The sequence below is a fragment of the Mesorhizobium japonicum MAFF 303099 genome (genome assembly GCF_000009625.1).
GTDB lineage: Bacteria > Pseudomonadota > Alphaproteobacteria > Rhizobiales > Rhizobiaceae > Mesorhizobium > Mesorhizobium japonicum.
Map to the genome: position 1 here is coordinate 958,761 of NC_002678.2, position 56,917 is coordinate 1,015,677.

54 protein-coding genes and 2 tRNA genes (2 of these 56 only partly in view) are annotated in these 56,917 nt (G+C 63.8%); 30 read left to right on the forward strand and 26 right to left on the reverse strand.

Features of this window, described 5'->3' with window-relative positions; all coding sequences use genetic code 11:
• The 3 genes from MAFF_RS05755 to MAFF_RS05765 form a co-directional block, all read right to left on the reverse strand.
• On the reverse strand, positions 1-341 hold the 5' portion of the coding sequence (locus MAFF_RS05755; RefSeq protein ID WP_010909938.1) for a MaoC family dehydratase. 157 nt of this gene lie to the left of the window's left edge; the window shows 341 of its 498 coding nt (coding positions 1-341); it begins with the start codon at positions 339-341; its stop codon lies off the left edge, out of view.
• A gap of 259 nt (positions 342-600) precedes the next feature.
• Positions 601-1,029 carry a phasin family protein gene (locus tag MAFF_RS05760; protein WP_044547850.1) on the reverse strand — a complete coding sequence of 143 codons (429 nt, stop codon included), beginning with the start codon at positions 1,027-1,029 and terminating at the stop codon, positions 601-603.
• 103 nt (positions 1,030-1,132) lie between these two features.
• On the reverse strand, positions 1,133-2,428 hold the full coding sequence (locus MAFF_RS05765; protein WP_010909940.1) for a DUF445 domain-containing protein: 1,296 nt from the start codon (positions 2,426-2,428) through the stop codon (positions 1,133-1,135).
• A gap of 299 nt (positions 2,429-2,727) precedes the next feature.
• Between MAFF_RS05765 and rirA the strand changes: the two genes are divergently transcribed.
• Complete coding sequence (gene rirA / locus MAFF_RS05770; protein WP_010909941.1) at positions 2,728-3,189, forward strand: iron-responsive transcriptional regulator RirA; 462 nt, start codon at positions 2,728-2,730, stop codon at positions 3,187-3,189.
• A 144-nt stretch (positions 3,190-3,333) separates the two neighbouring features.
• On the opposite strand, the gene MAFF_RS05775 is transcribed toward rirA, so the two are convergent.
• The 5 genes from MAFF_RS05775 to hemP are packed head-to-tail and all read right to left on the reverse strand — an operon-like array spanning position 3,334 to position 7,461.
• Positions 3,334-4,125 carry a heme ABC transporter ATP-binding protein gene (locus MAFF_RS05775; RefSeq protein ID WP_010909942.1) on the reverse strand — a complete coding sequence of 264 codons (792 nt, stop codon included), beginning with the start codon at positions 4,123-4,125 and terminating at the stop codon, positions 3,334-3,336.
• Between the two features lie 16 nt (positions 4,126-4,141).
• The gene (locus MAFF_RS05780) at positions 4,142-5,245 is read right to left on the reverse strand and encodes a FecCD family ABC transporter permease (RefSeq protein WP_010909943.1); all 1,104 of its coding nucleotides are present in this window, start codon (positions 5,243-5,245) and stop codon (positions 4,142-4,144) included.
• An 11-nt stretch (positions 5,246-5,256) separates the two neighbouring features.
• Entirely contained in the window at positions 5,257-6,159 is a 903-nt protein-coding gene (locus MAFF_RS05785) for a heme/hemin ABC transporter substrate-binding protein (RefSeq protein WP_044547855.1), read from the reverse strand.
• A gap of 11 nt (positions 6,160-6,170) precedes the next feature.
• Positions 6,171-7,232, reverse strand: a complete 1,062-nt coding sequence (locus tag MAFF_RS05790) for a hemin-degrading factor (RefSeq protein ID WP_010909945.1) — start codon at positions 7,230-7,232, stop codon at positions 6,171-6,173.
• Positions 7,233-7,254: 22 nt separating this feature from the next.
• Positions 7,255-7,461: a hemin uptake protein HemP gene (gene hemP / locus MAFF_RS05795; RefSeq protein WP_010909946.1), complete on the reverse strand. Its 207-nt coding sequence runs from the start codon at positions 7,459-7,461 to the stop codon at positions 7,255-7,257.
• A 201-nt stretch (positions 7,462-7,662) separates the two neighbouring features.
• Between hemP and MAFF_RS05800 the strand changes: the two genes are divergently transcribed.
• From MAFF_RS05800 to MAFF_RS05815, 5 genes are all read left to right on the forward strand, one after another.
• The gene (locus MAFF_RS05800) at positions 7,663-9,852 is read left to right on the forward strand and encodes a TonB-dependent hemoglobin/transferrin/lactoferrin family receptor (RefSeq protein WP_080511795.1); all 2,190 of its coding nucleotides are present in this window, start codon (positions 7,663-7,665) and stop codon (positions 9,850-9,852) included.
• Between the two features lie 4 nt (positions 9,853-9,856).
• The gene (locus MAFF_RS05805; RefSeq protein WP_010909948.1) at positions 9,857-10,300 is read left to right on the forward strand and encodes a hypothetical protein; all 444 of its coding nucleotides are present in this window, start codon (positions 9,857-9,859) and stop codon (positions 10,298-10,300) included.
• Between the two features lie 98 nt (positions 10,301-10,398).
• On the forward strand, positions 10,399-11,157 hold the full coding sequence (locus MAFF_RS05810) for an energy transducer TonB (RefSeq protein WP_244420727.1): 759 nt from the start codon (positions 10,399-10,401) through the stop codon (positions 11,155-11,157).
• A 39-nt stretch (positions 11,158-11,196) separates the two neighbouring features.
• Positions 11,197-11,430 carry an energy transducer TonB family protein gene (locus tag MAFF_RS40570; protein ID WP_010909950.1) on the forward strand — a complete coding sequence of 78 codons (234 nt, stop codon included), beginning with the start codon at positions 11,197-11,199 and terminating at the stop codon, positions 11,428-11,430.
• Positions 11,431-11,490: 60 nt separating this feature from the next.
• Positions 11,491-11,805, forward strand: a complete 315-nt coding sequence (locus MAFF_RS05815) for an antibiotic biosynthesis monooxygenase family protein (RefSeq protein ID WP_010909951.1) — start codon at positions 11,491-11,493, stop codon at positions 11,803-11,805.
• 12 nt (positions 11,806-11,817) lie between these two features.
• Here MAFF_RS05815 and putA read toward each other — a convergent pair whose 3' ends face one another.
• On the reverse strand, positions 11,818-15,426 hold the full coding sequence (gene putA, locus MAFF_RS05820) for a bifunctional proline dehydrogenase/L-glutamate gamma-semialdehyde dehydrogenase PutA (protein WP_044550560.1): 3,609 nt from the start codon (positions 15,424-15,426) through the stop codon (positions 11,818-11,820).
• 154 nt (positions 15,427-15,580) lie between these two features.
• Between putA and MAFF_RS05825 the strand changes: the two genes are divergently transcribed.
• Positions 15,581-16,042: an Lrp/AsnC family transcriptional regulator gene (locus MAFF_RS05825; protein ID WP_010909953.1), complete on the forward strand. Its 462-nt coding sequence runs from the start codon at positions 15,581-15,583 to the stop codon at positions 16,040-16,042.
• A gap of 57 nt (positions 16,043-16,099) precedes the next feature.
• On the opposite strand, the gene MAFF_RS05830 is transcribed toward MAFF_RS05825, so the two are convergent.
• On the reverse strand, positions 16,100-17,299 hold the full coding sequence (locus MAFF_RS05830) for a cytochrome-c peroxidase (protein ID WP_010909954.1): 1,200 nt from the start codon (positions 17,297-17,299) through the stop codon (positions 16,100-16,102).
• A gap of 7 nt (positions 17,300-17,306) precedes the next feature.
• The gene (locus tag MAFF_RS05835) at positions 17,307-17,756 is read right to left on the reverse strand and encodes a FixH family protein (protein WP_044547860.1); all 450 of its coding nucleotides are present in this window, start codon (positions 17,754-17,756) and stop codon (positions 17,307-17,309) included.
• A 151-nt stretch (positions 17,757-17,907) separates the two neighbouring features.
• Between MAFF_RS05835 and MAFF_RS05840 the strand changes: the two genes are divergently transcribed.
• A complete protein-coding gene (locus MAFF_RS05840; RefSeq protein ID WP_010909956.1) occupies positions 17,908-18,828 on the forward strand; it encodes a sugar kinase in 921 nt (306 codons plus the stop codon).
• A gap of 165 nt (positions 18,829-18,993) precedes the next feature.
• Here the strand turns inward: MAFF_RS05840 and MAFF_RS05845 are convergent, their stop codons facing one another.
• From MAFF_RS05845 to MAFF_RS05855, 3 genes are all read right to left on the reverse strand, one after another.
• Entirely contained in the window at positions 18,994-20,016 is a 1,023-nt protein-coding gene (locus MAFF_RS05845) for an aldose epimerase family protein (RefSeq protein ID WP_010909957.1), read from the reverse strand.
• Between the two features lie 91 nt (positions 20,017-20,107).
• Positions 20,108-21,565, reverse strand: a complete 1,458-nt coding sequence (locus MAFF_RS05850; RefSeq protein ID WP_010909958.1) for an NAD-dependent succinate-semialdehyde dehydrogenase — start codon at positions 21,563-21,565, stop codon at positions 20,108-20,110.
• 201 nt (positions 21,566-21,766) lie between these two features.
• Positions 21,767-22,717, reverse strand: coding sequence for an AEC family transporter (locus tag MAFF_RS05855; protein ID WP_010909959.1), 951 nt, complete (start codon positions 22,715-22,717; stop codon positions 21,767-21,769).
• A gap of 112 nt (positions 22,718-22,829) precedes the next feature.
• Here MAFF_RS05855 and MAFF_RS05860 point away from each other — a divergent pair, with 112 nt between their 5' ends.
• The 11 genes from MAFF_RS05860 (at position 22,830) to MAFF_RS05910 (ending at position 34,505) form a co-directional block, all read left to right on the forward strand.
• On the forward strand, positions 22,830-25,850 hold the full coding sequence (locus tag MAFF_RS05860) for a caspase family protein (protein ID WP_044550564.1): 3,021 nt from the start codon (positions 22,830-22,832) through the stop codon (positions 25,848-25,850).
• A 99-nt stretch (positions 25,851-25,949) separates the two neighbouring features.
• Positions 25,950-26,498, forward strand: a complete 549-nt coding sequence (locus MAFF_RS05865; RefSeq protein WP_032930617.1) for a histidine phosphatase family protein — start codon at positions 25,950-25,952, stop codon at positions 26,496-26,498.
• Between the two features lie 229 nt (positions 26,499-26,727).
• Positions 26,728-26,803 (forward strand) — tRNA-OTHER (locus MAFF_RS05870).
• Position 26,804: 1 nt separating this feature from the next.
• A tRNA-Ile gene (locus MAFF_RS05875) sits at positions 26,805-26,872 on the forward strand.
• Positions 26,873-27,232: 360 nt separating this feature from the next.
• Positions 27,233-28,375: a slipin family protein gene (locus MAFF_RS05880; protein WP_010909963.1), complete on the forward strand. Its 1,143-nt coding sequence runs from the start codon at positions 27,233-27,235 to the stop codon at positions 28,373-28,375.
• A gap of 233 nt (positions 28,376-28,608) precedes the next feature.
• A complete protein-coding gene (locus tag MAFF_RS05885; RefSeq protein WP_010909964.1) occupies positions 28,609-28,890 on the forward strand; it encodes an acyl carrier protein in 282 nt (93 codons plus the stop codon).
• A 55-nt stretch (positions 28,891-28,945) separates the two neighbouring features.
• On the forward strand, positions 28,946-30,136 hold the full coding sequence (locus MAFF_RS05890) for a beta-ketoacyl-ACP synthase (protein ID WP_010909965.1): 1,191 nt from the start codon (positions 28,946-28,948) through the stop codon (positions 30,134-30,136).
• Between the two features lie 48 nt (positions 30,137-30,184).
• Positions 30,185-31,456, forward strand: a complete 1,272-nt coding sequence (locus tag MAFF_RS05895; protein ID WP_044547873.1) for a beta-ketoacyl-ACP synthase — start codon at positions 30,185-30,187, stop codon at positions 31,454-31,456.
• A gap of 37 nt (positions 31,457-31,493) precedes the next feature.
• Complete coding sequence (locus MAFF_RS05900; RefSeq protein WP_010909967.1) at positions 31,494-32,522, forward strand: zinc-binding dehydrogenase; 1,029 nt, start codon at positions 31,494-31,496, stop codon at positions 32,520-32,522.
• A gap of 13 nt (positions 32,523-32,535) precedes the next feature.
• Complete coding sequence (locus MAFF_RS05905; protein ID WP_010909968.1) at positions 32,536-33,522, forward strand: lipid A biosynthesis lauroyl acyltransferase; 987 nt, start codon at positions 32,536-32,538, stop codon at positions 33,520-33,522.
• Positions 33,523-33,671: 149 nt separating this feature from the next.
• Positions 33,672-34,505 (forward strand): class I SAM-dependent methyltransferase, encoded by an 834-nt coding sequence (locus MAFF_RS05910; protein ID WP_044550566.1) that lies wholly within the window; start codon positions 33,672-33,674, stop codon positions 34,503-34,505.
• Here the strand turns inward: MAFF_RS05910 and MAFF_RS05915 are convergent.
• The 3 genes from MAFF_RS05915 to MAFF_RS05925 form a co-directional block, all read right to left on the reverse strand.
• Positions 34,490-35,707: an NAD(P)-binding domain-containing protein gene (locus MAFF_RS05915; RefSeq protein WP_010909971.1), complete on the reverse strand. Its 1,218-nt coding sequence runs from the start codon at positions 35,705-35,707 to the stop codon at positions 34,490-34,492. The genes MAFF_RS05910 and MAFF_RS05915 overlap by 16 nt on opposite strands.
• 1 nt (position 35,708) lies before the next feature.
• Positions 35,709-36,992 carry a hypothetical protein gene (locus MAFF_RS05920; RefSeq protein WP_010909972.1) on the reverse strand — a complete coding sequence of 428 codons (1,284 nt, stop codon included), beginning with the start codon at positions 36,990-36,992 and terminating at the stop codon, positions 35,709-35,711.
• Between the two features lie 264 nt (positions 36,993-37,256).
• Positions 37,257-37,688, reverse strand: a complete 432-nt coding sequence (locus MAFF_RS05925) for a L,D-transpeptidase (RefSeq protein ID WP_010909973.1) — start codon at positions 37,686-37,688, stop codon at positions 37,257-37,259.
• A 220-nt stretch (positions 37,689-37,908) separates the two neighbouring features.
• On the opposite strand from MAFF_RS05925, the gene MAFF_RS05930 reads away from it, so the two are divergent.
• From MAFF_RS05930 to MAFF_RS05950, 5 genes are all read left to right on the forward strand, one after another.
• On the forward strand, positions 37,909-39,186 hold the full coding sequence (locus MAFF_RS05930) for an acetylornithine deacetylase/succinyl-diaminopimelate desuccinylase family protein (RefSeq protein ID WP_010909974.1): 1,278 nt from the start codon (positions 37,909-37,911) through the stop codon (positions 39,184-39,186).
• Positions 39,187-39,310: 124 nt separating this feature from the next.
• Positions 39,311-40,789: an ABC transporter substrate-binding protein gene (locus tag MAFF_RS05935; protein WP_044547875.1), complete on the forward strand. Its 1,479-nt coding sequence runs from the start codon at positions 39,311-39,313 to the stop codon at positions 40,787-40,789.
• A gap of 253 nt (positions 40,790-41,042) precedes the next feature.
• Positions 41,043-41,990 carry an ABC transporter permease gene (locus MAFF_RS05940; RefSeq protein WP_010909976.1) on the forward strand — a complete coding sequence of 316 codons (948 nt, stop codon included), beginning with the start codon at positions 41,043-41,045 and terminating at the stop codon, positions 41,988-41,990.
• Positions 41,987-42,856 (forward strand): ABC transporter permease, encoded by an 870-nt coding sequence (locus MAFF_RS05945; protein ID WP_010909977.1) that lies wholly within the window; start codon positions 41,987-41,989, stop codon positions 42,854-42,856. Before MAFF_RS05940 ends, MAFF_RS05945 begins: the two co-directional genes overlap by 4 nt.
• Complete coding sequence (locus MAFF_RS05950) at positions 42,853-44,475, forward strand: ABC transporter ATP-binding protein (RefSeq protein ID WP_010909978.1); 1,623 nt, start codon at positions 42,853-42,855, stop codon at positions 44,473-44,475. The genes MAFF_RS05945 and MAFF_RS05950 overlap by 4 nt, the downstream gene beginning before the upstream one ends.
• A gap of 13 nt (positions 44,476-44,488) precedes the next feature.
• Here the strand turns inward: MAFF_RS05950 and MAFF_RS05955 are convergent, their stop codons facing one another.
• Positions 44,489-44,920, reverse strand: coding sequence for a TerB family tellurite resistance protein (locus tag MAFF_RS05955; protein ID WP_027046940.1), 432 nt, complete (start codon positions 44,918-44,920; stop codon positions 44,489-44,491).
• 159 nt (positions 44,921-45,079) lie between these two features.
• Between MAFF_RS05955 and MAFF_RS05960 the strand changes: the two genes are divergently transcribed.
• The 4 genes from MAFF_RS05960 to MAFF_RS05970 all read left to right on the forward strand — a co-directional run bounded on the left by MAFF_RS05960 (position 45,080) and on the right by MAFF_RS05970 (position 47,506).
• On the forward strand, positions 45,080-45,865 hold the full coding sequence (locus MAFF_RS05960) for a TSUP family transporter (RefSeq protein ID WP_010909980.1): 786 nt from the start codon (positions 45,080-45,082) through the stop codon (positions 45,863-45,865).
• Positions 45,866-45,916: 51 nt separating this feature from the next.
• A complete protein-coding gene (locus MAFF_RS39940) occupies positions 45,917-46,087 on the forward strand; it encodes a hypothetical protein (protein WP_080511798.1) in 171 nt (56 codons plus the stop codon).
• Positions 46,088-46,189: 102 nt separating this feature from the next.
• Positions 46,190-47,020 (forward strand): helix-turn-helix domain-containing protein, encoded by an 831-nt coding sequence (locus MAFF_RS05965; protein ID WP_010909982.1) that lies wholly within the window; start codon positions 46,190-46,192, stop codon positions 47,018-47,020.
• 72 nt (positions 47,021-47,092) lie between these two features.
• Positions 47,093-47,506: a VOC family protein gene (locus MAFF_RS05970; protein ID WP_010909983.1), complete on the forward strand. Its 414-nt coding sequence runs from the start codon at positions 47,093-47,095 to the stop codon at positions 47,504-47,506.
• 68 nt (positions 47,507-47,574) lie between these two features.
• On the opposite strand, the gene MAFF_RS05975 is transcribed toward MAFF_RS05970, so the two are convergent.
• From MAFF_RS05975 to MAFF_RS05985, 3 genes are all read right to left on the reverse strand, one after another.
• A complete protein-coding gene (locus MAFF_RS05975; protein ID WP_044547878.1) occupies positions 47,575-48,039 on the reverse strand; it encodes a lipocalin-like domain-containing protein in 465 nt (154 codons plus the stop codon).
• A 126-nt stretch (positions 48,040-48,165) separates the two neighbouring features.
• A complete protein-coding gene (locus tag MAFF_RS05980) occupies positions 48,166-49,641 on the reverse strand; it encodes a cobyric acid synthase (RefSeq protein ID WP_010909984.1) in 1,476 nt (491 codons plus the stop codon).
• Entirely contained in the window at positions 49,641-50,255 is a 615-nt protein-coding gene (locus tag MAFF_RS05985; RefSeq protein WP_010909985.1) for a dimethylsulfonioproprionate lyase family protein, read from the reverse strand. Before MAFF_RS05985 ends, MAFF_RS05980 begins: the two co-directional genes overlap by 1 nt.
• Before the next feature lie 142 nt (positions 50,256-50,397).
• Between MAFF_RS05985 and MAFF_RS05990 the strand changes: the two genes are divergently transcribed.
• Together MAFF_RS05990 and mmsB are read left to right on the forward strand one after the other, a co-directional pair.
• On the forward strand, positions 50,398-51,564 hold the full coding sequence (locus tag MAFF_RS05990) for an isobutyryl-CoA dehydrogenase (protein ID WP_010909986.1): 1,167 nt from the start codon (positions 50,398-50,400) through the stop codon (positions 51,562-51,564).
• Between the two features lie 26 nt (positions 51,565-51,590).
• Entirely contained in the window at positions 51,591-52,475 is an 885-nt protein-coding gene (gene mmsB, locus MAFF_RS05995) for a 3-hydroxyisobutyrate dehydrogenase (RefSeq protein ID WP_010909987.1), read from the forward strand.
• A 277-nt stretch (positions 52,476-52,752) separates the two neighbouring features.
• Here mmsB and MAFF_RS06000 read toward each other — a convergent pair whose 3' ends face one another.
• From MAFF_RS06000 to MAFF_RS06020, 5 genes are all read right to left on the reverse strand, one after another.
• On the reverse strand, positions 52,753-53,397 hold the full coding sequence (locus MAFF_RS06000; protein ID WP_044550569.1) for a cytochrome c oxidase assembly factor Coa1 family protein: 645 nt from the start codon (positions 53,395-53,397) through the stop codon (positions 52,753-52,755).
• Positions 53,398-53,481: 84 nt separating this feature from the next.
• Complete coding sequence (locus MAFF_RS06005) at positions 53,482-53,787, reverse strand: hypothetical protein (protein ID WP_244420729.1); 306 nt, start codon at positions 53,785-53,787, stop codon at positions 53,482-53,484.
• 197 nt (positions 53,788-53,984) lie between these two features.
• Positions 53,985-55,364 (reverse strand): aspartate aminotransferase family protein, encoded by a 1,380-nt coding sequence (locus MAFF_RS06010; RefSeq protein WP_010909990.1) that lies wholly within the window; start codon positions 55,362-55,364, stop codon positions 53,985-53,987.
• 50 nt (positions 55,365-55,414) lie between these two features.
• Positions 55,415-55,540: a capsid protein gene (locus MAFF_RS06015; protein WP_080511799.1), complete on the reverse strand. Its 126-nt coding sequence runs from the start codon at positions 55,538-55,540 to the stop codon at positions 55,415-55,417.
• Positions 55,541-55,691: 151 nt separating this feature from the next.
• Positions 55,692-56,917 carry the 3' portion of a prolyl oligopeptidase family serine peptidase gene (locus MAFF_RS06020; protein WP_010909991.1) on the reverse strand. 838 nt of this gene lie beyond the right edge of the window, so 1,226 of the gene's 2,064 nt are visible here — the last part of the coding sequence; its start codon lies beyond the right edge, outside the window; it ends in the stop codon at positions 55,692-55,694.

Sequence of the window (56,917 nt, forward strand, 5' to 3'; positions counted from 1 at the left end):
CTGATGCGCGCGCCGGCCTTGACCGGCGCCAGGAAACGCACCTTGTCGAAGCCATAGTTGAAGGCGGCCTGGGTGTTTTCCGGCACGATGCCCATGCCGAGCGCCAACGCGCCGATGATCGACAATGTCAGATAGCCATGCGCGATCGTGGTGCGGAACGGACTTTGCCGCCGCGCGCGCTCAGGGTCGACATGGATCCATTGATGATCGCCGGTGCACTCGGCGAATTGGTTGATACGGTCCTGATCGACCGTGGTCCATTCCGAGACGCCGAGCTCCTGCCCGGACATCGTTCTCAACTGCTCGTAGGTCGGCGGCGTTTTAGGCCGTACTTCGTTCATTCCTGCTTTCCCGATCGCTTGCCGTGCCTCCGGACCACGAACGGATGGCCCCTGTCAATTCACCCCTTGCGAATCCGTTCCGCCGAATTCCGGCTGAATCGCGCTACGCCTTGCCATGCAACGGCAGGCCGAATTCGGATTTTCGCACCTTCCAGAGGCGCCGGGCTACTGCGGCGTGGCGGGGATGCAACTATGCGCAAGGTTGCCAAATTGCAAACCGGCATGTCCCGCCGAAGACGAAACGACGAGCCGCGGAAGCCTATTTCTGCCCGTAGCCGGCGCGGATTTCCTCCATCGCCTCCTTGATGCGCGCGCGCAGGATTTCGATCGATTCGGTTCCGGATTTGCGAGCCAGTTCAGCCACTTCACCGGTATTCTTAAGCGCGGCCTCGAACGATTTCCTGGCGAATTCGGTCTGCTTGGCCATCAGTTCCTGAGGGTTGCCCGGCGCCCGGTAGCTCTGCGCCATGTCGGCAATTTCACGCAGCGTGTCCTGCAGCATTTCGCGCTGCCTCGACAACAGCGAGGTCGCGCCGGCGGCGCCGGCTCGCGCCGATTTCTCCAAGGCTTCGAGGTTCTTGCGGTGATGGGCAAGGATCGCCTCGACATCGACATTTGGCACCTTCAGGTCGCGGCCGAACCTGCCGAACATGTCCATGAAGGAATCGGATTCCGGTTGCCTGGCCATGCTGTCTTCTCCCCTTTGCCGCAAATGCGGATGCCCTCGCCTGGAGCATAGCACTCGGCTGCCGCCTGTCCATTTCGAACACAGGCCTGACGATCGATGCGCATCAATTGACCGGGAGCAGCAGCTCGATCGTATAGAGCACGATACCCGCCAGCCCGCCGATGATCATGCCGTTGAAGCGGATATATTGCAGGTCCCGACCGATGTTCATCTCGATCAGCCGCGTCAGTTGCGCCAGGTCCCAGCGCTTGACCTGGTCGGCGATGAATTTCGACACGCCGCTCTTCTGGCTTTCGACGAAGGCGGCCAGCGCCACGACGAACCCCTGGTTCATGTCGGCCCGGATCTGCGCATCGCCGGCGAGATGGCGGCCGACCTCGACGAACATGTTGGCGAGATGCGCCCGGATCACCGAATTCGGCGCCTTGGCGTCCTGCTCGATGAACAGGCTGAGGCTCTCCCACATGTCGCCAGCCAGCGCCCTGACTTCGGGTCGGGCGAGGAAATCATGCTTCATCTTCTCGGCGCGCTTTGCGTATTGCTTGGACGTCCGCAGCCGCTCGACGAAGCCTTGCGCGAAACGGTCGAACTCGGCGCGCATCGGGTGGTCGGGATCGGCGCGCACCTCGTCAAGCAAGGAGCCTGCCGAGGCGACGATCTTCTTCAGGAGATAGGCGTCGGCGCGGAACAGATTGAACAGCGACGGCAGCTCCTCGCGGATTTTTTCTCGCATCGTCGCCAGCGCCTGTTCGTCGTTGAGGAAGCGGCCGACCACCTTGATGAATTCGTCGAACAGCTTCTGGTGGCGGCGGTCGTCGGTAAGTGCTGACAACAGCTCGGCGGCCAGCGGCGCCAGCGGCACCTTTTCGATCTGCTCGAGCATGCGGCTGGTGACGAAGCCGCGCAGGCCGGACTGCTCGACCGCGGCAAGTGTCTGCGGCACCAGCCGCACGACGAAGCGCGACAGGCCGGCGGCGCGTTCGGCATCGGTCAGCCAATCGGCGACGAGCACCGCAAAATCGACCTCGGCGAGTTTTTCCCGCACCGGCTCCGGCGCCAGGAAATTGGCCTCGATGAAGCGGCCGAGATTGTCGGCGATGCGGTTCTGGTTTTCCGGGATGATGGCGGTGTGCGGGATTGGCAGCCCGAGCGGCCGCCTGAACAGCGCCACCACCGCGTACCAGTCGGCAAGGCCGCCAATGGTCGCCGCCTCGGCGAAAGCGGAGACGAACCCCAGCCATGGATGGGAGTTCTCGAACGACTTGGCCAAGGCGAACACCAGCACGCAAAGCCCCAGCGCCGCCGTGGCGATGAATTTGGTGCGTCGCAACGCCGAGAGCTTGACGGCCGCGTCGGCATCGAAACGGACAGGCGCCAGGGACGGAGCCGATTGTGACATGGATGAACTTGCTCCTCGTCGATCTCAGGTCGACCTCTGGTTGATCTCGGGCCTATCTAAGGTTTCGTCAGCCGGAATGCCCGTAGTGGCCGGTTTTCCCCGTGTTTTGCCGGGCCGCGCACATAAAGTTGACGAGAATATTCATCTATGATGCCCGGCTAGTCTGGAATTGTTCCAAGGTATAGGCCATATTCGGGTCAAGGCCAGCGCGGCGAACCCGAAACTCCGGGATCAGAGCCGCGAGGCAAAGTTCGGGAATCCAGCGTGGTTGGACCGCGCCGGCGCCTAGTGAGGATAAAATGCGGCTTACACGCCAGACCAATTATGCCATGCGCATCCTGATGTACTGTGCCGCCAACAATGACCGGTTGAGCCGTATTCCCGAAATCGCGACCGCCTATTCGGTGTCGGAACTGTTCCTGTTCAAGATCCTGCAGCCGCTGGTCGAGAACGGACTGGTCGAGACGGTGCGCGGCAGGAATGGCGGCGTCCGGCTTGGCCGCGCCGCCGAGGCGATCAGTCTCTTCGACGTCGTGCGCGTGACGGAGGAAAGCTTCGCCATGGCCGAATGCTTCGAAAACGATGCCGCCGAATGCCCGCTGGTCGACAGCTGCGCGCTGAATTCGGCGCTGCGCGAGGCCCTCAACGCCTTCTTCGCCGTGCTCGCCCGCTACACGATCGCCGATATGGTGGCGGCAAGGCCGAATGTGCGCAACCTGCTCGGCATCGACATGCTGGAGCGCCGCGCCCCGGCCGCGTGAGCAAGTCTCCTCGCGTCTGGGTAGGTCTGTTGAGATTCAGGTCAGGCCGAGTCGAGAATGGCGGGTTCCGAGAACCGGAACGGAGCGTACTTTCGGGTACGTGAGTACCGGAAGCGCAGGAAACCTGCCATTCGCAGGCCGGCCTCAATAGACCGACGATTGCGGCAACACGAACGGCATGTTGCCGGCCGGCAGCACGCCGACCCTGAGCCGGCAATCAAACACTTTTTCGATCAGATCATCGCTCAGCACGTCCTGTGGCGAACCGGTGGCCGCGAGCCGGCCGCGATGCATGACGAAAATCCGGTCGGCATACATGGAAGTCAGATTGAGGTCGTGCAGGATGGCGACCACACCCCCGCCCCTTTTGGCGAAATCCCGGGCGATATTCATGATGATCAGCTGGTGCTTGATGTCGAGGCTGGAAACCGGCTCGTCGAGGAACAGGTAGCGCGGCTTGCCGTCGAGCACCGGCGCCCAGACCTGGCACAGCACGCGCGCAAGCTGGACGCGCTGCTGCTCGCCGCCCGAAAGCTCCTGATAGAAACGTCCTGCAAAACCGTCGAGGTCGACACGCGCCAGCGCCCGCTCCGGCAGCCGCGCATCCTCGCCCGGCAAGGCGCCCGAGCGCCCGCCGACAAGGCCGAGCTTGACCACCTCGCGCACTGTGAACGGGAAGGACAGCGTCGTCGCCTGCGGCAGCACCGCGCGATGCACCGCCATCTCGGCCGGCCTCATCGACGAAAGGTTATGGCCGTTGAGCGCGATGCGCCCGGTGTAGGCGAACTCGCCCGACAAAGCCTTCAGGAAGGTCGTCTTGCCCGAACCGTTAGGACCGACGATGGCCGCGACTTCGCCGGGCCGGGCGTCGAAATCGACACCGCCGACGATGCGCTTGCCGGCGATATCGACGGAAACATCCCTTGCCTCGATCATCAACGCCTCATAGGTCTCAGAGATCGACCACGCCGCGCTTGCGCAGCAGGATCCACAGGAAGAACGGCGCGCCCGCGATCGCGGTGACGATGCCGATCGGCAATTCGGCCGGCGACACGACGGTGCGCGCGACGGCATCGGCCAACAGCAGCAGCGAGGCGCCAAGCAGCGCCGAAGCCGGCAAGAGATAGCGATTGTCCGGACCGATCAGCAGGCGCAGCAGATGCGGCACGACGATGCCGACGAAGCCGATGCCGCCGCTGACGGCGACGGAGGCGCCGATCGCCGCCGAGACACCGATGATCGCCGTGTATTTCAGCCGCTGTACCGGAATGCCGAGATGGCCGGCGGTCGCCTCGCCCAGCGCCAGCGCGTTGAGGCCGCGCGCCAGGAAAGGCATCGCCGCCAGCGCCAGTATGATGATCGGTCCGACGGAACCGATCTTCGCCCATGTCGCGCCGCCAAGCGATCCGAGTGACCAGAACGTCAGGTCGCGCAGCTGGCGATCGTCCGCCATGAAGATGAGGATGCCGGTCAACGCCATGGCAAAGGCTGCCAGGGCGATGCCGGCAAGCAGCATGGTGGCGACCGAGGTTTGGCCACGTCGCGTCGCGACCTGATAAAGCACCAGTGTCGAGGCAAGGCCCCCGAAGAAGGCCGCCAACGGCAGCGCAGGCGTGCCGAGCAAGGCCATCACGGGCGCCAGCACCGTGGTGCCGAGCACGATGATGGCCACCGCGCCGAGGCTGGAGCCGGCAGAAACGCCGATCAGGCCGGGATCGGCCAGCGGATTGCGGAACAGCCCCTGCATGACGGCGCCCGAGACCGCGAGCGCCGCGCCGACCAGCATGCCGAGAACGATGCGCGGCAAACGGATGTCGTAAATGATCAGACTGTCGCGCGCACTCAGCGCCGCATCGCTCGGGATGCCCCCAAGAAGCGAGCCCTTGAGGACGCTGACGGCCGAAGCATCCGATGCCCCTGACGTGAGCGACAAAAGCATGGCGGCCGCGAGCCCGAGGCACAGCAACAGGATGACGATGCGGGCGCGGCCGGAGCGGTCACCTTCGGATGCATTCGCCATGACCTTCACCGGGCCGGCGATCGATTGATCGACCATGATCTGCCCGCTCAGTCCGTGACTTCAGCGCCATAGAGCGAGACGGCGAGGTCGTGAATGGCGTCGGCCGTGCGTGGCCCGAAGCCGAGCAGATAGCCGCCATCGATGCGGATCAGCTTGCGCGCGGTTCCGGCCGGCGTCGAGGCGATCGACGGGGTGCCGAACAATTCGTCGTCCGACACCGGCGGCCCGGCATTGCTCATCATCAGGATCACGTCAGGCCTGGCGGTAATGATTGCCTCGTCGGACATCTGCTTGTAGCCGGAGAAGCCATCGACGGCGTTGACCCCGCCTGCCAGCTTGACCATGCCGTCGGCCGCGGTTTCGCTGCCGGCCGCCAGGATCTTGCCGCCCTGCAGCGACAGCACGAACAGGATGCGCTTGCGCTCCTTGATCGAGGCTGTCTGCTTTTCGGCTGATGTCAGCTTGGCATCGAGCTCCTTGGCCAGCACCTCGGCCTTGGCATCGACGCCAAGCGCCTTACCGACGATGCGGACCTTCTCGAGGATGCCGTCGTGGCTATAATGCTCGGGCACTTCGATGAAGGGGATGCTGGTTTTCTTCAGCACATCGACGGCTTCCTTGGGGCCGCTTCCGTGCAGCGTCAGGATGCCGGTCGGATTGACCGACAGCACGCCTTCCGGCGACAGCGCGCGCATATAACCGACATCGGGCAAGGCAAGCGCCGCTTTCGGATAATTGCTGGTGGAATCGCGCGCCACCAGGCGCTTCTCCTCGCCAAGCGCGTAGACGATTTCCGTGATCGAACCGCCTATGGCGGCGATCTTCGACGGATCCGAGAAGACCGAGACGCCCTCGGCGGCGCCGGCCGGCTGCAGCGCGGCAAGGGAAAGGCCGACGATCGGGGCAAACATCGATCGGCGCATGGCCGGCAGGGTCGGGAAAAACCGCATCACACTGTTCCTCACGCTGCCGTCGGGCTTGGAATACGCGGCAGGTTCTCGGCCAGGAACCGCCAATCGTCGCGCTCGCTCTCGCCTTCATGGCGCTTGCCGAAGAACTGGATGATCATCTCGCCGTCGGCGGCATAGACCTCGAGCGAGGTGACATGACCATCCTTGGTCGGCTTGCGCACCGCCCAGACTTCTTGGATGTGGTCGGTGCGTAGATGCAGGTGGAAGGTCTCGTCCAGAACGTTGATCCACGGTCCCATCGGCTTGATCGACCTGACCGGTCCGGAATGGATCTGGATGCAGCCGCGGTTGCCGACGAAGCACATGATCGGCATCTCGCCTTCGGCGGCATGGTGGAACATGGCGCCGACCGCATCATTGTCGAGCAGCCAGGCATAGTCCGTTCCGACCATGCGCACAGCCTGACGGCGGCTGAGCTTCAGCGTCTTCAGCATACCGAAGAACTGGTGCACGTCGGTCAGCCGGCTCCAGCGGTCGCGCAGATCGTCAGGGCTGACGGCGGTTGCCCCGGCCTCGCTCCGATCGTCGGAGATCGACCCTGAAATATCGACCGTCGGTTCCTGGTTGGACGATTCCAGCGAAGCGACCAGCTTCTGGTAGGCATAGAGACTGGAGGCCGGACGCAGATGCACCTTGTGCACCGCCTTGCCCGTCGCGTCGAAGAACTGCAGGCTACGGCGGATCTCGTCGCCGTCGCGCTTCTCCACGGCAAAGCCATGCGCCCAGACCTTTGGGAAGATGCGCAGGTCGATATTCTCGCCAAGCACCATGGCATTGTGGTTGCCCGTGACGACCTTGTCATAGACGCCGATCTTTTCGTGCACGGCGCTTTCGTTGCGGGTCAGCGCCATCACCTCGCCGACCGCCTCGAGACCGGTCAAGAGATCGTTGACGCGCGGTTCGATCCGAACGACGCCGTCGCCGCAATGCGCGGCGACCAACTCGGCTTCCGAAATGCCGAGCTGGGCGGCCAGGTCACGCTCGCGCGTCTTCGGATTTTCTGTCCGTGCCCGCCGGATTTCATGCGGGGCGGGTTTTACGCGCTGGTCCATGTCTCGTCCCTACTGCCTTGCCTTACTTGTTGAGAATGAGCTTGCCCTGCCGGGTGATCTTCAGCCGGTAGAGCGCGCCATGATGCTCGATGCCGATCTCGTGCTCGCCCTGGAACAGCGTGTTGCTGGAGAGCGTTCGCACCGCCAGCGGGATCCGATCGAAGCGGGTGGAGGCATCGTCGGAACGGCGGACGCGATAACGAAAATCGTTGGGATTGTGCGTGTTCATCTGGGTCGATCCCTTTCCTGTGCCGGGGCATCTGGCTAGGCGTTGCGAAATTGCCGATTCATTTCTTGACTTGAATAATCATGTTTACTAGTCAGTGCAATACCGGAGTAAACGAGTCAACATTTAAGACACCGGACACGATGAAAAATGCCAGCGAGCCCGAGGCCAGCCAGCAAGAAACCTGGAATCTGGAGTTGGGGCATGGGGTTTTTGAACTGGGAATTGCGCGGCCGGTCGGCGGCGAACGGTGTGGCGGCTTTGTTGGCGAGCGTGGCGGCGATCGCCCTGTCCGCGCCATCGGCGCATGCCCAACAGGCAACGCAGCCGGCGGGCGAGCAGACAGATCAATCGAAGAAGGCTGACCAGGAAAAAGCCGCCACCGCGGGCGCGACGCTGCTCGACAAGATTCTGGTCATCAGCCGCACCGGCGAAACGGCGATCGAATCACTGGCCTCGGCCAGCCATGTCGACCAAGAGCAACTCGCCCACCGCATGGCGACGACGCCGAACGAGATGCTGCTGGGTGTGCCCGGTGTCGCGACACAGGCTGACGCCAGGCGCGTCAGCACCAGCATCAACATACGCGGCCTGCAGGATTTCGGCCGCGTCGCGGTTATCGTCGATGGCGCACGCCAGGATTTCCAGCGTTCAGACCATGGCACCCAGTCGACCTTCTATATCGACCCCGAGCTCGTCAAATCCGTCGATGTGATCCGCGGTCCGGTCGCCAACACCTATGGTTCGGGCGCCATCGGCGGCGTCGTCTTCTTCGACACCAAGGACGCCGCCGACTTCCTCAAGCCGGAGGAAACATGGGGCGCTTCGGTGACCGGACGCTATGAGAGCAACGGCAAGGGCTGGACCACCAGCGCCACCGGCGCCTACCGTTTCAACGAGAACTGGGACGCGCTCGGCAACATCGTCTACCGCAACTACGACAACTACAAGGATGGCGGCGGCGACACCGTCAACGGCACCGGCTTCGACGTGCTGAGCGGTCTGCTCAAGACCAGCATACGGCCGACCGAGAACAGCGAGTTGAAGCTGGGCTGGGTCGGCTCAAGCGACGGCTGGGACGAAACCAGCGGCGGCATGCCGGTCAACGACGTCGACCTGAAGTCGAACACCTTCACCGCCCGTTACAACATCACGGATGAGGACAAGAGCTGGCTCGATCTCCACATCAACACCTCGTACAACAAGACCAATCTCGACCTGACCAGCCTTGTCCCGCAAAAGCGGTTTGATCCCATAACGGGTCTTCCCACTGTCCTGCCGGCGGGGTCGCAATCGACTTTCGACGTCGGCACCACGGGTATCGACATCTGGAACACGTCGCGCTTCGAAACAGGCGGGATCGCCCACGAATTGACCTATGGCGGCGACTGGGTCGGCGACGATGTGAAGACGGGCGGCACGGCCGGCGGCGACAGTTTTTACACGCCTTCGGGCAAGCGCAACGTCTCCGGCGCCTATGTCCAGGACAAGCTCACCTGGGACTGGCTCGAGGTCATCGCTGGGCTGCGCTACGACAATTACAGCCTGAAGGACAGCACCCGCGAGACCTCGGGCGACCGGCTGTCGCCGCGCATCACCGTCGGCGTCTCGCCGTTCGAGAGCGCCGGCCTTGCGGGTCTGCAATTCTACGGCACCTACGCCGAAGGCTATCGGTCGCCGTCGCTGACGGAAACGCTGATCAGCGGCAACCACCCGGCGGGCGTCACCTTCCCGTTCCTGCCCAATCCCAATCTGCGGCCCGAGACCGGCAAGACGACGGAATTCGGCATCAACTACAGGCAGAACGACATCTTCGAACCCGGCGACGCGCTTCGCGTCAAGGCGGCCTACTTCCACAACAATGTCGACGATTATATCGATGGTGTGACCCTGTCGCCGTTCGCTCCGGGCAGCGGCTGCCCGTTCGGACCCGGCATTCCGATCTGCTTCCAGTATCAGAATTTCGCCCAGGCCAAGATCGACGGCTTTGAGCTGGAAGGCGTCTACGACGCCGGATGGGGCTATGCCGGGCTTTCGGCTTCGATCACCAATGGCCACACCATTTCCTACAAGGGTGTGGAAGCCGATCTCGCCACCATCCCCTCTTCGCAAGTCACCGCCCAGCTCGGGCTGCGCTTCCTCGAGGACAAGCTGACCGTCGGTGGCGAGGTTCAGTACAATGGCAAACCAAAGGGCAATGCTGTGGCCGAGGACTATACGTTGGTCAATGCCTTCGCCAGCTATCAGGCGACCGACAATCTGAAGGTCGATTTCCGCGCCGACAATCTGTTCGACGTCAAATACGCCAACCCGCTGAACGGCAGCACGACAGTCGCGGTCTATGAGCCGGGCATAACGCTGAAACTGGCGGCAACCATGCGGTTTGGAGGTTGATGGCATGACGAGCTCGACGACATCCCTTCGTCTGCTGACCTCGACGCTGGCGATGTCGCTTGCGATGGTTCCGGCGCGGGGTGAAGGATCCGCGCCGGCCCCCGCGCTGACCCTGGAGCTCAATGCCGCGCAGCCTTCCGACAAGGGCTGCCGGCTGACCTTCCTGATCAACAACAATCTCGGCGCCGACCTCTCCAAGGCGGCGTTCGAGATCGCCCTGTTCAACGAGGCCGGCATCGTCGACCGGCTGACCGTGCTCGATTTCAAGGACCTGCCGGCAGGCAAGACCAAGGTCACGCGCTTTGATCTCGCCGGCACCGACTGCACCAAGGTCAGCCGCGTGCTGATCAACAGCGCGACCGAGTGTGCCGGCAGCGGCGTCGAACCGGCCGCCTGCATGCGCAAGCTGAAGACTGACACCAAGACCGGCATCGTTTTCGGCGTCTGAGACCAGCTTTGGGACTGCACCCTGCATTCACAGCAAATACCGTAGCCTGGCCGCTGGCCAGCCACGGATCGCTGACGCCAGGGCCAAACGATCTTGATTTGACTTTTGCCTGCCGGCCGCTGCAATTTCCGGCCCGCGAGATGCAGGAAATCAGTCCCCTCCCCAACGCCGGCAGCGAGCTGGCAATAGCGCCGGCCGAGCCGCTTGCAGTCGCGCGGCCAGCGGCCCGATGGCCCATTGCCATTGTCGTCTCCGGCCTGCTTCACGCCGCTGTGGCGGCATTCTTTCTGATCTCGCCCGCCGGCACATTCGATTTCCGGAATGCGGAGCAACCGGAAGGCAGCGATCGCGCAGGCGACAAGGTGGCCGGCAGCGCTCTGGACAAGGACCCGGCGGCGATCAATGTCACGCTGGAGTCGAAACCGCAGCCGACCAAACCGGAGCCGGCGGTCAGACCGGTGCCACCGGCAAAGCCCTCGCAGCCTGAGCGGGAAGCCGTGAAGCAAACTCGAGACCCCATCCAGGAAGCAGCCAAGCCGCTGCCCAAGCCTTTACCGGAAGCTGTCAAACAGCCACCGGTCACACCGGACATACTGGTGGCGGCGACCCCTCGCCCTGATGACCGGAGTTTGGCCGCCAGGACCGAAACACCGGCACAGTCGAGCGTCCAGGCCGAGAGCGCTGAGATACCTGTCGCCGTTCCGGACCAACCGCCGATCCCCAGCGCCAGGCCAACTCCGGCCGCCGCCCCTGCAAAAGCAGCGGACGAGAAGCGCGGCACGGCAGACGGCCAGGATCGGCTGGCGCAGGCAGCCAGCAAAGGCAAAAGGCAGAACGAGGCGGGCTCCGCCGCTTAACCCAGCTACCGAAGCGACGTCATCAGCAAACTTGGCCGCGTGTATCGAGCAGTACCGCCTTCGTTGCAAGCGACCGCGCGCAGCAACACCGTTGTCACCTTCGTCATCGGCAGGCAGGGCAACATCGATGAGCTGCGTGTCGTCGAAAGCTCGGGCTCGGCAACTTTCGACCAGATCGTGCTTGGTTTCGTTCGCAAGGCGGCCCCTTTCCCTCCGATCCCGCCAAAGGTTGGCAACAGTCTGGAATTCACCGGCGCGATCGGTCCGTTCTGAGAGCCGACGCTTCGCCGCATCCTTCAATCGCAGCAGTCCACCAATTCAGAAAGGAACCCCATGTGCATCGCCATGAACCGCTTCAAGGTGCAGAACGGCTCGGAAGCCGATTTCGAGGCCGTGTGGAAGAACCGCGATTCCAGCCTTGCCGAGATGAAGGGTTTTCGGGAATTCCATCTGCTGCGTGGCCCGGTCAATGAGACCGAGGGCTGCACACTGTTTGCCTCGCACACGGTGTGGGCGAGCCAGGACGATTTCGTCGCCTGGACCAAGTCGGAGAATTTCCGCGCCGCGCACAGGAATGTCGGCACGACGAAGGTCCACTATCTCGGCCACCCACAATTCGAGGGCTTTTCGGTCGTCGAGGGCGCCTGAGAATAGGCTGAACTAGGCCGCGGCAAGCAGGCTGGCATTGCCGCCCGCGGCCGTGGTGTCGACACAGACCGCGCGCTCATGCGCATAGGCGGCCGGATTGAGCACCTCGCTGACCAGCGGCACGATCGGGCCGGTCCTGTCGGCGATCACCTGGCGCACGATGCGCGCGGCCTCCGGCGTACCCGAGAAAGCGACGACATCGACGCGCAGCGCGCGCGCCTCGACCGGATCGGGGCGGCCATCTATCGCCGCGAGCGGCAAGCCCTTGCCGGTCAGCGCCGACAAGGCGGCCGGCGCCCCAGGGGCCACGGCCAGCACTGCATTGCCGGCGGCGAGCGCCTGGATGGTCTGGGCGAGCAGCGTCTCGGCATCCGGCCCCAGGCACAACACCCGCCCGCGCGGCGACAGCGACAGCGTATTGGCCTCGCCGGTCGGGCCGGGCAGGTCGACCTGGCCGAAATCGATTGCAGCGGCAGCGCCGATGGCGGCAGCGCCCTTGCCGCGCAGATGCTTCCTCAGGATGGCGATCCGGTCCGGGCGCGTCGACCAGCCGCCGAGGGCCGGATCGGGCAGATTGTCGGCCAGTTCGGTCGCCGTCACCTTGTGGCCCTCGCCAACCTCTGTGCCGGCTTCCGGCCCCTTGCGGAAGCGGCGCAGATAATGCGGGCCGCCAGCCTTCGGCCCGGTGCCGGAAAGCCCCTCGCCGCCAAAGGGCTGGGAACCGACCACGGCGCCGATCTGGTTGCGGTTGACGTAGATGTTGCCAGCATGGATGCCGTCGACGAAATGCTGGACGCGACCTTCGATGCGGGTGTGCAGGCCGAAGGTCAGGCCATAGCCCTTGCGGTTGATGGCAGCGATGACAGCATCGATCTCATCGGCGTCGAAGCTGGCGACGTGCAGCACCGGCCCGAACACTTCGCGCTCCATCTCCTCGATGCCCTTGACCCGGAAGACATGCGGCGCGACGAAGCGCCCGTCCTTCGGCGCCTCGAGCTTGGCGATCAGCCGCCCCTCGAGACCTTTCCTGGTGCAATAGTCACGGATAGAGGCCTGCGCCTCATCATCGATGACCGGACCGACATCAGTCGAAATCCGCCAGGGATCCCCGATGTTGAGCGCCTCCATGGCGCCCTTCAGCATGTCCAGCATCTTCTTCTCGACGTCCTTCTGCACGTAGAGCACGCGCAGCGCCGAGCAGCGCTGGCCGGCACTCTGGAAGGCAGAGGCCAGTATATCGCGCACCGCCTGCTCGGGCAGCGCGGTGGAATCGACGATCATGGCGTTCAAACCACCGGTCTCGGCGATCAGCATGGCGTCGGGTGCCGCGGTCTCGGCCAGCTGTTTCTCGATCAGCTTGGCGACTTCGGTCGAGCCGGTGAAGCAGACGCCGGCAATGCGTGGGTCGGCGGTCAGCGGTCCGCCGACCGATGGGCCGTCGCCGGGCAGCAGTTGGATGATGTCTTCCGGCACGCCGGCCTCGCGCAGCAACTCGACGGCGCGGAAGGCAATCAGCGGTGTCTGTTCGGCCGGCTTGGCGATGACCGAATTGCCGGTAACGAGTGCTGCCGCGATCTGGCCGGTGAAGATCGCCAACGGGAAATTCCACGGCGAAATACAGACGATCGCGCCGCGCGCCTGCGTGCCCGTCTCGGCGTTTGCCGCCTCGGCGGCGTAGTAGCGCAGGAAGTCGACGGCCTCGCGCACTTCCGCCACACCATCGGCCAGCGATTTGCCGGCCTCGCGGGTGGCGAGCGCGAAGAACTCGACCGCATTGGCTTCATAGAGATCGGCGGCGCGGTTGAGGATGGCGGCGCGTTCGCCAACGGGACGCTTCGCCCAGGCCGGCTGCGCCTCCACCGCGATGCGCACGGCGATCGCGACCTGCTTGGCGGCGGCCTCGTGAACCGTCCCGACCACTTCATCGGGCTTGGCCGGATTGACGACCGGGTGCGGCTTGCCATAGCCGGCGGCCCGCGTGATCGGCTTGGCATGCCAGCGGTCCGGCCCGGCGAACGCCGCCCTGGCCTTGTCGATGGCCGCCAGCGTCACCGTGTCGGTGATGTCGAAACCTCTGGAATTGCGGCGGCCTGCGCCAAAAATCTGCGACGGCCTGGCAATCGCCGGATTGGCGGCAGGGCCTTGGCTTTCGACCGTTTCGAGCGGATCGCGCGCGATGTCTTCCGGCTCGACATCCTCGTCGGTCAGTTGGTGCACGAAGGAGGAGTTGGCGCCGTTCTCGAGCAGCCGGCGGACCAGATAGGCCAGCAGGTCCGAATGCGCGCCGACTGGCGCATAGATGCGGCAGCGCGTGCCTTCGGCCTGGCGCACCGTCTCGTGCAACGCCTCGCCCATGCCATGCAGGCGCTGGAATTCGAAGGAATCGCGGTTCGTGGCCATCGACAGGATGGCCGCGACGGTGTGGGCGTTGTGGGTGGCGAATTGCGGATAGATGCGGTCGGTCATGCCAAGCAGTTTCTTCGCGCAAGCCATGTAGGAAACGTCGGTGTTGGCCTTGCGGGTGAAGACGGGATAGCCGGCAAGTCCGAGCGTCTGCGCCCGCTTGATCTCGGTGTCCCAATAGGCGCCCTTGACCAGCCGCACCATGATGGTGCGGTCGTATTTCCTGGCCAGAGCATAGAGCCAGTCGATGACGAAGGCCGCGCGCGGCCCATACGCTTGCACGACCACGCCAAAGCCGTTCCAGCCGGCGAGTTCCGGCTCGGCCAGCACGCGCTCGATGACGTCGAGCGACAGATCCAAGCGATCGGCCTCCTCGGCGTCGATGTTGAGACCCATGCGCGAATGTCTGGCCGCAAGCGCCAGCGACAGCAGCCGCTCGGCCATGACAGGCAGCATCTCTTCCTTCTGCGCCACTTCGTAGCGCGGATGCAGCGCCGAAAGCTTGACCGAGATGCCGTGGTTTTGCCTGATGTCGGGACCATTGGAGCCGGCATCGAGCGACGAAATCGCGTCGGCATAGGCCTTGTGGTAGCGCAGTGCATCGGCCTCGGTGCGGGCCGCCTCGCCCAGCATGTCGAAGGAATAGAGGTAGCCCTTCTGTGTCATCGGCCGGCCGCGCTTGACGGCTTCTGCAATGGTGCGGCCGAGCACGAACTGTTCGCCCATCTCGCGCATGGCGGCGGCCACCGCCTTGCGGATGACCGGCTCGCCCAGCCTGCGCACCATGGAGCGCAACGTGCCTTCGATACCGCCCTCGCCCTCGTCCAGCACGCGGCCGGTCAGCATCAGCGCCCAGGTCGAGGCGTTGACGAAGATCGAGCTCGAACCACCCGAATGCGCCGACCAGTCATGCGGCGCGATCTTGTCGGCGATGAGATCGTCCATCGTCTCGGTGTCGGGCACGCGCAGCAGCGCCTCGGCCAGGCACATCAGCGCCACGCCCTCCTTGGTGGAAAGGCCGTAGGCCGAGAGGAAAACCTCCATCAGCCGGGGATCGGACGAGCCGCGCACCGCCCGCACCAGATCGGCGGCTCGCGCCGAGATCGCGTCGCGATCCGCAGCCGAAAGCCCTGTCGCCTCGGCCAATCGTTTCACGGCCTCATCTTCGTCGGGCAGATAGTTGGCGCGGATCTGCTGGCGGATGGTGTCGAGCGGCATGGCGGGTCCCGTGGAGCGAGCGTCAGGGAGCGGGCCGGCGGTCACCGGACCGAATGGCGCAAGCTAGCACAGGCGCGGATTTCAGTCGGTCCAAAGAAATCGACAAGACAGATCGATCGATCTATCGTTATGTCAACCCCTCTGAGTTTGGACTGTGATTTTGACAACAGAAGACCAATTGGACCGCATCGACCGCAACATCCTGTCGGCGCTGGCCAGCAATGGCCGGCTTTCCATGTCGGAACTCGCGGCCAGGGTCGGCCTCTCCAAGACGCCGGTGCAGGCGCGCGTCAAGCGGCTGGAAAAGGACGGCTATATCAGGGGCTACCAGGCGATCATCGACCGCGAGCGCATGGGCGAAGGCCATGTCGCCTTCGTCCAGGTGAAATTGTCCGACACGCGTTCCGCCGCGCTCGACGCTTTCAACCGGTCTGTGCAGGCCGTGCCGGAGATCGAGCAGTGCCACATGATGGCGTCAAGCTTCGATTACCTGCTGAAGGTCCGCACCCGGGACATCGCCGCCTACCGCCGGGTGTTGGGCGAGCGCATCTCGGCGCTGCCGCACGTCGCCCAGACCTCGACCTTCGTGGCGATGGAGACGGTGAAGGATCGCTGACCATGATCCCGAAAAGTGGATGCCGGTTTTCGGACAAGATCATGGTCAAACAAGAGCCTACTCCGTCAGCGTCCTCAAAAATGCCACCAGCGCTGCGCGCTCGCGGTCCGACAGCTGCAGCGGGTGAATCTCGGTTGTCCCCTCCACACTGGGCGCGGCCTTGGCATAGTGCGCCACCACTTCGTCGAGCGATGAAAACTGCCCGGCATGCATGTAGGGTGGCCGGGTGGCCGCGCCGCGCAGTGACGGCGTCTTGTAGGCGCGAACGAGTTGTGGCGCATCCTTGACCATGAAGCGCAGCTCGCCGCAGGCGCTGGCATCGCCATCGCGATAGGCACCGAAGCAGTTGAACGGGTCGGCTTCGACTTGTGCGACCGCATCGACGCGCCCGCGATCCGGCGGCAGGTCGGCGACGGGCGGCACGCCGGTGTTGTGAAAACTATTGTCGGTGAAGCGCGGACCATTGTGGCAGGTCACGCAGTTGGCCTTGCCGATGAACAGTTTCAGCCCGAGGATTTCTTCCCGCGTGAAGACGGCATCGCCCTTCGGCTCGGCGCCGGTGGCAAGGTCGAGCGCAAAGCGATCGAAGCGCGTCTGCGCTGGTTCGATCGAGCGTTCGAAGGCCGCGATCGCCTTGCCGATATTGGCGTAAACGCGGTTGATGGCGTCGCGCTGCGGATCGCTCATCGCGTTCCAGGCAGCCCTTTCGGCATCGTTTCCGAGCGGACTGGCATTCAACGGAATGCCGGCAAAATCGGGCAGCGGCCCGAAAATGCGCTCATAGCGCTCGCCGAAGCGCGTCTTGATGTAGTGCGCGTAGGCAGTACGGTTTCCCGCCTGTTCCAGCGGGTTTTCCAGCGGCGTCAGCGCTTGTGCCCACAGGCTGTCGCGGCGGCCGTCCCAGAAGAACCAGGGATCGCGCGCCACACCGGCCAGCGGCATGGTGCGCCGGTTGGTGCGGCCTACGCCCACGGCTTGCGGCAGGTCGTCCTGGAACTGGCGGTCGATCTTGTGGCAGGTCGAGCACGACACCGTGCCATCCCGGCTCATCCCAAGATCGAAGAACAGCGTCGAGCCAAGCGCCGCGGCAGCCGGCACGTCGGCGATGCGATTGGTGGTGTCGGGCTTCAGCGACGGCAGCGTGTTCAACGCCAGCGAGGCGATGGTCTTCTTCTCCGCGTCGGAAAAATCCGGCTTGCCGCAGCCCACGAGGATGACGGCGACCATCAGCGCCAGAAGGCAAAAAAGGCGCTTCATCGATCGCTCACAGCACCACGTTGAACAGCACCGTATCTGAGCCGGCGCCGGACGAGATGGCGAACCGAAGTTGCCACCAGCCGCTCATGGTGAATTTCAGGCCCTCGATGCGGTAACGGCCATCGCCGAGATAGTCGGTCACCTGCGGGCTGGTCGGCAGGCCGTGATTGTGTTGCGGCATGCCGCCGGAGATGGCGATCGCGGCTCGCTCCACCGAAGCCCCTGTCTTTGTTTTCAGCGTCAGCAGCCAGGATTCCAGTTCGCCCTGCCGCACCACGCCCCGTTCCGGTACGAAGCTCGCCATGTACAGCCCGTTGTCGGTTTTCTTCGTCCGCGAGACATCCGGGCCGACCGTCTGCGCCGATTGCGGCGCGGTCAGATAGACGACCGCAAGAACGCCGGCCAGCAGAGCAGCCAGACCAACACCCGCCAAGAGATAACGCCATATCGATGCCAAACCGGTTCCTCTTCTGCGGATAACGCTCGGCCGGGTGGATCGCGTCCCGCCAGCCTGTGGGAAAACGCTGTGGCGCAAAAAAGCCTGCTTGCCAAGCATGGCGCTGCCGCCGGCAAAAAGCTACAGCACCGAAACCACTGGAGGATTGCAGATGGCGGGAAACGGTGTCGCCTCGATCGGTGAATGCATGCTCGAACTTTCGGGCCAGACCGGCCCGAACTGGTGCATGGGTTTTGCCGGCGACACGTTCAACACGCTGTGGGCGCTGCATGCGTTGAGCGAGGACCGGCCGGCAACCTATGTCTCGGCCTTCGGCGATGACCCCTTTTCGCAGGGCCAGATCGGCTTCTTCGCCGAAAACGGCATCGGCATCGGCTCCAGCCCGGTGATACCAGGTGCGCGGCCCGGCCTCTACGCGATCACGCTGACCGGCGCCGAGCGCTCCTTCACCTACTGGCGCGGCGACGCCGCCGCCCGGCAGCTTGCCTCGGATCCCGCTGCACTGTCGAAAAACCTTGAAAATCAGGCGCTTGTGTACTTTTCCGGAATCACTTTGGCAATTCTGGACGATGCCTCGCGCAAAACACTGCTGGAAGCCGTGACCAAGGCGCGCGCCGCTGGCTCGCTGATCGCCTTCGATCCCAATTATCGGCCACGGCTTTGGCGCAACCGCGAAAGCGCGCAGGCAGCAATCGTCGAGGCACTCGGCGTCACCGACGTCGCTCTGCCGACCTTCCCCGACGAGCAGATGCTGTTTGGTGATGAGACACCGCGGGCGACCGCCGAGCGGCTTGGACAATGGGTCGGCGAAGTCATCGTCAAGAACGGCGAACAGCCGGCGCTGATTGCCGAGAGCGGAACATTGCACGACGTGCCGGCGATCCATGTCGCGGCCCCCGTCGACACCACCGGCGCCGGCGACTCCTTCAATGGCGGCTATCTCGCGGCGCGTCTTGCCGGCCATGGGCCTCAGGAAGCGGCAAGCCGGGCGCATCGCGTCGCTGCCGCCGTGGTCCAGGTTCGCGGCGCCCTGGCGCCGTTCGAGACGCTACGGGCGGCGTTCGACAGCTGAGGTCTGTTGAGATTCAGGTCAGGCCGAGTCGAAAATGGCTGATACCGAGAACCGGAGCGGAGCGTACTTTTCGTACGTGAGCCCAGTTCTACTGCGACGCAGTAGAACGTGGAAGCGCAGGTATCAGCCATTTGCAGGCCGGCATCACCTGAATATCAACAGACCTCAAGGCAGGCGGAAACGGTATTCCGTCACATGGTGATAAATTGCACCCGGCCATAGCGTCGCCTGCGGGAAATACGGCCGGTTCGGCGCATCCGGCCAGATCTGCGGCTCCAGGCAGAAGGCGGAAAAGGCCTTGTAGTCCCGCCCGTCCAGCCCCTTGCGCGGCGTCACATACTGGCCGGTGTAGAGCTGGACGCCTGGCTCCGTGGTCCAGACCTCCATCTCGACGCCGGAACTCGCCCCTTGCGTCCATGCCGCTTGCCGCAGCGGCCCGCGCGCCGAGGCGAGGCAGAAGTTCTGGTCGTAGGGCAGCTGCTCGCCCTCGGTTTCCATGCGCAGCGGCCGCGCCTGGCGGAAATCGAAGGGCGTGCCGTCGACCGGCTTGACCACGCCGGTCGGGATCATGTCGCTGTCGACCGGCAGATAGGCGCCGGCGTTCAGCATCATCCTGTGGTCGAGAATGTCGCCGGCGCCGCCGTCGTCCAGGTTGAAATAGGAGTGCTGGGTGAGATTGCACAGCGTCGGCTCCTCGCAGGTCGCAGTCAGCTCGACGCTCAGCGTACCGGGGATCTTCAGCCGGTAGGTGCAGGTGACGTCGAGCGCGCCGGGAAAGCCCATCGCTCCGTCGGGATCGTGCAGCGTCAGCGTGACGAAGTCCCGGCCATGCAGCGAAACCGCCCACGGCCGATGCGAATAGCCCTGTGAGCCGCCATGCAGCGTATGCTTGCCGAGGAAATTTCGCTCGGTCTGGTAGCGGTTGCCACCGATGGTGAAGCGGCCGTCGCGGATGCGGTTGGCGTAGCGGCCGACCACCGCGCCAAAGAAGGCGTTGTCGGCTTCGTAGGCTTCCAGAGTGTTATAGCCGAGCACCAGCGGCGCATCGTGACCGGTCAGGCGCAAATCCTGGATGATCGCGCCGAGCCCGATGATGTTGGCGGTGAGGCCGCCGCCCTTGATGGTGAAGCGGCGCACCGGCTCGCCCGCCTGCGTCGTGCCAAAAACCTCGCCGTCCTTCATCGTCATGCCCGCAAACGTCAGTTAATCCAAAGGATTTTCGGCTGGTTTTCTCAACCCAAGGCGGCGGGCCAGGCCCGCCGACCTATGGGACAAGCTATCAGAGGCCGAGGCCGCCGATACAGACATATTTGGTATCGAGGTAGTCCTCGATGCCCTGATGTCCGCCTTCCTTGCCGAGGCCCGATTCCTTGACGCCGCCGAATGGCGCTTCTGGCGTGGTGATGAGGCCTTCATTGACACCGACCATGCCGTATTTCAGCCCTTCCATGACACGGAAAGCACGGCCGAGATCGCCGGTGTAGAAATAGCAGGCGAGGCCGAATTCGGTGTCGTTGGCGAGCGCGATGGCTTCCGCTTCGGTCTCGAACTTGAACACCGGCGCGACCGGGCCAAAGATCTCTTCCTTCATGAAGCGCATCTTGGGCGTCGCATTGGCGATCACTGTTGGCTGGAAGAACGAGCCGCCCAGCGCATGACGCTTGCCGCCGGCGACAATCTTGCCGCCCTTGGAGGTTGCGTCGGCGATCAGTTCCTCGACCTTCTCGACCGCCTTCTCGTCGATCAGCGGTCCCTGCTGCACGCCTTCCTCGAGGCCGGAACCGACCTTCAGCCCGTTGCTGGCGGCGGCCAGCTTCTCGACGAACTTGTCATAGACGCCAGCCTGGACGAGGAAGCGGTTGGTGCAGACGCAGGTCTGGCCGGAATTGCGGTATTTGGCGGTGATCGCGCCGGCCACCGCGCGCTCGATGTCGGCATCGTCGAAGACGATAAACGGCGCATTGCCGCCGAGCTCCATCGACACTTTCTTGACGGTGACTGACGACTTCTGGATGAGCAGCTTGCCGACTTCGGTTGATCCGGTGAACGTGATCTTCGACACCAGCGGATTGGCGCAGATCTCGTCGCCGATCTCACTGGCAGAACCGGTCAGGATGTTGACGACGCCCTTGGGGAAGCCGACTTCCTCGGCGAGCGCGCCCCAGGCGAGGCCCGAGTAAGGCGTCTGCGAGGCGGGCTTCACCACGGCGGTGCAGCCGGCGGCGAGGGCCGGGCCGAGCTTGCGGGCCAGCATCGAGGACGGGAAATTCCACGGCGTGATGGCGGCGATGACGCCGACCGGTTCCTTGGTCACCAGGATGCGGCGGTCCGCCCATGGCGACGGCACGACGTCGCCATAGGTGCGGCGGCCTTCCTCGGCGAACCACAATATGTAGGCCGCTGCCGAGCCGATCTCGCCCTTCGATTCGAACAGTGACTTGCCCTGCTCGATGGTCAAGAGCTCGGCCAGCACGTCCTGATTGTCCATCATCGCGTCATGCAGCTTGCGCAAGAGCTTCGAACGCTCGAGCGCGGTCGTCTTGCGCCAGGTCTTGAAGGCGGCGTCCGCGGCCTCGATGGCGCGGCGGGTCTCGGCCTTGCCCGACTTCGGCACGGTGCCGATCTTGAGGCCGGTGGCGGGGTTGTTGACGTCGACCGTCTGGCCGCTGTCGGCCTGCACCCATTCGCCGTTGATGAGATTGGCCTGCCGCATGAAATGGCTGGTTTTCTGAAGCATGGTCTATCCTCCGTTCGGCGCACTGACGGGCCGGTCTGTGAAATCTTCGGTGAGCGTGCGCCATGATTTGAAGCCGGCACGCCGGAGCCACTGCTCTTTACCTAGGGCAAGGCCCGCAAGCAATCGCAAGATGGCATATAGGGGTTGGTCCAGCCCGGGACGAGAGCAAGCTTTGTCGCCTCGCCGTGATTTGCGCATCGTCTAGCCAAAGACATGCAGGACAACCGTCAACCAGAAAGCCGTGGTGACGGCGGCGCAAGCGGTGGCGATGGTCATCTGGTTCGATGCCAGCGCCTGGCCCGTGTTGAACTGTACGGCGATGAGATAGGAGTTGATACCGGACGGGAGCGCCGCCACCACCACCGCCACCTTGGCCGTCAGGGGCGGCAGGCCGAGCAGCAAGACGAAGGCAAGAACCAGCGCCGGCATCAGGAACAATTTCAGCGCCGAAAGCGCCAGCGCCGGCCGGACATTGCCGGAAACGCCGAAGCGGCGCAGGCTGAGCCCCATGGCAAACAGCGCCACCGGCCCTGCCGTGTTGGCCAGTGCATCGACCAGCCGCATGACGAGGCTGGGCAGCGGCACGCCGCTCAGCCGCCATGCCAGGCCGAGCAGGATGCCGATGATCAGCGGATTGATGAACAGCCGCCGCAGGAAGCTGCGCAGCACCCGCAGCGGATGCACATGTTCGCCACCGCCACGGCCGAACATCTCGAACAGCACGATCGAGGCCATCATCATGACCGGCAGGTGTACGGAGACCAGCAGTGACAGCACTTCGAAGCCGCTCGGGCCGAATATGCCGAGGATGAAGGGAGCGCCGAGCAGCACGACGTTGGAATAGGCTGATGACACGCCCCCGACGACGCCGGCGCGCGCGTCGCGCCCGAAGATCCGCGTGGTGACGAGATGGCCGGCGGCCCAGGTGATCGCCACCGCCGTGAAATAAGCGCCCCACAACGGCCATGGCGCGACGCCGTGGAAATCAGCCTTCACCATCGTCTGGAACAGAAGCAGCGGCATCGCCACCGAGACCGCGAAATCCGATATCCCCTCGCCGCTCGCCGGCCTGAGATAGCCGGTCAAGCCGGCGAGATAGCCGAGCGCCACGAGGCTGAAGACGAAAAGCACGGTTTCTGTAAGCGGAGACATTTTTTCAGGGATAGGCGAGCCACGCGCGCGGCGCAATCGCGCCCGAATTTGATCATGGTAGGCTGGCAGCGTTATAGAGGGTTTGGAGCATCAGGGCGGACACGAACGACAAGTGACCTTTGTCGAAACCTCGGGACGCAATCTTCTCGCGCGGATGTGGCTGACGGCTTTCCTCGCCGCCCTGTTTTGTCTTGCCGCGACGGCGCTTGCATTGGCCGAGACGAAAAGCCTCAAGGGCGTGGCGCTCATCATCGGCCAGTCGAATTACCAGCACATCGCCGCCCTGCCCAACCCGGCCAATGACGCCCGCGACATGGCCAAGATGCTGACCGATCTCGGTTTCGACGCCCGCAACGTCACCGATCGCGATACCGCCAAGCTGAAGCGCGACCTCGAACGCTTCGTCGAGGACGCCGAGGGCGCAGACGTCGCCTTCATCTATTACTCCGGCCACGGCATCGAGGCCGGCGGGGAGAACTATCTGGTTCCGGTCGATGCCGATGTCTCGTCGCTCAAGGATGCAGGGCAGGCCCTTGTTCCGATCTCCGCCGTCATGGACGAACTGAAGAAGACCGTGCCGGTGACGATCATGCTGCTCGATGCCTGCCGCACCAATCCGTTTCCAGCGGACGCCGTGGTGCGGCGGGCGCCGACCGCTTCCGCCGAGCCGATTGGCGCCGGCGGGTTGGAACCGGTGCGTGGCGCCAAGGCGCTTGCCAATGCGTCGGCGCAAGATGCGAGCCTGGGGACGGTGGTCGGCTTCGCCGCCGAACCGGGTCGCCCGGCACTCGACGGCGCGGCCGGCGAAAACAGCCCTTATGCTGCCGCTCTGCTGCGCCACCTCGCGGCAATGAAAGGCACGGAATTCGGCTCCGTCATGCGCATGGTGACCGAGGAAGTCTATCTCGACACCAAGGCCAAGCAACGCCCCTGGGTCAATGAAAGCCTGCGCCGCCTGCTCTATTTCGGCGTCGCGCCACCGGAACCGACGGGCGATGACGGGCTGATCACCGGTGAGCGGCGGCAGTTGCTCTTGACCATCTCCGACCTGCCCGACCCGAAGCGGGCGCAGGTGGAATTGGCCTCGCTGCAGGACGGCGTGCCGCTCGACGCGCTCTATGGCGTGCTGAGGGCGCTCGGCACGGACAAGATCCCCGAGGATCCGACCGACCTGCAGAAGGTGCTCGACGCCCAGGCCGAGCGCCTGAAGAAGATGATGTCGGAACGCGCGGCACTGCGCACCGACGATCCCGAGATCAAGCGGCTGGTCGCCTCCGCCGACAAGGCCATCGGCCAGGGCGCCATGGTGACGGCGCGCAAATTCCTCGACGATGCGGTCGGCAGGGTCGAGCAGAACAGCGGTGCGGTCGATGAGGCCGAGGAACTGGTCAGGCAGAAACGCATCGCCGACGCCGCCATCTATGCCAAACGCGCCGACGCCGCCGCGCTGGTCTTCGACTACAAATCCGCCGCCAACGACTATGCCAAGGCCTTCTCGCTGGTCGAGAAATGGGACGACAAGCTGCGCTGGAATTACAAGAACCAGGAAGCCGAGGCACTCAACTCCCACGGTTACGCCACCGGCGATCTCGATGCATTGCAGCACGCGATCGAAGCCTATCACGTCATCCTGAATTTCATCCCCAATGGCGAGCAGAACAAGGATTGGGCCATTACCCGCAACAACATGGCGGTAGTGCTGCAGACCATCGGCGAGCGCGAGACCGAGACCACGCATCTCGAAGAGGCCGCGCAGATCTTCCGCGATTCGCTCGTCGTCTTCGAGCGCGAGAAGGACGACCGCAACTGGGCGGCCGCACAGAACAATCTCGCCAATGTGCTCTTGCAGATCGGCGAACGCGAGAGCGATCCGAAGCGCCTCAACGAGGCGGTCGCGGCGATGCGCGCCACGTTGGAAAAGCGCCCGCGCGACAAGCTGCCGCTCGACTGGGCCGCTTCGCAGAACAATCTCGGCCTCGCGCTCTATGCGCTTTCCCAGCGGGAACCCGCCGGCGAGCATCTGAAGCACGCGGAAGCCGCCTACCGGCTGGCGCTTGAAGAGTACACGCGCGAGAAAGCCCCCGTGGAATGGGCGATGGTCGAGAACAATCTCGGCAACACGCTGGTGACGCTTGGCATCCAGCTCAACGACAAGACCAAGATCAACGAGGCGGCCGATGCCTTCCGCGCCGCGCTGAAGGTGCGAACCCGCGAGACCTTCCCGGTCTCCTGGGCGACCAGCCGGCTCAACCTCGGCAACGCGCTGAGCGGTGTCGCCCGCTTCGACATGGGCACGGACACGCTCGAAGAGGCAGCCGCGGCCTATGACGATGCGCTGACGGTGTTTACCCGGCAGCGCTTCCCGATGGATTGGGCGTCGGCGCAGAACAATCTCGGCTCAATCTACCAGACGCTTGGCCAGCGGACCCGCGACGCGGCCAGGCTCGAACAGTCGGTGGCAGCGTTCCAGGCAGCCCGCCAGGTCTATGTCAGGCGGAAATTCCCGCAGGATTGGGCCATGAGCTACTACAATCTCGGCAACACGCTGCAATTGCTAGGCGGCGTGACGGACAAGCCGGAGCACTACAGCGAGGCGGTCGACGCCTACCGCAATGCGTTGCGCGAGTACAAGCGCGAGACAAACCCGCGGCAATGGGCGCTGTCCCAGGCCGGTCTCGGCTCGACGCTGCACTGGCTGAGCATGAGCAATGCCGATCCCAAAACCCTGCGGGATTCGATCGCCGCGCGGCGGGCGGCACTGGAAGTGCTGACCATCGAGACGGCGCCGGTCGATTGGGCCAACGCCCAGAACGGCATAGGCATGAGCCTGCTCAACCTCGGCAATATCGAACGGACCGGAAAATATCTCGACGAGGCCGAGGCGGCTTTCACGGCGACGCTGAAGGTCTTCACCAGGGAGGGCCAGCCCCTGCAATGGGCCTTCGAACAGAACAACCTCGGCGACATCCACTGGAACCGCGCCAGCTATGGCGGCGGCAAGGCCGAGTATCTCAGGGCTATCGAGTTCTTCGAAAATGCCAAGCAGGGCTTCACCGAAGCCGGCTACACCATCCCCATCCCGCTTACCGATCAGAAGATCGATCTGGTGAAAAAGCAAATCGCCAAAAAGTGAGGCTCGGACGTCTGCAACGCCCGCTTGTCTTTGTGCCGGTGTTCCGATCCCTATATGCGAATGACCGGACCTCGATGACGGGCTCCTGGAAGGACTGCGATGATCCGATATGCCTTGGCCCTGTTGCTGCTCGTCATTCCAGTCGCCGCCCACGCCACGGATGCCGGCTGGGCGCTGCTGCGCGATGGCGGCCATGTTGTGCTGCTGCGCCATGCCATGGTCACCGGCACCTCCGACCCCGCCAATTTCGACATCGACAGCTGTGCCACCCAGATGAATCTGTCGGCGCGCGGCAAGCAGCAGGCGAGCAAGATCGGCGCCTTGTTTGCCGCCCGCGCCGCCCCCATCGAGCGCGTGCTGTCCAGCCGCTACTGCCGCTGCCTCGACACCGCGCGCATCGCCTTCGAGGCCGAACCGCAGCTGTTTGCCCCGCTCGATCTCCTGAAGGGCGACGATGCGCAGAAGGCAGCGCAAATCGCCGCCATCATGAAGGAAATCCGCGCCTATTCCGGCTCCGACAATCTGGTCATGGTCACCCATCTGGAAGACATCGTGGCGCTCACGGGCATCTCGCCGCGCGAGGGCGAGGCCGTGGTCGTCGAGCCGCAAGGCGACGGTCTGCGCGTGCTCGGCCGCGTCACCTTCTGACGAAGCGGTTCGCGCCTCCAACATTGGATCCGAGTGTTGCCGAAATACCACTGCTGAAAGAAGCCACGAATTGGCCGCGACAATGCCGCTTGCGACAACCCGTCGCAGGCTCTATAGCCGCGCTCCCGGTCACGAGAACCGAAGTGAGCACAACGGTTGGAGCTTTCGTCTCCGCCCGTGCAGGCGGCATTGCCGCCCTGTATACGGCGCCGCTTTGGGGATTGGGATCGCGGATGTAGCTCAGTCTGGGAGAGCGCCGGATTTAGATCCGGAGGTCGCAGGTTCGAATCCTGCTGTCTGCACCACGGATAGCTCAGTTTGGTTAGAGCATCAGACTTATAATCTGACTGTCGAAGGTTCGATTCCTTCTCCAACGGCCTGATAAGCCGACACCTTTGGGTGGTGTTATCTGAAAACGGTCCGGGGACCGGAATGCTGAAGACCTGACGGACGGCCGAAGCCTTCGGGCCAAGGCCGTTTCGAAAGGTCTGACGCCATCGGTCGCGGCCAGGCCCGCGGTGACGATCAAGGCGCAGCGTCGCCGGCAAGGGCGGCTTCGGCCTCCGGCGCCCGCTTCGCTGCCCCGCGATCCGCTCCCGAAGGCCCGCCACGGATCGATGCCACCGGTCCCCGGATCATTCGTGCCCGGAAGACGATGCGAAACGAGAAACGAAGGGAAGATCGACGCATGAGTTGACGCCTCGCATGGGGCCATGCCCGACAGGAGTAAGACAATGACTGTTCTCGATAAGGTTCTTGGACGCGAGCGCGTCCTCGTAAGGGAAAACGAACGTGCCCTCACCCTCTACAAGGGTGAGATCAAGGCCGTCCTGATGCCGGGCGAGCACTGGCTCGCCAACCGGCGCGGCAGCCTGGAAGCGTCACGGCACGACCTGAAGAACCCGGAATTCGTTTCGGCATACGAGAAGGCGTTGTTCGACAAGCTCCCGGATGTGGCCGCGCGTCATTTCACCGTCGTTCGCACCGGGCGCACGGATGTCGCCATCATCGAGCGTGACGGAAACCTGCACGCCGTTCTGGCGCCGGACCGCAAGCTCGTGCTGTGGACCGATGCCGGCCCGTGGACGGTGAAGACGGTCGACACCTCGGAGGATCTCGCCATCGATCCGGCAGTCATGCGCCGGCTCGGCCTGGCCCGGAAGGCGGAGTTGATGTCGGTCCATCCGGTCGTCGACGGCCAGGCGGGGCTGCTGTTCGTCGACGGTGTCCTGGTCCGGACATTGACGGCGGGCGTGCATGGCTTCTGGAACGTCGGACGCATGGTGCAGGTGAAGGTCGTCGACCTCAAGCGTCAGTCGCTCGACGTCGCCGGGCAGGAAGTGCTGACAAAGGATCGCGTGACGATCCGCGTCAACATCGCAGCCGAATACCGGGTCGTCGACCCGGTCAAGGCGGTGAGCGCCGTGAAGGACTTCTCCGAAGCCCTGTATCGCGCCCTGCAGTACGCCTTCCGCAAGACGCTGGGCGCGCTGACGCTCGACCAAATCCTCGAAAAGAAGGTGACGGTCGACGAGGAAGCGGCGGCCAAGGTCCGTGCCGACATGGCCGAGATCGGTGTCGAGGTCAGCGATATCGCCCTCAAGGATGTGATCCTGCCGGGCGAGATGCGCGAGATCCTCAACCAGGTGGTCTCGGCCGAAAAGCAGGCCGAGGCCAACATCATCCGTCGGCGCGAGGAGACGAACGCCACGCGTTCCCTGCTCAACACGGCCAGGGTGATGGCGGAGAACCCGGTGATGCTGCGGCTGAAGGAGCTCGAGGCTCTGGAAACCATCGCCGGCAAGGTCGAGCGGCTGACCGTCCACAACGGAACGGGCGGACTCCTGAACGACCTGGTCAAGCTCCGTGACAGCTGATGCATGTCGCCCAAAAGTGGTTCCCGGTTTTGGGAAAACGACGTGCATCGAAACAACGGCTAACCTGACGTAATGGGAAGGGCCGCCGGGTTGACCGGCGGCCCTTCTTGCGTTTCTTGGGCGCGCTCCCCATCTGCGCCCGGACTATCAGGCCTTTTCCTGCCGGGAAAAACCGATTAGACAGCGCCCAAACAGGATGCGGACAGATTCCGCCCGCAAAGAAGGAAAAGCCCTTGTCCACCACGTTCGACAAAGTCGCCAAGATCATTGCCGACACCAGCGAGATCGATATCGACACCATCACGCCCGAGAGCCACACGATCGACGATCTCGGCATCGACAGCCTCGATTTTCTCGACATCGTCTTTGCCATCGACAAGGAATTCGGCATCAAGGTGCCGCTGGAAAAGTGGACCCAGGAAGTCAATGACGGCAAGGCTTCGACCGACGACTACTTCGTCATGAAGAACCTGTGCGCCAAGATCGACGCGCTGGTCGCCGCCAAGACCGCCTGACGTAGTTGAGCGCGCGACCTTGACGCGCTTTGCCGCCTGACCCACAAAGCCGCCCATGAGTAGCCCCTGCGACGTCGTCATCACTGGTATCGGCCTTGTCTCCTCGCTGGGAGAAGGCCCTGACGCCCACTGGCAGAAACTCGCGCAACCGGGCCTGCAGCCGGTGCTCGAAGCCGCGCGCTTCGCGCCCTATACCGTTCATCCGCTGCCGGAGATCGACTGGAACCTGCAGATCGCCAAGCGTGGCGATCAGCGGCAGATGGAGACGTGGCAACGGCTTGGCACCTATGCCGCCGGCCTGGCGCTCGATGACGCCGGCATCAAGGGCAATGACGAGCTTTGCACGACCATGGACATGGTGGTGGCCGCCGGCGGCGGCGAGCGCGACGAGGCGGTCGACGCCGCTATCCTCGCCGCCTCGGAAAGCCGCAACGACCGCGACGTGCTGCTCAACGAGAAGCTGACCACCGAATTGCGGCCGACCTTGTTCCTCGCGCAGCTTTCCAACCTTCTCGCCGGCAACATCTCCATCGTCCATAAGGTGACGGGCTCCTCGCGCACCTTCATGGGCGAGGAAGGCGCAGGTGTTTCCGCCGTCGAGACGGCCGCGGCGCGCATCCGCTCGGGCCAGTCGACGCACGTGCTGGTCGGCGGCGCTTTCCAGACCGAACATTCCGATATGCTGCTCGGTTACGAGCTCGCCGGCTATCTGCATCGCGGCCCCTGGAAGCCTGTCTGGCAACGGCAGGGCGCCGAGGGCGGCGGCGTGGTCTCGGGCTCCGGCGGCGCCTTCCTGGTGCTGGAACAGCGCGAACACGCGGAAAGCCGTGGGCGCAAAATCTATGCCGAGCTCGGACCGGTCGTCTCAGGGCGGGCCAGGCGGTCGCGCGGAGAACTCGACGCCGAGATCGCCGGATTGCTCGGCGCGGCGGCCCTGCCGAACGGCAAGCTGCTGGCGCTTTCGGGTGCCTCGGGCGCGCATGCGGCAACGTCAGCCGAGAAAACAGCGCTCGATGCCAATCCGGCAATATCAGCACGCGGCTTCTCGACACTGACCGGGCACATGAAGGAAGCGCAGTTTCCGTTCGCCGTGGCGCTTGCCGCACTCGCCGTCGACCGCAAGGCCGCCTACCCCGTCTTCGATGCCGCAGCCGAAAAGCCGTTTGAGGGCATTCCCGCAAGCGTCCTTGCAACGGCGATCGGCTATCACCAATTCGAGGGCATGGCGCTGGTCAAGTCGACGTAAGGCGGCGCCCGCCATGTTGTTAGAGACAAACCGCCCGAGGGCTTCCCGATGACCAATTTCAGAGATCACATGGGCAGGCCCGTCGTCGCCGTCACCGGTATCGGCGTGGTCACTTCGCTCGGCGTCGGCAAGGCTGACAATTGGGCGGCGCTGACCTCGGGCAAGTCGGGCATCCACCCGATCACCCGCTTTCCGGTCGATCATCTCAACACCCGCATTTCCGGCATGGTCGACTTCCTGGACTCAAGCTCGAAGGGCGCCAGCCCCCTGACCTACGAGTTGGCCGAAACCGCCGCGCATGAAGCCGTGGCCGAATCCGGTCTCGATTCCAGCGATTTCGGCGGGCCTCTCTTCCTCGCCTCGCCACCGGTCGAGCTCGACTGGCACGAACGCTTCTCGCTCTACAATTCCGACAAGCAGGATGCTGGCGCCGAACGGTTGCTTCGCGTGGCCCGCGCGCTGAAGGAGCTCGACATTTTCGAGACCACTCAGTTCGGCTCGATCGCCGACCGGCTCGCCGACCGTTTCGGCACGCGCGGCCTGCCTATCACGCTGTCGACCGCCTGTGCCTCCGGCGCCACCGCCATCCAGCTCGGCGTCGAGGCGATCCGCCGCGGCGAATGCGACCGGGCGCTGTCGATCGGCGCCGACGGTTCGGCGACCGCCGAGGCGCTGATCCGCTTCTCGCTGCTGTCGGCGCTGTCGACCCACAATGACATCCCGGAAAAGGCGTCAAAACCGTTTTCCAAGGACCGCGATGGTTTTGTCCTCGCCGAAGGTTCGGGCGCGCTGGTGCTGGAATCGCTGGAGGCAGCCCTTGCCCGTGACGCCACCGTTCTTGGCATTCTGCGCGGCTGCGGCGAAAAGGCCGATGATTTCCACCGCACCCGCTCCAAGCCTGACGGTTCGCCGGCAATCGCGGCGGTTCGCGCCGCCCTTGCCGATGCGGGCCTGAGCAAGGACGAGATCGACTACGTCAACGCCCATGGCACCTCGACGCCGGAAAACGACAAGATGGAGCACCTGTCGCTGTCGACCGTGTTCGGCGAGCGCATCAGCTCGATGCCGGTCTCGTCGAACAAGTCGATGATCGGCCACACGCTGTCGGCGGCAGGCGCCGTCGAGGCAGCGTTCTCGCTGATGACAATGCGCGAAGGCGTCATTCCACCGACCATCAATTACGACAATCCCGACCCGGCGATCGTGCTCGACGTGGTGCCCAACAAGAAGCGCAATGCCGAGGTTCGCAGCGTTCTGTCGAACTCCTTCGGCTTCGGCGGCCAGAACACTTGCCTTGTCATGGCGCGGGAACCGGTCTAAGCGAGCCACTTCCGCTCGAACAGAACCGACAGGCCTTATGCGCGCACTGCAACTTATCGAGGACCGCCGTCTTGAAACGGTGGACCTGCCGCCTCCCCCGCCACCCGCGCTCGGCGAAGTCACGCTGCGCATCAGGGCGGTGGCGCTGAACCACATCGACGTCTGGGGCTGGCGCGGCATGGCCTTCGCCAAGCGCAAGCTGCCGCTGGTCGTCGGCGCCGAAGCCTCCGGCGAGGTCGAGGCGGTCGGCCCCGGCGTGTCCAGCCTGCTGCCCGGACAATTGGTGTCGATCTATGGCGCGCGCACCTGCGGCCTTTGCCGTGCCTGCCGCGAAGGCCGCGACAATCTTTGCGAACATGTTTCCGGGGTCCACGGCTTCCACCTCGACGGGTTTGCGCAGGAGAAGATCAACCTGCCGGCGCGCCTGTTGGTCCCCGCCCCGCCCGGCGTGAGCGACATCGGCGCCGCGGTGGCCCCCGTCACCTTCGGCACGGTCGAGCACATGCTGTTCGACAACGCCAGGCTTCAGCCGGGCGAAACCATCCTCGTCCATGCCGGCGGCTCCGGCATTGGCTCGGCGGCGATCCAGCTGGCCAAGCGGATGGGCTGCACCATTATCACCACCGTCGGTTCCAACGACAAGATCGACAAGGCCAAGGCGCTCGGCGCCGACCACGTCATCAACTACCGCGAAGACCGCTTCGAAGGCGTCGTGCGCAAGCTAACCAAGAAGAAGGGCGTCGACGTCGTCTTCGAACATGTCGGCGCCGACACCTTTGCCGGCTCGATGCTGTGCCTGAAGCGCGGCGGCCGCCTAGTGACCTGCGGCTCGACATCAGGCGTGTCGACGCAAATCAACCTGATGCAGCTCTTCCAGCAGCAATTGAAGCTGCTCGGCTCCTTCGGCTGCCGCATGGAGAACATGGCCAACGCCATGCAGAAAATGGCGGCGGGACAGGTCGCGCCGGTCATCGACACCGAAGTCGGCTTCGACGATATCGACGCAGCGCTAAAGCGCATGGAAGGCCGCGACGTCTTCGGCAAGATCATCCTGCGCGTCGCCTGAGGCCTTGACTCCGGTGCTCAAGAAGTTTCGCCGCGATCTCAGGTTTCGCTATGGCAGGCAGCTGCGCCAGCTGAACTACTGGCTGGTTGCGCGGGCGGCGATGATCATCATTTCGGTGCTGCGCCTGCTGCCGGTCGACAGCGCGCTGAATTTCGCCGACCGCGTCGCGCGCTTCATTGGTCCCAAGGTCGGACGCCATCAGGTCGCCATCGGTAATTTGCGCAAGGCCTATCCGGAAAAGAGCGAGGACGAAATCCAGGCCATCGCCTCCGATATGTGGGGCAACATGGCCCGCCTTGCCGCCGAATACATCTTCCTCGATGCCCTGTTCGACTATGACCCGGCCGCCAGCAAGCCCGGCCGCGTCGAGGTCAAGGGAATAGAGCATTTCGTCGAGATCGCCGCCGAAAAGCAGCCGCACATCGTCTTCACCGGCCATCTCGGCAATTTCGAGCTGCTGCCGGTAGCGGCGGCGACCTTCGGCATGAACATCACGGCGCTGTTTCGTCCGCCGAACAACCCCTATCTTGCCGACTACATCCTCTCGACGCGGCGCTCGACCATGGGGGCGCTCCTGCCGTCGATGGCCGGCGCCTCATTCGCATTGGCCGGAGTGCTGGAAAACGGCGGCAATATCGGCGTCCTTGTCGACCAGAAATTCTCCAACGGCCTGGACACGACATTCTTCGGCCGCCCCTGCCAGAGCAACCGTGTACTGGGCACGCTTGCCCGACACTATGACTGCGACGTCTATCCGGCGCGTTGCATCAGATTGCCAGGCAATCGCTTCCGCCTCGAGATCGAGGACAGACTGGTCTTGCCGCGCACCGCCGACGGCAGCGTCGACGTCCACGCCACCACCCAGATGTTGAACGACGTGGTCGAGCGCTGGGTGCGCGAGGATCCCGGCCAGTGGATGTGGTTCCACAAAAGGTGGGAGATCAGCAACTCGCGGCGTAAAAAGCAGCCGCAGGCAAAGACGCCGGCCGCGAACAGCTGATCTCCCCCGCTGCAGTGTTTGCCGCTGCCATTTCCGGCACTCATGGGCCTGCGATCCAGACATTCGTAACGTTACTGGTCAGGGAATCTTAAACGACCAGGGCGCACATACCCCAGGAGATGTTCATCGACTGGGATGGAGCCCGTGGCATGACGAATATCGAAATGCCGCGCCTGGATCGGGATGGCCTCGAAGATCGTTCCTTCGGCCGTTTTGGCCGGGCATGGTCCCATATCCGTCAGAATGGCTTGCTGGAGCCGCTCAGGCTTGTCCATCGGCATGGCCTCGGCGCGAGCCTTGGCTTCGTCCAGCGTAACATCAGGCATATGCTCGCCGACCGTATCGCCCGGAAATGGGATCGCCGGCACGGCGTCGATACGGCCGGCTCGATTCAGCTCGGCGCCCTTAATGTCGTCGGCCCGCACCGCGCCATGGGCAATGAAGCCGTCTGCACGTCGCCCAGAACCTTCGACTTCATCATGAAGTCGCTGCCCCGCGATCTCCACAACCATACGTTCATCGACATCGGCTCTGGAAAATCGCGAACCCTGCTGCTGGCCTCGCACTATCCGTTCGCCGAGATCATCGGCGTGGAGTTCGCACGCGAACTGGTGGACATCGCCCGAAGCAACATCGAGCGCTTCCGCGACCCGTCGCAGAAGTGCCGGGCGCTCAGCGTCGTCGAGGCCGATGCGGCGGCCTACGATTTTCCCCAAGTGCCCCTGGTGGTCTATTTCTACAATCCCTTCTCGAAGGACGTCTTCGACATCGTCCTGATGAATCTCGTGTCGTCGCTCGAACGCCACCCGAGGGATTGCGTCATCGTCTATGGCAGCTCAAGCCATCGCGCGATCGACTGGGCAAGGCCAGCCATCCGCGAAACCGGTATTTTCCGGGAATTGGCCGTGCTAGCGATGCCCGGCTTCCTCGATGCGGTTCGCACCATCGACTATGCGGTCTTCCAGGTTCAGGCTGCAGTGTAACGTCTGTCTTTCGCTCTCTGAATGAACCGCGCGACGGTGCGCGCGGCAAACGGCGTGCCGGCGGTGAATCGCATCAGCGGGCCGAAGCTGCCGACCGCGCTCGCGCCGACGAAATGCAGGCCAGGAATGCTGGATTCGAACCCGGCGGAAAGCAGCGGCAACCCTTCCCGGCGAGCAATCGCGGCAAGCATGGCGGGCGCGAACAGACCTAGCTTGGCGATATCGATCCGGTAGCCCGTGCCGAGCACGACGTGATCGAAGCTGGCGAAATCCTTCTCGAACCGCAGTTCGATGCCATTGTCCCTGGCGGATGCGCTGATGATCCTGCTGCCGGCCCTGATCTCTATCCCGTCGAAATCCGGCTTCAGCCAGCCCGTCGCGCCGGCGCCGAGGCTGCGCCTGTTGAGTCCGGCCCGGGCTGGCTCCGGAAACCGGTGCACGACGCCTGGGACTTCGACCAGCCACGAAATCGGGAACGGACCGACCCTGGACGGCGATGCGAGCCGCTCCGACAGGAAGTCGCGCAAGCTCCAGCCCTGCTTTCCCGACAGCGCCCGATAGCCCAGCCAATGGATGTCGCCATGGCAGACCAGATCGACTTCGGCCCCGTTTCGTTTGAGCAGCACGGCGGATTCGCAGGCGCTTTGCCCACGCCCGATGACGGCGACGCGCTTGCCGCGGAAGGCCTCATAACCAGTATGCTCACTGGCATGGCTGACCAGTTCGCGGGGAATTCCATCGAACACGGCGGGGATCAGTTGCTGGTTCATCAGGCCGGTGGCAACGACGACGCGGCGCGCTTTGATGGCATTGCCATCGGCCAGCGCCAGACGAAATCCGCCATTCGCCTTCTCGACGCGGTCCACCTTGCGTGTATCCAGATCCGGAACCGCCTGGGCCTGGATCCACAATCCATAGTCGACGAAGTTTTCGAGCAGCAACGGTTCGCGGGGCGAGATTCCGAGAACCTTGGCATAGGAATCGAGCGAAAGCGGACCTTTGGTGTGGCCGATATAGGTCGCGTGCCAGGGCGAGCGCAGTCTCATGCCTCTCGGCATATGGTCGCGCCAGAAGGACATCGCGCCGCCGAGTGTGAGCGCATCGACACCCGCTCCCTTGAGGGCGGAGGCGGCGGCCAGCCCAAAAGGACCGGCGCCGATGACGGCCACCTCGCAGTCAGTCCTGGGCGTGAAAACGGTCATGTCAGCGGTCTCGCCTGTCTGTTTCTGCAGCCGTGGAACTCACTCCATCACGCCGCCGTCCTAAACATTTCCAGGTTAAGATTGCGGAAAGTATCCGTCGCGTCAGCACTCTCCAGGCCGTCAACGGCACGTCGATAAGGCCCGGCATCGGGTCATTCGCCTGGAACGTCGCCCATGCCCGTACTCCTGTGAATGAACTGAAATAGGCGCGTTTTGCCAACCGGCCGCTCGAGATCAGCCTCCCGGCCGCCACCATGTCCCGGACCAGATACATCCACGACGTGTTAGGCCGCGCTGACGCTGTCCTTACCGTCTGGCCCGATTTGATCGCCCAGAGCATCGCGCCGAGGTCGACGCCGGCGGCGGCGCCCAGCCCAAACCACGTCCAGGGCCGTGGATTGACGTCGAGAACCTTCATCGAGCCATCGCGCGCATCGCGCTTGAATTCGACCTCGACCAGTCCGTGATGTGCGATCGATCCAAGCAGCCGGCGCGCGGCGTCGATCAATTGCGTTTCGTCGACCACCTCCACGAAGGTACTGGTGTAGCCGAAATCGACCGGATATTGCCGCGTCCGGCGGGCGGTGAACTCCGCCACCGGCGCGCCCTCGTTCCAGAGCGCCGCGTAGGAGAACTGGCCCTCGCCTCCGCCTGGTATCATTTCCTGAACCACCACATTGTCGCTGCCGATCTCTTCGGCAGCCCAGGTGTAGGCTGTCGAAAACGCTGCCTTGTCACTGGCGAGAACGGCCTTGGCACGCGCGAAACGGCTGCGCCCGCCCATGTTCGGCTTCAGGATCACGGGAAAGCGAAGTTCGGCTGCCTCTGCCTGCTCGAGCGAGCTGATCTCATAGGTCAGTGGAACAGCAAGCCCCAATTCGCCCGCCCGGCGATAGAGCAGCGGCTTTTCACAGACCCACTTCAGTTGTTGCCAAGGCGGCAGCACCACGTCGAACGCGGCGGACAGTTGGTCGATCGACTGCGATACGAAGCGAACTTCAGGGTCGCCGCCGGCGATCAGCAGAAAACCGCCAAGCCCATGAACCTCCGCCAGATCGAGCAGGAAGGCGACGGCACCACCGTCGTCGGGGCCGGGCCATGTCATTGTCCGCCGGGCATATCGCGAAAAGCTGGGCAACGGCGTGTCGTTGCTCACCAGCCAGACAGGCACTTTCCGAGCGCCGAAGCTTCTGGCCAGCGCCAGCGTCCCGTGCGCTCCGCCAAGAATGAGCACCCCGGCGGGCCGACTGGGAAGACGATCGTCCATCTGTGACTGGGGATGCATCTGTCAATTCCAGCAAACGGCACGCAATGGCAGGTTTCCCGGCGAACGATTGATCAGCCGGCAACATTTAAGCTACCCCTAATGGTTCAAACTGCCCGATACTGCCGATTGTCCTCAGCCGGACATTGGCATGGAAAGCACACCCCTTATCTCTCGGCAATAGCCGCCCATCTCGGAACAGGTAAAACCTTGGCCGATTGTTGTTGCCGCCAGTAGTAAGTCTCGCGCCGGGCTCCGGCCCGGCAACGAGATTCGCGCGTGCTGCTAATTCGTCACGACAATGCGCGTGTTGCCGAAGCCCACTTCCCGCACCATGGCATAGAAGGTCGCGGCATTGGCCGTGTGCAGCCGCACGCAGCCATGCGAGGCCGGACGGCCGAGTTGCCTGACCGCGCCCGTCCCATGGATGGCATAGCCGCCATGGAAGAACACGGAATAAGGCATCGGCGACATGTCGTATTTGCGCGAATACCACATCCGAGCGGTCCGCTGCGGCCGATACGTGCCACGCGGCGTGAAATAGCCCGGACGGGCAGTCGACACGACCCAGCGATAAACCTCCGACCCGTAACGTACCGTCATCGTCTGTGACGACACGTCGATATTTGCTTCCAACATCGCCGCGTAACTTGCGGACGGCGTACCAAACAGCGCGGTTGCCAACATCGCCGCTGCTACGAGAAAGAACTTCCTCATGCGATCAAACCCCTTTGATTGCCCCTTGTCTGCTTGCCATCACGTTGTTTTTCATCTTTTTAATGGCAGTGAACAAATAGCACACACTCCTTGATCAATTCGCCAATCCAAAGCAGCGAATTTGAACGATTTCCCGCGATAGTTGCCGCAACGACACTCCGCACCGGCTTGATTGCCGGCGGGCTTGCAATGCAACGCCGTTCGTTGCTCAACTCCCCCGATGAACGAGCGACTCCTTCAAGCAATCGATGACAGGCGCGACGATGTTGTCGCGCTGACCGCTGACCTGATCCGTTTCCCGACCATCAATCCGCCTGGCGAAGCCTACCGGCCATGTGCGGAATTTGTCGGCGCGCGGCTGAGGAAACGTGGTTTTGAAACCGAATTCATCCGTGCCGAAGGCACGCCCGGCGACACCGACCGCTACCCGCGCGTCAATGTCGTGGCCCGTTTCGACGGCCGATCGCCCGGCGCCTGCGTCCACTTCAACTCGCATATCGACGTGGTCGAGGCCGGCGACGGCTGGACCGTCGATCCCTTTGCCGGCATCGTCAGGGACGGCAGGGTTTATGGACGCGGCGCCTGCGACATGAAGGGCGGCCTGGCCGCGTCGATCATCGCCGCCGAGGCGTTCATGGAGGTCTATCCCGACTTTCCCGGCACCATCGAGATATCCGGCACCGTCGACGAGGAGTCCGGCGGCTTTGGCGGTGTCGCGCATCTGGCCGGGCTCGGCTATTTCTCCAAACCCAGGGTCGACCACGTCATCATCCCCGAACCGCTGAACAAGGACCGCATCTGCCTTGGCCATCGCGGCGTCTGGTGGGCCGAGATCGAAACCAAGGGCGAAATCGCGCACGGCTCGATGCCGTTTCTCGGCGACAATGCGGTGCGCCATATGGGCGCCGTGCTGCAAGCTTTCGAGGACGAACTGTTCCCGGCACTCGACCGCAAGATGACGCGCATGCCGGTGGTGCCCGAAGGCGCCAGGCGCTCGACCATGAACATCAATTCCATCCATGGCGGCCAGACCGAAGATTTCCGACCCGGCCTGCCCTCGCCCAACGTGCCCGATTCCTGCCGGCTGACCATCGACCGCCGCTTCCTGCTCGAGGAAGACCTCGCCACGGTCAAAGGCGAAGTGACCGGCATTCTCGAGCGGCTGAAGCGCGAGCGCAAAAAGTTCGATTACGAGATCCGCGACCTGATGGAAGTGCTGCCGCTGATGACCGAGCGCGACGCGCCGGTGGTCAAGGCCGTGGCGCAAGGCATTCATGCGATCTTCGACCGCGAGCCCGACTACGTCATTTCGCCCGGCACCTACGACCAGAAGCACATTGCCCGCATCGGCCACATCTACGACTGCATCGCCTATGGGCCCGGCATTCTCGACCTCGCCCACCGGCCAGACGAATGGGTTGGCATAGAGGACATGGTGGAATCGGCCAAGGTGATGGCGATCGGCCTCAACGTGCTGCTGCGCGGCACGACCGGATGACCGGCCCGCGGCGCAAAAACATTTCTCCTGGCGCGGCGCGACAGCACGAAACGCAATTTACTCCCGAGCGAAATCACGCTTCTATCCCCGGGCTTGAGCATTTGAGCACATGGGGAGTTCAGCGATGAAACTTTGGAAGACCCTTCTGGCCGCTGCCGTGCTGGCGGTCGCGACCGCCACTTCGGCGTTTGCCGCCCGGACCGATCTTATCATCGGCATTCCGCTTGAACCCCCGCATCTCGACCCGACGGCGGGAGCGGCCGCGGCAATCAGGGAGGTCACCTACGCCAATGTGTTCGAGGGCCTGACCCGGATCGGCCCCAATGGCGAAGTCTTGCCGGATCTCGCCGAAAGCTGGACCATTTCCGATGACGGCAAGGTCTACACCTTCAAGCTGCACACCGGCGTGAAATTCCACGACGGCGCCGATTTCAGCGCCGACGACGTAAAGTTCTCACTCGACCGTGCCCGCGCGGAAAACTCCATCAACGCGCAAAAGCAGCTCTTTGCCGCCATCGACAAGGTCGAAGTGGCCGACCCCGCCACCGTGAAGGTGACGCTGACCCACCCGCAAGGCTCGTTCCTCTACAATATGGGCTGGGGCGACGCGGTGATCGTGTCGCCGAAATCCGCCGACACCAACAAGGAAAAACCTGTTGGCACCGGCCCCTTCAAGTTCGGGAGCTGGGCCAAGGGTTCATCGATCACCCTGCTCAAATCGGATCATTACTGGGGCGCCCCTGTCTTCCTCGAAAAGGTCGAGTTCCGCATCGTTCCCGATGCCGCGGCGGCAGTGCCGGCGCTGCTTTCCGGCGACATACAGGCCTTCCCCTTCTTCGATCCCGACAGCGTCGCGCAGGTCAAGGATGATCCGCGCTTCAAGGTGGTGGTCGGCGCGACCGAAGGCGAGACCATACTGTCGATCAACAACAAGAAGCCGCCCTTCGACAAATTGCAGGTGAGGCAGGCAATTTCCTATGCGCTCGACCGCAAGGCGATCATCGACGGCGCCTCGGCCGGGCTCGGCCTGCCGATCGGCTCGCATATGTCGCCGGCTAACAAATACTATGTCGACCTCACCGGCCGCTATCCGCACGACGTGGCCAAGGCCAAGGAACTGCTTAAGGAGGCGGGACTGGAGAACGGCTTCAAGGCCACGCTGAAGCTGCCGCCGACGACCTATGCGCGGCTCGGCGGCGAGATCATCGCCTCGCAACTCCGCGACGTCGGCATCAACCTCGAGATCATCCCCGTCGAGTGGGCGCAGTGGCTGGACCAGGTGTTCACCAAGAAGGACTACGACCTGACCATCGTGTCCCATACCGAGCCGAACGACATCGATATCTACGCGCGCAAGGACTACTACTTCAACTACGACAACCCTGCCTTCAAAAAGGTCATCGCCGATCTGGAACTGACGTCCGACGAGGCCAAACGCAAAGAACTGTATGCCCAGGCGCAAAAGATCCTGGCCGACGATGCCGTGGTCGGCTTCCTCTACGAACTGCCCAAGGTCGGAGTCTGGGACGCCAAGCTGCAAGGGTTGTGGGAAAGCGCACCGATCCCTGCCAACGACCTGACCAAGGTGAAGTGGAGCGAGTGAGGTTCGTTTCGTCATCCTAGGGCGAAGCAGGCGCGCAGCGACTGCGCAGACCCTGGGATCCATTCCGTGAGTTACGAGCGCACCCCGTGGTGCAGAATCTGGGAGACGTGGCGGTGGAAACAGTGAGGCGCGAGGCTGGTTCTGGACCGTCGCCCTCTTCGACCTCTGTCACGGAATGGATCCTGGGGTCTACGCGACGGAGCTTCGCTCCTGCTTCGCCCCAAGATGACGACACCTCTGTCGTCCCGTGTCCATGACCGCATACCTCCTCAAGCGCCTCGCCATCTCGCTTGCCACGCTGGTGCTGGCCTCCATCGTGGTGTTCGCCGTGCTGGAAATCCTGCCGGGCGACCCGGCGCGGCTGATGCTGGGCATGAACGCCAGCGCCGACCAGGTCGAACTCTTGCGCAACCAGATGGGCCTGAACGCGCCCCTCCTCTTGCGCTATCTGCACTGGGCCGGCGGCCTGCTCAGCCTCGATTTTGGCCGCTCTTACACCTATTCGGTGCCGGTCCTCGATCTCGTGCGTGAACGGCTTGCCGTGTCGCTGCCGCTGGCGCTGATCGCGCTTGCGCTCTCCACGATCATCGCCATTCCGGTCGGCCTGTTTTCCGCCAGCCGGCGCGGCCGGGCCGGCGACACGATTTCCATGGGCGCGGCACAGCTTGGCGTGGCCGTCCCCAATTTCTGGTTCGCGCTGATGCTGATCTATGTCTTCGCCGTCTGGCTGCGGCTGGTGCCGGCCGGCGGCTTTCCCGGCTGGAGCGCCGGCATATCGCCTGCGCTGAAATCGCTGCTGCTGCCGGCGGTGGCGCTTGCCTTGCCGCAGGCGGCGATCCTGGCGCGCGTCACCCGCTCGGCACTGATCGAGGTGCTGAACGAGGATTATATCCGCACCGCCCGCGCCAAGGGCCTGCCCTATCGCGCCGTGCTGTGGCGGCATGCACTGCGCAACGCCATGATCCCGGTGCTGACCATTCTCGGGCTGCAATTCGCCTTCCTGCTCGCCGGCACCATCATCATCGAGAATGTCTTTTATCTCCCCGGCCTCGGCCGGCTGGTGTTCCAGGCGATCACCCAGCGCGACCTGATCGTCGTTGAAAGCGTCGTGATGTTGCTGGTCGCCGCCGTCATTGCCGTCAACCTCGTCGTCGACCTTTCCTATGCGGTGGTCGATCCCCGCCTGAGAAGCCGGCAATGACCCTGCACATCGACATCCCTGAAGAGACGTTGAGTGGCATTCTGGCCAAGGCGTTCCGGAACACGGCTTTCGTCACCGGCTTCGTCATCACCGTGCTGATCCTGGCGATGGCTCTCGTGTCCTATCCCTGGACGCCCTACGATGTGACGAAGCTGGTCATAGCCGACAAGACGCAAGGCCCCTCGCTGGCACATTGGTTCGGGACCGACCATTTCGGCCGCGACATCCTGTCGATGATCATGGTCGGCGCCCGCAATTCGATCGCCGTGGCGCTGGTCGCGGTCGGCATCGGCATGGGCGTCGGCGTGCCGCTCGGCGCTTTTGCGGCCGCGCGCGGCGGCCTCGTCGACGAGGCGCTGATGCGCGTCAACGACCTCGTCTTTGCTTTCCCCGCGCTGCTGTCGGCCATCATGATTACCGCCATCTTCGGGCCGGGCGCCGTCAACGCCATCATCGCCATCGGCATCTTCAACATCCCGGTCTTTGCCCGCGTCGCCCGCGCCGGAGCGCTGGCCATCTGGCCGCGCGAATTCATCCTGGCCGCGCGCGCCGCAGGAAAAAGCAGCACGCAGATATCGATCGAACATGTGCTGCCCAACATCGCAACGCTGCTCCTGGTGCAAGGCACCATACAGTTCGCGCTGGGCATCCTCGCCGAAGCCGGGCTTTCCTATCTCGGCCTCGGCGCGCAGCCGCCAATGCCGAGTTGGGGCCGCATGCTGTTCGACGCACAGACGCGCATGGTGGTGGCGCCATGGATGGCGATCTTTCCCGGCATGGCGATCGTCATCACCGTGCTCGGGCTCAATCTCCTGGGCGACGGCATCGCCGACATTCTCGACCCGAAATCGCGGCGGCAGCGATGAGCTTGCTGGAAATCGACAACCTGTCGCTGACCATCGGCGACACGCAGATCCTGAAGGACATGGAACTCTCCGTCGCGCCCGGCGAGGTGATGGGGCTGGTCGGCGAATCCGGCTCCGGCAAGTCGATGACGGCGCTGACGGTGATGCAGCTTCTGCCGCATGCCGCACGCGCCAGCGGGCGCGTCACCTTCGACGGCATCGACATCCTCGCGGCAACCGAAGACCAGATGTGCGCTCTGCGCGGCGACGACATCGGTATGGTGTTCCAGGAGCCGATGACGGCCCTCAATCCAGTCAAGACCATCGGCGAACAGGTCGCCGAAGGCATACGCTGGCACACCAAGGTCACACGTGCCGCGGCTGAAGAGCGGGCGCGAAAAATGCTCGACCGCGTTGGCCTGCCCGCGGCAAAATTCCCGCTGTCGCGCTATCCGCACGAACTGTCGGGCGGCCAGCGCCAGCGCGTCGTCATCGCCATCGCCTGCGCGCTGAAGCCGAAGCTTTTGATTGCCGACGAGCCGACGACGGCGCTCGACGTGGTGCTGCAGGCGCAGATCCTAGACCTCCTGCGCGACCTCGTCGCGGAGAGCCGCATGGGGCTGCTCCTGATCTCGCACGATCTCGCCGTGGTGACCGAGATGGCCGATCGCATCACCATCCTGCGCCGCGGCGAGGTGATGGAGGCCGGCGACACCGCCCGCACGCTGTCCGAGCAGCTCCATCCCTATACGCGCCAGCTGGCGCAGGCCTCGATGCATGTGCCGGCACGCGCCAGGCCGCATGATGCAAGTCAGGGCAAGCCCCTGATCCAGGTCGAAGGCGTGACCCGCGACTATCCCGGGCGGCACACCTCCCTGTTCAAACGGGCAGCCCCTATCCGCGCCGTCGACGATGTGTCGCTGTCGATGCAGCCGGGCCAGTCGGTGGCGCTGGTCGGCCGCTCCGGCTGCGGCAAGTCAACGCTCGCCCGCATGATCCTGGCGCTGGACAAGCCGAGTTCGGGCACGATCCGGTTTCGCGGCGAGACCATTACCGGCAAGAGCGAAGCCGAATTGAAGCCCGCCCGGCGCGACATGCAGGTTGTGTTCCAAGATCCCTACGGCTCCTTCGATCCGCGCCAGAAGGTCGAAAAGCTGGTCGCCGAGCCCTTGCACGTGCTGGACAAGAAGCCGACGCGAGCCGAGCGCCTCGAGATGGTGGCGCACGCACTGCACGAGGTCGGCCTCGACCAGCGCGACATGGACAAATACCCGCACGAATTTTCGGGCGGCCAACGCCAGCGCCTGTCGATCGCCCGCGCCATCATCACCCGCCCGAAACTGGTTGTCGCCGACGAGCCGGTCTCGGCGCTCGATGTCTCAATCCGAGCGCAAATCCTCGACCTGTTCGCCGCGCTCAACCAGAAGCTCGGCATCGCCTATCTCTTCATCACCCATGATCTGACCGTTGCGCGGGCCATCACGGACGAGGTGCTGGTCATGCATGACGGCAGGATCGTCGAGCGCGGCAAGACGAGCGAAGTGCTCGATCATCCGCAATCCGAGGCCGCCAGGGCGCTGGTCGCCGCGGCCCCGGACCTGCACCGGGCAATTGCTCGGCGGATGCAAGAGCAAGGGTGAGCGGGGAAAGAACCTATTCTTCCGGCTTCACGACGTCGACCGGGCTGATGTCGAGCAGGTCGAGTGTGCGGCGCAAGAGGCGCACCTCGCTCTCGGCCAGTTGCGAATCCGCCTTGGCGATCTCGGCCATATGCTGGGCCAATTGCTTGCGCCGTTCGACGTCGAGATCGCGAAACAGCGCGATCGCCTGCGAGCCATTGGTCTCGTAGCCGAACTCGTTGAGATATTCGATGACGGCGTCGATGCTGGTTTCCTGGATGCCGAAGGCGTCCTTGCAGATGCGCCGGAAGGCAACCATCTCGCTCTCGCTGACCGTTCCGTCGGCCAGGATCATGCGGAAAAGCATCAGAAGCTCCGCCGACAGGACGGGATCGTCGGCGACCTTGCGCACGCCCGGGTCGCCGTCGAAGATGGAGCGTATCTGGTCCAGCAATGCGAATGCCATCAGGGCCTCTTTCCGGGTTAACCAAATCCATGCGCAATGCGCTTGGATCATCCAAGCGCGATGCGCTTGGATAGAGGTAGCGCGGAATCGGCCTTGCGCAAACAGGGCTGTCGTGGTCGAACGCCGTTATCCCGCCGACCGGACGTCTCCGCACATCAGATGATCGACCTCACCGCCCAGACAATCGTCATGCTCGCTTTCGCCGGCTTTGCGGCGGGCTTTGTCGATTCGATTGCCGGCGGCGGTGGACTGATCACCATTCCGGCACTTTTGCTTGCCGGCTTCTCTCCGGTCGAAGCGCTTGGAACCAACAAGCTGCAAGGCATGTTCGGCTCCGGCTCGGCGACCATCCACTACGCCTCCAAGGGCCATGTCGACCTGCGCCGGCAGTTGCCGTCGGCGCTGCTGGCGGCTGCGGGCGGTGTCGTTGGCGCTTTGCTGGCCACCATCGTTCCGGGCGATCTCCTGCGCGCCCTGCTGCCGCTGGTGCTGATCGCCATCGCACTCTATTTCGCGCTCAAGCCCAACATGAACGATATCGACAGGGCCGAGCGCCTGTCGCCCTTCCTGTTCGGGCTGACCCTGGTGCCGGCAATCGGCTTCTATGACGGCCTTTTCGGCCCCGGCGCCGGCTCCTTCTACATGCTGGCCTTCGTCGCCCTTGCCGGCTACGGCGTGCTCAAGGCGACGGCGCACACCAAGCTGCTCAACTTCGCCTCCAACATCGGCGGCTTCATCGTCTTTGCTGCAGTCGGTGTCATCTCCTGGAAGATCGGCCTGATGATGGGCGTTGCCCAGTTCCTCGGTGCCCGCGTCGGCGCGAGCCTCGCCATGCGCATCGGCGCCAGACTGATCAAGCCGCTGCTGGTGATCGTCTGCCTGGCGCTGGCGGTGAAGCTGCTGGCCGACCCGGCCAACCCGCTGCGTGTCATGATTGGTGTGTGATCACGCGCCTGTTACTATGGCGCTGTTCGAATCATGTTGGAGGAGCCACGCATGAATCTCAGCGCGCCTACCCAGATCGTTTTCATCATTTCCCTGGTCATCGCCATCATCGGCATTCTTGCCGCGCTTGGCGTTCTCGCCTTCATCCCGCTTGCATCGGTGTGGATCGTTCTCATTGCCTATATCGTGCTCGCCGCCGGCTGCCTGATGCGCGGCGCCTGACAGATTTCCCTTGAAGTGGGGACACAAAGCGCCCGGCCAAAAGCCGGGCGCTTTTGATTCCGGCCCTCGGCTGATAGATTTGTCCCGGCGGAAGGATGGCCGATGCCGATCGAGATGCAGCGCCGGAAGGAACAGGACCGCTCCATCGCGGGGCGCTTCGAGATGCGCCGGCGCCTTCCCGATCCTGCGCTTGACGGCATTGTGTCAGACATTTGCGGTTATCGCGAAACCGCGGCAGGCCATTTCCGCAATGTCGAATACGCCTCGCTGACCGTGCCTCTGGTGATCAGTTTCGCCGAGCCCTTTGCCATCGGCCTCGGCAAGGCCCCCGGCGACAATGACCGCTTCGCCAGTTTCGCAGCCGGGCTTTTTGCCGGACCGGTGATGATCGAATCCTTCGGCTCCGCCTGCTGCGTCCAGATCAACTTCACCCCGCTTGGGGCGCGTCGTTTCTTCCGTCTGCCGATGAGCGAACTCACCGACAGCATGGTCGTCCTCGACGACGTGCTGGGCGCCGACGGCATGGCGCTGCGCGAACAGCTTGGCAACACGCCGGACTGGGCGTCGCGTTTCGACCTTGCGGAAGCCTTCGTCACCGCCCGGCTTGTGCGCGCCGCCGAAACGCCACTGCAAATCGCCTGGGCCTATGATCGCATCGTCGCCTCCGGCGGCCGGGCCCGCATTTCCTCCATCGCCGAAAAACTGGGCTGGAGCCGAAAGCATCTCGCGGGCAGCTTTTCCAATGCGATCGGCATTGGCCCGAAAACACTGTCGCGCATCGTCCGCTTCAACCGGGCGCTTGGCCTGTCGCGGCAGCCGACTGCCGACTGGGCCGATATCGCCGCCGATTGCGGCTATGCCGACCAGGCGCACTTGGTGCGCGAATTCCGCGACCTTGCCGGGGAGACGCCGACGGCGCTCTCGGTCAGGTAACATTTCTTCAAGACGCTGGAGCGGCCTTCGAACAGAGTGGGTTATCGACCAACCCAGATCAAGGAGGTTCCCATGCCCACCGAAGCCCCGCGTCTCTACCCTGCCCTACGCTACAAGAACGCGGCAAAAATGATCGACTGGCTCTGCGAAGCCTTCGGCTTCAGCGTCCGCGCCCGCTATGGCGAAGGCGATGTCGTGCACCATGCAGAACTGGTCTTCGGCGCCTCGATGATCATGCTGGGCAGCGCGCGCGATGACGACTACGGCAAGATGGTCGGCGAACCCGGCACCGGCGGCGGCAAGTCGATCTATATCGCCGTCGACGACGCCGATGCCGCCTATGCCAGGGCCAGGAAAGCCGGCGCCACGATCATCCAGGAACTGACCGACCGCGACTATGGCAGCCGCGAATTCATCTGCCGCGATCCGGAAGGCAGCGTCTGGTCGTTCGGCACCTATTGGCCGAAGGCAGGCGAGAAGCGGTGAGCTGGCCTGGCAGATGTCTCGGCCCCGAGCTACGGCAGCGATCCACGCCGAGAGATGAGACGATAGACCTACTCGGCGTGGCGTTTCTCCCGCACATACGTCACTTCGTGAACGATCTCGCGCCCGTCGAACGGGTTTTGGGAGGGAGGAGACGTGTAAGACAACGTATGTTCGTCGACATTGCAGAACCGCACCTGCTCAGTGCCGCTCCATGCTTCGTTCCAACTCATGTCGACGTGATGGACGACCCGATCCGGCTCAACCGTATAGCCGCCCGAATAGGCGAACATCGATTCGAACAGGGCAATCTTCTCTTCGTCGGATGGCGGCAGCCGCCCAGGCCGTCTGCGATTGTTCCTAAGGATGAAAAATATGACGCGCTCGGGGGTATAGATGACGATGCCCTGAGGATTCTGGCCTAACGCCTCTCGCCGCTCCCCGGTAGCGACGTCTCTCGTCATCCAAGAAGTCATCCTCCAGCTTCCAAGAAGGAGATCGCGGCTTAGCGGTTTAACCGGCGCATCTTGAGCCATTGCATGCCTCCAATATCTCTGGTTTGGCGAACTCCATCTCCCCTGCGCGGCCTGCCTTCGGCGCAGTTGCGTCCATCTTCTCGCAAAAACCGTCGATCGACCAGCGAGTTTGAACCTCGGCACGCCTTAGCGCGCCAGGCCGAAAAGCGCGTCACAGTCGAGGTGGCCCTCCAACTCGGCCGCGACGTCGTCCAGCGCCCGCTCGACTTCGACGCGATAGTCGATGCCGCCGCCCTTGATGCCAAGGCTTTCGAGGAATTTTCCGCGAAAGGCGTCGGCGCCGAACAGGCCGTGCATATAGGTGCCGATCACCTTGCCATCGGCGGAGATCGCACCGTCCGCAACGCCATTGATGATCGCCGACGGCCGCATCGTGTCCGGGCCGGTGGTGCGGCCGAGATGGATTTCGTAGCCTTCGAGGGGCAGGTCGAATTGCACCGAGCGGGCGCTGACATTGCGCACCGTCTTCTCCGGCTCCATCATCGTTTCGATATCGAGCAGGCCAAGCCCTTCGGCCTCGGTGACGCTGCCTTCGATCCCGTCGGGATCGCGCACCCTGCGGCCAAGCATCTGAAACCCACCGCAAATGCCGACGACATGGCCGCCGCGCTTGCGATGTGTGGCAAGATCCCTGTCCCAGCCATTCTCGCGGAATCTTATGAGATCGCCGATCGTCGATTTGGAGCCGGGAATGACCACCAGCCCGGCATCTGATGGCAGCGGCTTTCCCGGCGGCACGAACACCACCTCGACCTGCGGTTCGGCCTTGAGCGGATCTAGATCGTCGAAATTGGCGATGCGGCCGAGCACCGGCACCGCCACCTTCAGCGCCCGCGCCTCGCCGGATGCCAGTCGCTCCAGCACCACCGAATCCTCCGAAGGCAGCCGCGCCGCCGCCTTCAGCCACGGCACGACGCCAAAGCAGCGCCAGCCGGTGAATTTCTCGATCGCCTTGAGGCCGTCATCGAAAAGCGAAACATCGCCGCGGAACTTGTTGATGAGGTAGCCGACGATCATGCGCCGGTCCTCTTCCGGCAGGATCAGATGCGTGCCCGCGACCGAGGCGATGACACCGCCCCGGTCGATGTCGCCAACCAGCACCACCGGCACATCTGCACGCGTGGCAAAGCCCATATTGGCAATGTCTCGGCTGCGCAAATTGATCTCGGCCGGCGAGCCGGCGCCCTCGACGATGACCAGATCGGCGCCCTCGCCGACTTTCGCCCAGGAGTCGAGCACGGCGTCCATCAACCGACCCTTCAGCGCCTGGTAATCGCGCGCGCGCGCCTCGCCGAACACCTTGCCTTGCACGATGACCTGCGCGCCGACATCGCTCTGCGGCTTGAGCAGCACCGGGTTCATGTGAACCGACGGCGCAACGCCGCAAGCGATCGCCTGCAGCCACTGCGCGCGGCCGATCTCGCCGCCGCCATGGTTGTTGTCGCCCGGAATGTCGGCGACCGCGGCGTTGTTCGACATGTTCTGCGGCTTGAACGGCCGCACCTTGAGCCCGCGCTTCTTCGCGGCGCGGCACAGGCCGGCGACCAGCACCGTCTTGCCGACATCCGAACCCGTGCCTTGCAGCATGATCGCCCTGGCCATCAGCTTCGGCCCTGCATCGCGGTTCCCGTGATCGTGGATTTCTGCGCCAGCGGCCCGCCGCGCCAGATGTAGAGCGCCAAAAGCGGCTCGTTGCCTGTTCGCATGGTATGGCTGACATTGGAGGCGTGGTGGACGACCTCGCCGACCTCCCGCACGCGAAAACCACCCTCGCCCATGCGCCATTCCGTGCCGCCCGTCAGCGGAATGTAGATCTCCTCGGCGACGTGATGATGGTCGGGATAGACTACGTTTGGTCCAAGGATCAGCAGGCCGGCAGCCACTTCGTCATTGGCGAAATGGCCGCGCGTGCCGAACACTTCCACCCAGCCGTAATTGTCGATGAAGACCTTGCCGAAATCCGCCTCGGTGTAGGTCTGCCCCCAGTGCAATCCGTTGCGATGCCCCGCCAGCCATTGCACCAACGGTTTGGCTGCAGGTGGCGCCAGTTCAGAGGCGCGGTCGAGATGGCGCACGCAGCTGATCCCATGCGGCTGCAGCGCGCGTGCCGGCATGTCCCAGCCGATGCGGGCAACGGCGTCGCGCACCAGGGCGTTGTCCACGCAAGCGAGATAGGCGTGGAATCGCCCAAGCAGTTCATCGAATTTTGTCGTCACATCTCGCTCCGGACATGCATTGGTGCACAGCCGCTCCGCAGCGGGTCGGGTTGCGCGGCGGCATCATTGGTCTAGATTGATGCGCGCGCAAAGCCAAAAACGACAGGCCAGCGGGCTAGCTGGCATATAGGGAGAGAACGCCATGGACGCCGCGGTCGATGCGAGCACCAGCCAGTTCGAACTCAACGAGGAACAGCGCGCCATCCAGGAGATGGCGCAGGCCTTCGCCGCCGACCGCGTCGCGCCGAATGCGCTCGACTGGGATCGCAGGAAGCATTTTCCCGCCGATGTGATCCGCGAGACCGGGCCGCTCGGCCTCGGCGGCATCTATGTCAGGGACGACGTCGGCGGCTCCGCCCTCGGCCGCCTCGACGCCGTGCTGATCTTCGAGGCGCTGTCGCATGCCGATCCGGGCTTTTCGTCCTTCATCTCGATCCACAATATGGTGGCCTCGATGATCGACCGCTTCGGCAACGACGAGCAGCGCCAGCGCTTCCTGCCGAAGCTCACCTCGATGGAATGGCTGGCGAGCTATTGCCTGACCGAGCCGGGCTCCGGATCGGATGCCGCGGCGCTCAAGACGCGCGCGGTGAAGAGCGGCGGCGACTATGTCCTCAACGGCGCCAAACAATTCATCTCGGGCGCCGGCGACAGCGATGTCTATGCTGTCATGGTGCGCACCGGCGCCGACGGGCCGAAAGGCATTTCCACCATTGTGGTACCGAAGGATGCGCCCGGCCTCTCCTTCGGCGCCAACGAGCACAAGATGGGCTGGCACATGCAGTCGACCCGCCAGGTCATATTCGAGGACTGCAAGGTGCCGGCGGAAAACCTTCTGTCGGGTGAAGGCGCCGGTTTCGGCATCGCCATGGCCGGGCTCGATGGCGGCCGGCTGAACATCGCCGCCTGTTCGCTGGGCGGCGCCCAGTCGGCGCTCGACAAGGCGCTGTCCTACACCGCCGAACGCAAGGCCTTCGGCTCGAAGATCAACCAGTTCCAGGCGCTGCAGTTCAGGCTGGCGGATATGGAGACCGAGCTGCAGGCAGCGCGCATCTTCCTCTATGCCGCCGCCTCCAAGCTCGACCGCAAGGCGCCGGACGCCGGCAAATGGTCTGCCATGGCCAAGCGCTTCGTCACCGACACCGGCTTCAACGTCGCCAACAATGCGCTGCAGTTGCTCGGCGGTTACGGCTATCTGCACGACTATGGCATCGAGAAGCTGGTGCGCGACCTGCGCGTCCATCAGATCCTCGAAGGCACCAACGAGATCATGCGCGTCATCATCGCGCGTGCCTTGATCGGTCGCTGAAGCCAGCAAACTCCGGGAGTGAGACAATGACGACGATCGCCTTCATCGGCCTTGGTAATATGGGCAATCCGATGGCCGCCAATCTGGTCAAGGCCGGGCATCAAGTGCACGGCTTCGACCTCATGCCGGAGAATTTGACCGTCGCGCGCGAGCACGGTGTTGTCGTCATGGCCAACGCGCCGGCGGCGGTGAAGGATGCCGACGTGGTGATCACCATGCTCCCTGCCGGCAAGCACGTGCTCTCGGTTTATGAGGACATCGCGCCCAAGGCAAAAAAAGACGCGCTGTTCATCGATTCGTCGACGATCGACGTCGAGTCGGCGCGCAAGGCGCATGCGATTGCCGCTAAACACGGCCTGCTTTCCATCGACGCGCCCGTCTCGGGCGGCACCGGTGGTGCGGCGGCCGGCACGCTGACCTTCATGGCTGGCGGCTCCAACGACGCCTTCGCCGCCGCCGAGCCAGTCCTGAAGCCGATGGCCGGGCGCATCGTCCATTGCGGCGGCGACGGTGCCGGCCAGGCGGCGAAGATCTGCAACAACATGATCCTCGGCATTTCGATGATCGGCGTCGCCGAGGCCTTCGTGCTGGCCGAAAAGCTCGGCCTGTCGCATCAGGCGCTGTTCGACGTCGCCTCGACCTCTTCGGGCCAATGCTGGTCCTTGACCACCTATTGCCCGGTGCCCGGCCCGGTGCCCACTTCACCCGCCAACAGGGATTACAGGCCGGGCTTCGCCGCTGCCCTTATGCTGAAAGACCTGAAATTGTCCCAGGAAGCCGCACAGAGCGCGGGCGCGGTGACCCCGCTTGGCGCCGAGGCGGCACAGCTCTATGCCCTGTTCAACGCCCAGGGGCATGGCGGCGCCGATTTCTCCGGCATAATTAATTTTCTCAGGGGTAACCCAGCGTAACCAGCGGATTTGATGGGTTTTTTCCGGATCAACCTGGCAGAAGAACCGCAAATTTAGATTTGCTTAAGCTCTCGATAACTCTGCGGTAACGATGTCGCTATAAAACGGACTGCGAGGCGGACATATCCGCCCGGCGCTCCGGATCAGGTCTCGCGTACCGGAGCCCGTAAGTTTCGCCAAGTGTTTGCGTAGCGAAACGCCATGCGTATCTGGCAAAGCCGCGTTCCCGATGGAGCGCGGTTTTTGCATTTCTGCCGCGCCCGCTCCGGGCCGATGTCTATATTCCGATCGCAGCGTTCGGGATTGGCACATGATCTTCGTTGGTCAGCACGATCGGCGTGTCCACTCCATCCACCCTGACCACAAGAAGACGCATGCTCCACGTGCCGGCATTGCGGACCAGATGGGAAAACACGGTGGCTTTGCCCCTGGCGCCGTGGACGGGAATGCTGAACTGGGCGTCGCCCGTGCCATTCGCACTGACGTTGAGGTGGCCGCCGATCCAGAAATTGTCGGTCACGCCGTCGCCAATGGCAGCCTTGACGCGGGTATCGGAACGCACGGCGTCCATGGTCATGTGGTAGGCGTCGCTGCCTTTGAGCATGAAGGGGATGCTGCCGACCGCCGTTGCACAGCCCCCGATACTGAGCACCCAGACAGCAAGGCCGGCGATTGCCCAGTTGCGCTGCGTCTTGCGGAACTGCTCCGCGTCGCGCCAGGCCCGGTTCTGCCAGGCCCAGCGGCTGCCGCGTGCGCCGAGCACGAAGATCATGACGAGATTGACGACCGGGATCAGCGCCAGCAGCGCGATGAAAGTGCTGTTGCCGATGCCCCAGATCCAGTTGAGGAAGAAGGCGCCCCAATTCCAGCGGTCGAGCTCGGCCGGGATTTCAGCCGGCTGGTTGAGCGGTTGTCCGGCCATGATGTCCCCCATCGGTGCGCATACCGATTGGTTCTAGACCATGATCTCGACAATGCGCAAAATCAAAGTTCGGCAGGGTCTATTTCAAGCCTTTGACGACAGCCGGCGAAAATTCGCCTTCACCGCCCGGCTGGCGGGCTTGAGCGCGGCGCTGATCGACCGTTCCGCCGCGACGCCGTTGAACAGCGACGGCGTGCGACCGGAAAGGAGTTCCGGCCAGAACCGCGATGCCGACTGAAGGAAGGACATTTGCGCCGCGAACGTGCCCTCGGCGATTGCCGCGGTCTTCTCGTTCACCGCACGCGCGGTTTCGGTGCCCCAGGGCTGGCTGCTGCCGCTGTCCATCGCCATCAACGGCAGGCGCATCATCGCCACCAGCGGCGCCAGCATCAGGTCAGCGCCGATGCTGGCTGCTTCTTGAGCGCGTCGGCTCTTGCCGGTTTTTCTCATGGAAATGAACCCCTTGTCGCGGCCGAATGGCTGCTGCCCCACACACTACGCGCGGAGGATGAAGTTTGTTCCCCATCGGGCAGTATGTTTCTCGAGGCCGGGCGTTCCCTTGAAGAAACGCCCGGTCGAGGTTTGCCTTACCGCTTGCGCAGATCGGCCTGCGCCAGATCCAGCGCCTTGCCTATGCGCTCGCAGGCCATGTCGATCGTGTCGCGGGTCCAGATCAGCGGCGGCGACAGGATCATCGTGTCACCGGTGGCGCGCAGCATCATGCCGTTGGCGATGGCATGGTCGCGCACCGTCACCGCCGCACTTCCCGACGGCAGGAACCGTTCCTTGGTCGCCTTGTCCTTGACGATCTCGATCGCGCCCATCAGCCCGATCGAACGCACCTCGCCGACCAGGTCATGCCCGGCGATACACTCCTGCAGCGCCTTGGCGAAATAGGGCCCGGTGTCGTTCCTGACGCGGTCGACCAGGCCTTCCTGCTCGATGATCTCCAGGTTCTTCAAGGCGACGGCGCAGGCCACGGGGTGGCCGGAATAGGTGTAGCCGTGGTTGAACTCGCCGCCCTTCTCGACCAGCGTCGAGGTGATGCGGTCGCCGACCAGCAGCGCCGACAGCGGCTGATAGCCCGAGGTCAGCGCCTTGGCCGTGGTGATGGTGTCCGGTTCGATGCCGAAGGTCTGGGCTGCGAACCATTCGCCGGTACGGCCATAGCCGGTGATGACCTCGTCCAGCATCAGCAGCACATCGTATTTGCGGCAGATGCGCTGCACCTCAGGCCAATAGCTCGCCGGCGGGATCTTGACGCCGCCCGCGCCCATTACCGGCTCGCCGATGAAGGCCGCGACCTTGTCGACGCCGGCCTCGAGGATGGCATCCTCGACCGATTTGGCCGCGCGCAGGCCGAAATCATGGTCGCTCTCACCCGGCAGCGCCAGCTCATAGGCATAGGGCATCATCACATGCACGATGTTGGGCACCGCTCCGTTGAGCTGCTTGTGCATGGCATCCATGCCGCCGAGCGACGTGCCGGCGATGGTCGAGCCGTGATAGGCCATCTTGCGCGAGATGACGCGGTTCTTCTCGGGTTTGCCCTCGATCACCCAGTAGTGGCGGACAAGACGCAAGGCGGTGTCGTTGGCTTCCGAGCCGGAGGAGCCGTAGAAGACCTGATTGACGTTCTTCGGCGCGATCTCGGCCAGTTTCTTGGACAACAGCACCGGGGTCGGCGTCGAGCATTTGAAGAAGGAATTGTAGTAAGGCAGTTCCTTCATCTGCGCGTAAGCGGCCTCGGCGAGTTCGTCGCGGCCATAGCCGATGTTGACGCACCACAGGCCGGCCATGCCGTCGAGCAATTCCGTCCCTTCGGAATCGTAGATGAACGGGCCATTGGCGTGGGTGATGATGCGCGAACCCGCCTCGCGCAATTCCTTGTGGTCGGTGAAGGGATGGAGATGATGCGCGGCGTCGATCTGCTGAAGCTGCTTCAGCGAATAATTCTGATAGGTCATGTCTGATTCTTTCCTCTGGATTCAGTCCGGCAGGCGCCGGGGCGAATGCATCAGAGGCTGATGGGCGGCGAATAACCGATGCGGGCGCACAGCCGCAAAAGCTCCGCACGCAGCGTGCGCGGTGATGGTGTCACCGCGACCCCGAACGTGCAGACAAAGGTCATAGCAGGAGCCATGCAGGGCACCTTAGAGCAAAGGCTGGCCGAGGTGAACCACCCTTTGCTTGGCCCATGACGGAATACTTCTATGCATGTCGCCTAAAAGTGGCCCCGGTTTTAGGAGAACGACATGCATAAAACAAAGGCATGAAGTGCGTCGCGACGCACTTCAAGCCTTGGCGCTCAGTGCCCGCTGCAGGAAGACATATTTCATCGCCGTCTGCGCCGCCTGCGGCCGGCGATCGCCCCGTCCGCCATGCCCGCCTTCGGTTTCCTCGAAGAACAATGTCCTGTCGTGGCCGGCCTCCTGCAGGCGAGCCGCCATCTTGCGCGCATGGCCGGGATGGACGCGGTCATCGGCGGTCGAGGTGGTCAGAAGCACCGGCGGATAGGCGGCGCCCGCCCTGACATGCTGGTAGGGCGAATAGGCGGACAGCCACCTGGCGTCTTCCGGCTTCGACGGATCGCCATATTCTGCCATCCATGAGGCGCCGGGCGGCAATTCGGTGTAGCGCAACATGTCGAGCAGCGGCACCTCGATGATGACGGCGCCAAAGAGTTCCGGGCGCTGCGTCAGGGAAACGCCGGTCAGCAGGCCGCCATTCGAGCCGCCCTGGATGCCGAGCGAGCTTGCTGTCGCGATGCCACGTCTGACGACGTCCTCAGCCACAGCGGCGAAATCGTCAAAACCGTTCTGGCGATTGCCCTTCAGCGCCGCCTGATGCCAGGCCGGGCCGAACTCGCCGCCGCCACGGATGCAGGCCTGCACATAGGCATTGCCCTTCTCCAGCCACAGCCTGCCGCGCACCCCGGCATAGCCGGGCAAGAGCGGCACTTCGAAGCCGCCATAGCCGTAGAGCAGCGTCGGCACCGGCCCCTTCTGGTCGCGTCGCCGGACGACGAAATAAGGGATCATCGTGCCGTCCTTCGAGCGCGCCTCGAACTGCTCCGAGATCAGCGGCGACGCGTCGAAGCGCGCCGGCTGCGACTTCACCGTCTCCAGCGTCTCGCCATCATCATCCGACCAGATGATCGAGCTCGGCGTCAGGAAATCCGTGAAGGAGAAGGACACGCTGGAGCCGAAATGCTCGGCATGGCTGATGCCGACAGTGCCGTTCTCGGGCAACGCGAGCGGCTTCAGCGACCATGCGCCATCCCTGCGCTCGCAGACGAGGACCTTGCCGCGCACATTGTCCATCAGGCTGATGAACAGCCGGCCCTGCGTTCTGGCGAGCCCGGCGATGGACACGCGATGCGCCGGCGCCAGCAGGATTTCGATGGCGCCGAAACTGCCGGTTTCGATCCAGTGGGCGAAATCGAGCGAATAGAGCCCGTCCGGCTGGCACACCGTGCCGTCCGGCGCCGTCCACGGCGTGCGCACCCCGAACACCAGCT

Bases quoted from the DNA above. Each gene is read 5' to 3' on its own strand.
- MAFF_RS05760 (WP_044547850.1), bottom strand. From the start codon at position 1,029: ATGGCCAGGCAACCGGAATCCGATTCCTTCATGGACATGTTCGGCAGG.
- MAFF_RS05765 (WP_010909940.1), bottom strand. From the start codon at position 2,428: ATGTCACAATCGGCTCCGTCCCTGGCGCCTGTCCGTTTCGATGCCGAC.
- rirA (WP_010909941.1), top strand. From the start codon at position 2,728: ATGCGGCTTACACGCCAGACCAATTATGCCATGCGCATCCTGATGTAC.
- MAFF_RS05775 (WP_010909942.1), bottom strand. From the start codon at position 4,125: ATGATCGAGGCAAGGGATGTTTCCGTCGATATCGCCGGCAAGCGCATC.
- MAFF_RS05780 (WP_010909943.1), bottom strand. From the start codon at position 5,245: ATGGTCGATCAATCGATCGCCGGCCCGGTGAAGGTCATGGCGAATGCA.
- MAFF_RS05785 (WP_044547855.1), bottom strand. From the start codon at position 6,159: ATGCGGTTTTTCCCGACCCTGCCGGCCATGCGCCGATCGATGTTTGCC.
- MAFF_RS05790 (WP_010909945.1), bottom strand. From the start codon at position 7,232: ATGGACCAGCGCGTAAAACCCGCCCCGCATGAAATCCGGCGGGCACGG.
- hemP (WP_010909946.1), bottom strand. From the start codon at position 7,461: ATGAACACGCACAATCCCAACGATTTTCGTTATCGCGTCCGCCGTTCC.
- MAFF_RS05800 (WP_080511795.1), top strand. From the start codon at position 7,663: ATGGGGTTTTTGAACTGGGAATTGCGCGGCCGGTCGGCGGCGAACGGT.
- MAFF_RS05805 (WP_010909948.1), top strand. From the start codon at position 9,857: ATGACGAGCTCGACGACATCCCTTCGTCTGCTGACCTCGACGCTGGCG.
- MAFF_RS05815 (WP_010909951.1), top strand. From the start codon at position 11,491: ATGTGCATCGCCATGAACCGCTTCAAGGTGCAGAACGGCTCGGAAGCC.
- putA (WP_044550560.1), bottom strand. From the start codon at position 15,426: ATGCCGCTCGACACCATCCGCCAGCAGATCCGCGCCAACTATCTGCCC.
- MAFF_RS05830 (WP_010909954.1), bottom strand. From the start codon at position 17,299: ATGAAGCGCCTTTTTTGCCTTCTGGCGCTGATGGTCGCCGTCATCCTC.
- MAFF_RS05840 (WP_010909956.1), top strand. From the start codon at position 17,908: ATGGCGGGAAACGGTGTCGCCTCGATCGGTGAATGCATGCTCGAACTT.
- MAFF_RS05845 (WP_010909957.1), bottom strand. From the start codon at position 20,016: ATGACGATGAAGGACGGCGAGGTTTTTGGCACGACGCAGGCGGGCGAG.
- MAFF_RS05850 (WP_010909958.1), bottom strand. From the start codon at position 21,565: ATGCTTCAGAAAACCAGCCATTTCATGCGGCAGGCCAATCTCATCAAC.
- MAFF_RS05855 (WP_010909959.1), bottom strand. From the start codon at position 22,717: ATGTCTCCGCTTACAGAAACCGTGCTTTTCGTCTTCAGCCTCGTGGCG.
- MAFF_RS05865 (WP_032930617.1), top strand. From the start codon at position 25,950: ATGATCCGATATGCCTTGGCCCTGTTGCTGCTCGTCATTCCAGTCGCC.
- MAFF_RS05880 (WP_010909963.1), top strand. From the start codon at position 27,233: ATGACTGTTCTCGATAAGGTTCTTGGACGCGAGCGCGTCCTCGTAAGG.
- MAFF_RS05890 (WP_010909965.1), top strand. From the start codon at position 28,946: ATGAGTAGCCCCTGCGACGTCGTCATCACTGGTATCGGCCTTGTCTCC.
- MAFF_RS05895 (WP_044547873.1), top strand. From the start codon at position 30,185: ATGACCAATTTCAGAGATCACATGGGCAGGCCCGTCGTCGCCGTCACC.
- MAFF_RS05900 (WP_010909967.1), top strand. From the start codon at position 31,494: ATGCGCGCACTGCAACTTATCGAGGACCGCCGTCTTGAAACGGTGGAC.
- MAFF_RS05910 (WP_044550566.1), top strand. From the start codon at position 33,672: ATGACGAATATCGAAATGCCGCGCCTGGATCGGGATGGCCTCGAAGAT.
- MAFF_RS05915 (WP_010909971.1), bottom strand. From the start codon at position 35,707: ATGACCGTTTTCACGCCCAGGACTGACTGCGAGGTGGCCGTCATCGGC.
- MAFF_RS05920 (WP_010909972.1), bottom strand. From the start codon at position 36,992: ATGCATCCCCAGTCACAGATGGACGATCGTCTTCCCAGTCGGCCCGCC.
- MAFF_RS05925 (WP_010909973.1), bottom strand. From the start codon at position 37,688: ATGAGGAAGTTCTTTCTCGTAGCAGCGGCGATGTTGGCAACCGCGCTG.
- MAFF_RS05930 (WP_010909974.1), top strand. From the start codon at position 37,909: ATGAACGAGCGACTCCTTCAAGCAATCGATGACAGGCGCGACGATGTT.
- MAFF_RS05935 (WP_044547875.1), top strand. From the start codon at position 39,311: ATGAAACTTTGGAAGACCCTTCTGGCCGCTGCCGTGCTGGCGGTCGCG.
- MAFF_RS05940 (WP_010909976.1), top strand. From the start codon at position 41,043: ATGACCGCATACCTCCTCAAGCGCCTCGCCATCTCGCTTGCCACGCTG.
- MAFF_RS05945 (WP_010909977.1), top strand. From the start codon at position 41,987: ATGACCCTGCACATCGACATCCCTGAAGAGACGTTGAGTGGCATTCTG.
- MAFF_RS05950 (WP_010909978.1), top strand. From the start codon at position 42,853: ATGAGCTTGCTGGAAATCGACAACCTGTCGCTGACCATCGGCGACACG.
- MAFF_RS05955 (WP_027046940.1), bottom strand. From the start codon at position 44,920: ATGGCATTCGCATTGCTGGACCAGATACGCTCCATCTTCGACGGCGAC.
- MAFF_RS05960 (WP_010909980.1), top strand. From the start codon at position 45,080: ATGATCGACCTCACCGCCCAGACAATCGTCATGCTCGCTTTCGCCGGC.
- MAFF_RS39940 (WP_080511798.1), top strand. From the start codon at position 45,917: ATGAATCTCAGCGCGCCTACCCAGATCGTTTTCATCATTTCCCTGGTC.
- MAFF_RS05965 (WP_010909982.1), top strand. From the start codon at position 46,190: ATGCCGATCGAGATGCAGCGCCGGAAGGAACAGGACCGCTCCATCGCG.
- MAFF_RS05970 (WP_010909983.1), top strand. From the start codon at position 47,093: ATGCCCACCGAAGCCCCGCGTCTCTACCCTGCCCTACGCTACAAGAAC.
- MAFF_RS05975 (WP_044547878.1), bottom strand. From the start codon at position 48,039: ATGGCTCAAGATGCGCCGGTTAAACCGCTAAGCCGCGATCTCCTTCTT.
- MAFF_RS05980 (WP_010909984.1), bottom strand. From the start codon at position 49,641: ATGGCCAGGGCGATCATGCTGCAAGGCACGGGTTCGGATGTCGGCAAG.
- MAFF_RS05990 (WP_010909986.1), top strand. From the start codon at position 50,398: ATGGACGCCGCGGTCGATGCGAGCACCAGCCAGTTCGAACTCAACGAG.
- mmsB (WP_010909987.1), top strand. From the start codon at position 51,591: ATGACGACGATCGCCTTCATCGGCCTTGGTAATATGGGCAATCCGATG.
- MAFF_RS06000 (WP_044550569.1), bottom strand. From the start codon at position 53,397: ATGGCCGGACAACCGCTCAACCAGCCGGCTGAAATCCCGGCCGAGCTC.
- MAFF_RS06005 (WP_244420729.1), bottom strand. From the start codon at position 53,787: ATGCTGGCGCCGCTGGTGGCGATGATGCGCCTGCCGTTGATGGCGATG.
- MAFF_RS06010 (WP_010909990.1), bottom strand. From the start codon at position 55,364: ATGACCTATCAGAATTATTCGCTGAAGCAGCTTCAGCAGATCGACGCC.
- MAFF_RS06015 (WP_080511799.1), bottom strand. From the start codon at position 55,540: ATGGCTCCTGCTATGACCTTTGTCTGCACGTTCGGGGTCGCGGTGACA.